56 protein-coding genes (2 of these 56 only partly in view) are annotated in these 55,718 nt (G+C 64.4%); 34 read left to right on the top strand and 22 right to left on the bottom strand.

Annotated elements, in window-relative coordinates; translation table 11 throughout:
• From ACP150_RS14400 to miaA, 6 genes are all read right to left on the bottom strand, one after another.
• Positions 1 to 1,098: the 5' portion of a dipeptide ABC transporter ATP-binding protein gene (locus ACP150_RS14400; protein WP_424967358.1), read on the bottom strand. The gene continues 984 nt to the left of window position 1, outside the view; the window shows 1,098 of its 2,082 coding nt (coding positions 1–1,098); its start codon is at positions 1,096 to 1,098; its stop codon lies beyond the left edge, outside the window.
• Between the two features lie 222 nt (positions 1,099 to 1,320).
• Complete coding sequence (locus ACP150_RS14405; protein WP_424967359.1) at positions 1,321 to 2,481, bottom strand: ABC transporter permease; 1,161 nt, start codon at positions 2,479 to 2,481, stop codon at positions 1,321 to 1,323.
• 12 nt (positions 2,482 to 2,493) lie between these two features.
• On the bottom strand, positions 2,494 to 3,585 hold the full coding sequence (locus tag ACP150_RS14410) for an ABC transporter permease (RefSeq protein ID WP_424967360.1): 1,092 nt from the start codon (positions 3,583 to 3,585) through the stop codon (positions 2,494 to 2,496).
• Positions 3,586 to 3,691: 106 nt separating this feature from the next.
• Entirely contained in the window at positions 3,692 to 5,365 is a 1,674-nt protein-coding gene (locus tag ACP150_RS14415; protein ID WP_424967361.1) for an ABC transporter substrate-binding protein, read from the bottom strand.
• 286 nt (positions 5,366 to 5,651) lie between these two features.
• The gene (locus tag ACP150_RS14420) at positions 5,652 to 6,464 is read right to left on the bottom strand and encodes an AraC family transcriptional regulator (RefSeq protein WP_424967362.1); all 813 of its coding nucleotides are present in this window, start codon (positions 6,462 to 6,464) and stop codon (positions 5,652 to 5,654) included.
• A 59-nt stretch (positions 6,465 to 6,523) separates the two neighbouring features.
• The gene (gene miaA / locus ACP150_RS14425) at positions 6,524 to 7,411 is read right to left on the bottom strand and encodes a tRNA (adenosine(37)-N6)-dimethylallyltransferase MiaA (RefSeq protein WP_424967363.1); all 888 of its coding nucleotides are present in this window, start codon (positions 7,409 to 7,411) and stop codon (positions 6,524 to 6,526) included.
• Between the two features lie 116 nt (positions 7,412 to 7,527).
• On the opposite strand from miaA, the gene pyrH reads away from it, so the two are divergent.
• From pyrH to lpxB, 12 genes are all read left to right on the top strand, one after another.
• Positions 7,528 to 8,262 carry a UMP kinase gene (gene pyrH, locus ACP150_RS14430; RefSeq protein WP_424967364.1) on the top strand — a complete coding sequence of 245 codons (735 nt, stop codon included), beginning with the start codon at positions 7,528 to 7,530 and terminating at the stop codon, positions 8,260 to 8,262.
• 119 nt (positions 8,263 to 8,381) lie between these two features.
• Positions 8,382 to 8,948, top strand: a complete 567-nt coding sequence (frr, locus tag ACP150_RS14435; protein WP_424967365.1) for a ribosome recycling factor — start codon at positions 8,382 to 8,384, stop codon at positions 8,946 to 8,948.
• A gap of 67 nt (positions 8,949 to 9,015) precedes the next feature.
• Positions 9,016 to 9,759 carry a polyprenyl diphosphate synthase gene (uppS, locus tag ACP150_RS14440; RefSeq protein ID WP_424967366.1) on the top strand — a complete coding sequence of 248 codons (744 nt, stop codon included), beginning with the start codon at positions 9,016 to 9,018 and terminating at the stop codon, positions 9,757 to 9,759.
• A gap of 19 nt (positions 9,760 to 9,778) precedes the next feature.
• On the top strand, positions 9,779 to 10,570 hold the full coding sequence (locus ACP150_RS14445; protein WP_424967367.1) for a phosphatidate cytidylyltransferase: 792 nt from the start codon (positions 9,779 to 9,781) through the stop codon (positions 10,568 to 10,570).
• Positions 10,571 to 10,592: 22 nt separating this feature from the next.
• Positions 10,593 to 11,774 carry a 1-deoxy-D-xylulose-5-phosphate reductoisomerase gene (gene dxr, locus ACP150_RS14450; protein ID WP_424967368.1) on the top strand — a complete coding sequence of 394 codons (1,182 nt, stop codon included), beginning with the start codon at positions 10,593 to 10,595 and terminating at the stop codon, positions 11,772 to 11,774.
• Between the two features lie 26 nt (positions 11,775 to 11,800).
• Positions 11,801 to 13,138, top strand: coding sequence for an RIP metalloprotease RseP (rseP, locus tag ACP150_RS14455; protein WP_424967369.1), 1,338 nt, complete (start codon positions 11,801 to 11,803; stop codon positions 13,136 to 13,138).
• 203 nt (positions 13,139 to 13,341) lie between these two features.
• Positions 13,342 to 15,618, top strand: a complete 2,277-nt coding sequence (gene bamA, locus ACP150_RS14460) for an outer membrane protein assembly factor BamA (RefSeq protein ID WP_424967370.1) — start codon at positions 13,342 to 13,344, stop codon at positions 15,616 to 15,618.
• A gap of 55 nt (positions 15,619 to 15,673) precedes the next feature.
• Positions 15,674 to 16,279, top strand: a complete 606-nt coding sequence (locus tag ACP150_RS14465) for an OmpH family outer membrane protein (RefSeq protein ID WP_424967371.1) — start codon at positions 15,674 to 15,676, stop codon at positions 16,277 to 16,279.
• A gap of 87 nt (positions 16,280 to 16,366) precedes the next feature.
• Positions 16,367 to 16,858: a 3-hydroxyacyl-ACP dehydratase FabZ gene (gene fabZ / locus ACP150_RS14470; RefSeq protein WP_424967372.1), complete on the top strand. Its 492-nt coding sequence runs from the start codon at positions 16,367 to 16,369 to the stop codon at positions 16,856 to 16,858.
• Positions 16,855 to 17,655 carry an acyl-ACP--UDP-N-acetylglucosamine O-acyltransferase gene (lpxA, locus tag ACP150_RS14475; protein ID WP_424967373.1) on the top strand — a complete coding sequence of 267 codons (801 nt, stop codon included), beginning with the start codon at positions 16,855 to 16,857 and terminating at the stop codon, positions 17,653 to 17,655. The genes fabZ and lpxA overlap by 4 nt, the downstream gene beginning before the upstream one ends.
• On the top strand, positions 17,655 to 18,449 hold the full coding sequence (locus ACP150_RS14480) for an LpxI family protein (protein ID WP_424967374.1): 795 nt from the start codon (positions 17,655 to 17,657) through the stop codon (positions 18,447 to 18,449). Before lpxA ends, ACP150_RS14480 begins: the two co-directional genes overlap by 1 nt.
• Positions 18,446 to 19,603, top strand: coding sequence for a lipid-A-disaccharide synthase (gene lpxB / locus ACP150_RS14485; RefSeq protein ID WP_424967375.1), 1,158 nt, complete (start codon positions 18,446 to 18,448; stop codon positions 19,601 to 19,603). The genes ACP150_RS14480 and lpxB overlap by 4 nt, the downstream gene beginning before the upstream one ends.
• A gap of 3 nt (positions 19,604 to 19,606) precedes the next feature.
• Here the strand turns inward: lpxB and mnmA are convergent, their stop codons facing one another.
• Positions 19,607 to 20,773 (bottom strand): tRNA 2-thiouridine(34) synthase MnmA, encoded by a 1,167-nt coding sequence (gene mnmA, locus ACP150_RS14490; RefSeq protein WP_424967376.1) that lies wholly within the window; start codon positions 20,771 to 20,773, stop codon positions 19,607 to 19,609.
• Between the two features lie 128 nt (positions 20,774 to 20,901).
• Here mnmA and ACP150_RS14495 point away from each other — a divergent pair, with 128 nt between their 5' ends.
• The 5 genes from ACP150_RS14495 (at position 20,902) to ACP150_RS14515 (ending at position 26,587) form a co-directional block, all read left to right on the top strand.
• On the top strand, positions 20,902 to 21,180 hold the full coding sequence (locus tag ACP150_RS14495) for a DUF1153 domain-containing protein (RefSeq protein ID WP_424967377.1): 279 nt from the start codon (positions 20,902 to 20,904) through the stop codon (positions 21,178 to 21,180).
• Between the two features lie 99 nt (positions 21,181 to 21,279).
• Positions 21,280 to 21,993, top strand: coding sequence for a response regulator transcription factor CtrA (gene ctrA, locus ACP150_RS14500; RefSeq protein WP_424967378.1), 714 nt, complete (start codon positions 21,280 to 21,282; stop codon positions 21,991 to 21,993).
• Between the two features lie 157 nt (positions 21,994 to 22,150).
• Positions 22,151 to 24,274 carry an NAD-dependent DNA ligase LigA gene (gene ligA, locus ACP150_RS14505; RefSeq protein ID WP_424967379.1) on the top strand — a complete coding sequence of 708 codons (2,124 nt, stop codon included), beginning with the start codon at positions 22,151 to 22,153 and terminating at the stop codon, positions 24,272 to 24,274.
• Positions 24,271 to 26,361, top strand: coding sequence for an ATP-dependent DNA helicase RecG (recG, locus tag ACP150_RS14510; RefSeq protein WP_424967380.1), 2,091 nt, complete (start codon positions 24,271 to 24,273; stop codon positions 26,359 to 26,361). Before ligA ends, recG begins: the two co-directional genes overlap by 4 nt.
• A gap of 103 nt (positions 26,362 to 26,464) precedes the next feature.
• Positions 26,465 to 26,587 carry a hypothetical protein gene (locus ACP150_RS14515; RefSeq protein ID WP_424967381.1) on the top strand — a complete coding sequence of 41 codons (123 nt, stop codon included), beginning with the start codon at positions 26,465 to 26,467 and terminating at the stop codon, positions 26,585 to 26,587.
• A 169-nt stretch (positions 26,588 to 26,756) separates the two neighbouring features.
• Here ACP150_RS14515 and ACP150_RS14520 read toward each other — a convergent pair whose 3' ends face one another.
• From ACP150_RS14520 to ACP150_RS14530, 3 genes are read right to left on the bottom strand one after another with little or no spacing between them, the layout of a single operon-like run.
• Positions 26,757 to 28,229 carry a carboxypeptidase M32 gene (locus ACP150_RS14520; protein WP_424967382.1) on the bottom strand — a complete coding sequence of 491 codons (1,473 nt, stop codon included), beginning with the start codon at positions 28,227 to 28,229 and terminating at the stop codon, positions 26,757 to 26,759.
• Positions 28,226 to 29,380 carry a heme A synthase gene (gene ctaA / locus ACP150_RS14525; protein WP_424967383.1) on the bottom strand — a complete coding sequence of 385 codons (1,155 nt, stop codon included), beginning with the start codon at positions 29,378 to 29,380 and terminating at the stop codon, positions 28,226 to 28,228. Before ctaA ends, ACP150_RS14520 begins: the two co-directional genes overlap by 4 nt.
• Positions 29,381 to 29,432: 52 nt before the next feature.
• A complete protein-coding gene (locus ACP150_RS14530; protein ID WP_424967384.1) occupies positions 29,433 to 30,188 on the bottom strand; it encodes an RNA methyltransferase in 756 nt (251 codons plus the stop codon).
• A gap of 104 nt (positions 30,189 to 30,292) precedes the next feature.
• On the opposite strand from ACP150_RS14530, the gene ACP150_RS14535 reads away from it, so the two are divergent.
• Positions 30,293 to 30,913 (top strand): thiamine phosphate synthase, encoded by a 621-nt coding sequence (locus tag ACP150_RS14535; protein ID WP_424967385.1) that lies wholly within the window; start codon positions 30,293 to 30,295, stop codon positions 30,911 to 30,913.
• A 39-nt stretch (positions 30,914 to 30,952) separates the two neighbouring features.
• On the opposite strand, the gene hisI is transcribed toward ACP150_RS14535, so the two are convergent.
• Entirely contained in the window at positions 30,953 to 31,312 is a 360-nt protein-coding gene (hisI, locus tag ACP150_RS14540; protein ID WP_424967386.1) for a phosphoribosyl-AMP cyclohydrolase, read from the bottom strand.
• 61 nt (positions 31,313 to 31,373) lie between these two features.
• On the opposite strand from hisI, the gene ACP150_RS14545 reads away from it, so the two are divergent.
• On the top strand, positions 31,374 to 31,823 hold the full coding sequence (locus tag ACP150_RS14545) for an iron-sulfur cluster assembly scaffold protein (protein WP_424967387.1): 450 nt from the start codon (positions 31,374 to 31,376) through the stop codon (positions 31,821 to 31,823).
• A 64-nt stretch (positions 31,824 to 31,887) separates the two neighbouring features.
• On the opposite strand, the gene ACP150_RS14550 is transcribed toward ACP150_RS14545, so the two are convergent.
• The 6 genes from ACP150_RS14550 to ACP150_RS14575 form a co-directional block, all read right to left on the bottom strand.
• Positions 31,888 to 33,192 carry a branched-chain amino acid ABC transporter permease gene (locus ACP150_RS14550; RefSeq protein WP_424967388.1) on the bottom strand — a complete coding sequence of 435 codons (1,305 nt, stop codon included), beginning with the start codon at positions 33,190 to 33,192 and terminating at the stop codon, positions 31,888 to 31,890.
• Complete coding sequence (locus ACP150_RS14555) at positions 33,189 to 34,199, bottom strand: branched-chain amino acid ABC transporter permease (protein ID WP_424967389.1); 1,011 nt, start codon at positions 34,197 to 34,199, stop codon at positions 33,189 to 33,191. Before ACP150_RS14555 ends, ACP150_RS14550 begins: the two co-directional genes overlap by 4 nt.
• Complete coding sequence (locus ACP150_RS14560) at positions 34,199 to 34,555, bottom strand: hypothetical protein (RefSeq protein WP_424967390.1); 357 nt, start codon at positions 34,553 to 34,555, stop codon at positions 34,199 to 34,201. Before ACP150_RS14560 ends, ACP150_RS14555 begins: the two co-directional genes overlap by 1 nt.
• Before the next feature lie 2 nt (positions 34,556 to 34,557).
• Positions 34,558 to 35,388: an ABC transporter ATP-binding protein gene (locus ACP150_RS14565; RefSeq protein WP_424967391.1), complete on the bottom strand. Its 831-nt coding sequence runs from the start codon at positions 35,386 to 35,388 to the stop codon at positions 34,558 to 34,560.
• A 70-nt stretch (positions 35,389 to 35,458) separates the two neighbouring features.
• Positions 35,459 to 36,235: an ABC transporter ATP-binding protein gene (locus ACP150_RS14570; RefSeq protein ID WP_424967392.1), complete on the bottom strand. Its 777-nt coding sequence runs from the start codon at positions 36,233 to 36,235 to the stop codon at positions 35,459 to 35,461.
• A gap of 61 nt (positions 36,236 to 36,296) precedes the next feature.
• The gene (locus ACP150_RS14575; RefSeq protein ID WP_424967393.1) at positions 36,297 to 37,490 is read right to left on the bottom strand and encodes an ABC transporter substrate-binding protein; all 1,194 of its coding nucleotides are present in this window, start codon (positions 37,488 to 37,490) and stop codon (positions 36,297 to 36,299) included.
• Between the two features lie 219 nt (positions 37,491 to 37,709).
• On the opposite strand from ACP150_RS14575, the gene ACP150_RS14580 reads away from it, so the two are divergent.
• The 3 genes from ACP150_RS14580 to ACP150_RS14590 all read left to right on the top strand — a co-directional run bounded on the left by ACP150_RS14580 (position 37,710) and on the right by ACP150_RS14590 (position 40,215).
• Entirely contained in the window at positions 37,710 to 38,819 is a 1,110-nt protein-coding gene (locus ACP150_RS14580; protein WP_424967394.1) for a PQQ-dependent sugar dehydrogenase, read from the top strand.
• A gap of 190 nt (positions 38,820 to 39,009) precedes the next feature.
• Positions 39,010 to 39,228, top strand: a complete 219-nt coding sequence (locus tag ACP150_RS14585) for a hypothetical protein (RefSeq protein WP_424967395.1) — start codon at positions 39,010 to 39,012, stop codon at positions 39,226 to 39,228.
• A 111-nt stretch (positions 39,229 to 39,339) separates the two neighbouring features.
• A complete protein-coding gene (locus tag ACP150_RS14590; protein ID WP_424967396.1) occupies positions 39,340 to 40,215 on the top strand; it encodes a sulfotransferase in 876 nt (291 codons plus the stop codon).
• Positions 40,216 to 40,385: 170 nt separating this feature from the next.
• On the opposite strand, the gene ACP150_RS14595 is transcribed toward ACP150_RS14590, so the two are convergent.
• On the bottom strand, positions 40,386 to 40,961 hold the full coding sequence (locus ACP150_RS14595; protein ID WP_424967397.1) for a hypothetical protein: 576 nt from the start codon (positions 40,959 to 40,961) through the stop codon (positions 40,386 to 40,388).
• 107 nt (positions 40,962 to 41,068) lie between these two features.
• Positions 41,069 to 42,091, bottom strand: a complete 1,023-nt coding sequence (locus tag ACP150_RS14600) for a GlxA family transcriptional regulator (protein ID WP_424967398.1) — start codon at positions 42,089 to 42,091, stop codon at positions 41,069 to 41,071.
• A 173-nt stretch (positions 42,092 to 42,264) separates the two neighbouring features.
• On the opposite strand from ACP150_RS14600, the gene ACP150_RS14605 reads away from it, so the two are divergent.
• Entirely contained in the window at positions 42,265 to 43,641 is a 1,377-nt protein-coding gene (locus tag ACP150_RS14605) for a class II 3-deoxy-7-phosphoheptulonate synthase (RefSeq protein ID WP_424967399.1), read from the top strand.
• Positions 43,642 to 43,756: 115 nt separating this feature from the next.
• Here the strand turns inward: ACP150_RS14605 and ACP150_RS14610 are convergent, their stop codons facing one another.
• Entirely contained in the window at positions 43,757 to 44,434 is a 678-nt protein-coding gene (locus ACP150_RS14610) for a PAS domain-containing protein (protein WP_424967400.1), read from the bottom strand.
• Between the two features lie 197 nt (positions 44,435 to 44,631).
• Between ACP150_RS14610 and ACP150_RS14615 the strand changes: the two genes are divergently transcribed.
• From ACP150_RS14615 to ACP150_RS14625, 3 genes are all read left to right on the top strand, one after another.
• The gene (locus ACP150_RS14615) at positions 44,632 to 45,528 is read left to right on the top strand and encodes a YicC/YloC family endoribonuclease (protein ID WP_424967401.1); all 897 of its coding nucleotides are present in this window, start codon (positions 44,632 to 44,634) and stop codon (positions 45,526 to 45,528) included.
• A 75-nt stretch (positions 45,529 to 45,603) separates the two neighbouring features.
• The gene (gene gmk, locus ACP150_RS14620; RefSeq protein ID WP_424967402.1) at positions 45,604 to 46,257 is read left to right on the top strand and encodes a guanylate kinase; all 654 of its coding nucleotides are present in this window, start codon (positions 45,604 to 45,606) and stop codon (positions 46,255 to 46,257) included.
• Positions 46,254 to 46,778, top strand: coding sequence for a gamma carbonic anhydrase family protein (locus tag ACP150_RS14625; protein WP_424967403.1), 525 nt, complete (start codon positions 46,254 to 46,256; stop codon positions 46,776 to 46,778). Before gmk ends, ACP150_RS14625 begins: the two co-directional genes overlap by 4 nt.
• Positions 46,779 to 46,978: 200 nt before the next feature.
• Here the strand turns inward: ACP150_RS14625 and ACP150_RS14630 are convergent, their stop codons facing one another.
• Complete coding sequence (locus ACP150_RS14630) at positions 46,979 to 47,371, bottom strand: hypothetical protein (RefSeq protein WP_424967404.1); 393 nt, start codon at positions 47,369 to 47,371, stop codon at positions 46,979 to 46,981.
• Positions 47,372 to 47,569: 198 nt separating this feature from the next.
• On the opposite strand from ACP150_RS14630, the gene ACP150_RS14635 reads away from it, so the two are divergent.
• From ACP150_RS14635 to ACP150_RS14670, 8 genes are all read left to right on the top strand, one after another.
• Positions 47,570 to 48,613 (top strand): ATP-binding protein, encoded by a 1,044-nt coding sequence (locus ACP150_RS14635; protein WP_424967405.1) that lies wholly within the window; start codon positions 47,570 to 47,572, stop codon positions 48,611 to 48,613.
• 170 nt (positions 48,614 to 48,783) lie between these two features.
• On the top strand, positions 48,784 to 49,809 hold the full coding sequence (locus tag ACP150_RS14640; protein WP_424967406.1) for a substrate-binding domain-containing protein: 1,026 nt from the start codon (positions 48,784 to 48,786) through the stop codon (positions 49,807 to 49,809).
• Between the two features lie 83 nt (positions 49,810 to 49,892).
• Positions 49,893 to 51,362 carry a phosphate ABC transporter permease subunit PstC gene (gene pstC, locus ACP150_RS14645; protein ID WP_424967407.1) on the top strand — a complete coding sequence of 490 codons (1,470 nt, stop codon included), beginning with the start codon at positions 49,893 to 49,895 and terminating at the stop codon, positions 51,360 to 51,362.
• Positions 51,359 to 52,714, top strand: a complete 1,356-nt coding sequence (pstA, locus tag ACP150_RS14650) for a phosphate ABC transporter permease PstA (RefSeq protein WP_424967408.1) — start codon at positions 51,359 to 51,361, stop codon at positions 52,712 to 52,714. Before pstC ends, pstA begins: the two co-directional genes overlap by 4 nt.
• Positions 52,715 to 52,729: 15 nt before the next feature.
• Positions 52,730 to 53,524, top strand: a complete 795-nt coding sequence (pstB, locus tag ACP150_RS14655) for a phosphate ABC transporter ATP-binding protein PstB (RefSeq protein WP_424967409.1) — start codon at positions 52,730 to 52,732, stop codon at positions 53,522 to 53,524.
• Positions 53,524 to 54,228 (top strand): phosphate signaling complex protein PhoU, encoded by a 705-nt coding sequence (gene phoU, locus ACP150_RS14660; RefSeq protein ID WP_424967410.1) that lies wholly within the window; start codon positions 53,524 to 53,526, stop codon positions 54,226 to 54,228. The genes pstB and phoU overlap by 1 nt, the downstream gene beginning before the upstream one ends.
• Before the next feature lie 15 nt (positions 54,229 to 54,243).
• Positions 54,244 to 54,930, top strand: a complete 687-nt coding sequence (gene phoB / locus ACP150_RS14665) for a phosphate regulon transcriptional regulator PhoB (RefSeq protein WP_424967411.1) — start codon at positions 54,244 to 54,246, stop codon at positions 54,928 to 54,930.
• A 125-nt stretch (positions 54,931 to 55,055) separates the two neighbouring features.
• Positions 55,056 to 55,505 carry a hypothetical protein gene (locus tag ACP150_RS14670; RefSeq protein ID WP_424967412.1) on the top strand — a complete coding sequence of 150 codons (450 nt, stop codon included), beginning with the start codon at positions 55,056 to 55,058 and terminating at the stop codon, positions 55,503 to 55,505.
• 3 nt (positions 55,506 to 55,508) lie between these two features.
• Here ACP150_RS14670 and ACP150_RS14675 read toward each other — a convergent pair whose 3' ends face one another.
• A protein-coding gene (locus ACP150_RS14675; RefSeq protein WP_424967413.1) for a patatin-like phospholipase family protein crosses the window boundary here: on the bottom strand, positions 55,509 to 55,718 show its 3' end. The gene runs 828 nt beyond the window's last position; 210 of the gene's 1,038 nt are visible here — the last part of the coding sequence; the start codon falls outside the window, past its right edge; it ends in the stop codon at positions 55,509 to 55,511.

A 55,718-nucleotide genomic window follows, 5' to 3' on the forward strand; every position in this document is an offset into this window, starting at 1 on the left:
CGCCACCTCGTAGTATTTCTTGAGGTTCTCCATCTTCAGAACCACCGGCCCCGGTTCAGGCTTTGCGGTCTCCGCCGCGATCTGGATCGGCGCGGTCCAGTCGATCTCGTCGAATTTCAGGCACCGTGTCCCGTGCCGATCATCGCCCAGCACCTCGGCCATGGGGATCGCCCCGCCATCGCAGCGCCCGGCCTCGAAATAGTCGCAGCGCGGCCCGAAATTGCAGCCCTTGGGCCGCTCATGGGGCAGGGGGAAATTCCCCGGGATCGCCACCAGAGGGCGCGCCGTCTTGTCCGCTCCGGGCAGCGGGATCGACCGAAAGAGCGCCTGCGTATAGGGGTGCTGCATCCGATCGAACACATCCTGGATCGAGCCGGTCTCCACCGCCTCGCCGGAATACATCACGCAGAGCCGGTCGCAGGTCTCCAGCACCAGCCCGAGATTATGCGAGATGAACAGCATCGAGGTGCCGTATCTCGCCCCCAGATCCTTGACCAGATCGACCACGGCGGCCTCGACCGTCACATCGAGCGCCGTGGTTGGCTCGTCGAGGATCAGGAGCGCCGGATTCGCCATCAGCGCCATGGCGATGACGATGCGCTGCTGCTGTCCGCCGCTGAGCTGGTGCGGAAAACTGTTCAGCATCCGCTCGGGGTCCGGCAGGCGCACATCCGTCACCACCTCGAGCGCCCGGGCATAGGCCTCGGCCTCACTGACGCCCTCATGGATCATCGGCACTTCCATGAGCTGCTTGCCGATCCGCATGGCCGGGTTCAGGCTCGCCATGGGCTCTTGATAGATCATGGCGATTTCCTTGCCACGGATCCGCCGGAGTTCTTCGGGCGACATGGTGTTCAGGTCGCGCCCCTTGAACTTGATCGTCCCGCCGACGATGCGCCCGTTCACGCCCAGATCCTGCATCACGCCCAGCGCAACCGTGGACTTGCCGCAACCGCTCTCGCCGACCAGCCCCATGGCCTCGCCCGGCATGACGGTGCAGGAAAAATCCATCACCGCCGGGATCTCGCGCAGGCGGGTAAAAAAGGAGATCGACAGATTCTCGATCTCGAGAATGGGCCCGTCATACCTGTCGGTCATTGCCACCACCTGTCTTTCATTGTTCCTGAAATACTCCGGGGGTGCGGGGGCTGGCCCCCGCCTCTGCCAGATCCACCGCAAAGGGGATCACACCGATCTGCGCGCCGCCATGCCACGGGCCCGGTCACGCCGGGAACAGGCCGCGCACTGGCAGTCCCGCTTCCGAAAGAATACGCGTCAGTGGTCGCCCCGGATGGGAAAAGGTCATGCGTGCTCATCCCCCTAGTCCTTCAGGCTCTCTTCGCGCAGTCCATCGGCCAGCAGGTTCAGCCCGAGCACGAGGCTCATGAGCGCCAGCGCTGGGGCGAGGGCAGGGTGGGCATAGACCGACAGAAGCCTGCGCCCCTCATTGATCGTGGAACCCCAGTCCGGGCTTTCCGGACTGACGCCTAGGCCAAAGAACCCGAGCGTGCCCAGAAGGATCGTCGTATAGCCAATCCGCAGACAGAAATCGACGATCAGGGGACCGCGCGCATTGGGCAGGATCTCCCACAGCATGATGTACCACGGGCCCTCGCCCCGGGTCTGGGCAGCGGCCACGTAGTCGCGGGTCTGGATGTCCAGCACAATGCCGCGCACGATCCGGAAGACCGTCGGCGAGTTCACGAAAACCACCGACACGAACACGATCAACACATTGGGCGGCATCGAAATCACCCCCAACGGATCCGCATTGAAGGCCAGCCCGAGATAGAGCCAGCCGCCGATCAGCACCGTCAGCCCGACATAGAGGTTCCGCTTGCCCGGTTGGGTGAAATAGCGCGAATGCCAGAGCACCACGAGAAACAGGATCGGAAAGAGAAACAGCACCGCCGCCATGTAGACGGGTATCCCCGTGGCGACGATCTCGGGTGTGACCAGCAGGTAAAAGAGCAGGATCACCGGGAAGGCCAGCACCATATTGGCAACAAAGCTCAGCACCGTGTCGAGACGCCCGCCGAAATACCCCGCCGGCAGGCCAAGCACGATCCCCACCATGAAGGCAAAAAGCGTCGCCGCCGGCGCGATCTTGAGCACTTCGCGCGCCCCCATCACCATGCGGCTGAACACATCCCGGGCCAGATTGTCGCCGCCGAGGATGTAGTGGCTGAACCCTTCCGTGCCCGGTGGCACTGGTGTCCCCGGCACCTTGTTCTTCATCCCCGACACCACGTTGAGGGGATCATGGGTGATGATCAGGTCTGCGAAAACCGCCGTGAACACCCAGAACATCACAATGGCAAAACCGATCATGCCGATGGGGCTGTCAAAGAGCTTGCCGTAGAGCCCCAGACGCCGCTTATAGGCCGTCGACAACAGGAAGGTCGAGATCAGCGCGACCCAGACCGGCATGAACTGGATCAGCACCTTGATCAGGATCTCGAGAGGGGTCATGGGCTCCATATCCGTGTCTCCTCAGGCGATCCGAATGCGGGGGTTGAGGAAGACATAGCCGATATCCGAGATCAGCTGCGTGACGAGCACCACGATGACCGCAACGACCGAGCAGGACAGAAGCAGCTCGATATCGTTATTCGAAGCCGCCTGAACCAGTGTCCAGCCGAAGCCCTTGTAATTGAACAGGGTCTCGACGATCACCACCCCGGTCAGCAGCCAGGGGAACTGCAGCATGATCACCGTGAAAGGCGCGATCAGCGCGTTGCGCAGGGCGTGTTTCACCACGATGTTGCGAAAACTCACCCCCTTGAGCCGCGCGGTTCGGATATACTGCGCCGTCATCACCTCGGCCATGGAGGCCCGGGTCATCCGCGCGATATAGCCCATGCCATAGAGCGCCATGGTCATCACCGGCAGGGTGAAATTGGCGAAGGTCGCATCCTCGGCGGCCGAGGCAGCCGATCCCTTGAGCATGGTGCGCCCGTCGATTAGCCCCCATTCCGCGAGGATCGGTGACAGGCCCGAGGTCGAGGAAGCAAAGAGCACGACCAGCACCACACCCGAGACATATTCCGGCGTGGCGGTGGTCGCGATGGAAAAGGTCGAGAGTGTCCGGTCCGTGCGCGACCCTTCCCGCATTCCTGCCAACACGCCGACCAGCAGGGCCGAAGGCACCATCACCACCATCACCCAGAACATCAGTTTGCCGGTCAGGGCCAGACGCTCGACGATCACCGCACTGACATCGGCGCGGAACACCGTTGAGGTTCCGAAATCCCCCTGCAGGATGCCGCAACGGGTCCGGCTCGGCGTCTCGCCGGCCGGCAAGGTCCCCTCGATGCAGCGCCCGCGCATGCCGCCATCCGCCTCCACCCGGGTCCAACCGGGCACGACACCAAGCCATTCGCCATAGCGCATCAGCATCGGTGCGTCATAGCCGTTCCGCGTGAGCCAGCTGTCGACCTCTGCGTCGGTCATGCGCACCGAGCCTTGGCTCTTGGCGACCTTCTCGAGATTGGGCTGCAGGTTGGTCATCGCAAAGACGATGAAGGTCACACAGAGGGCTGTGAGCGCGACCACGCCTGTCCTGCGCAGGATGAAGGCGAACATATGCCGGACCTTTCTTTCTTGGTTCGGTCAAGACCCCGTGCCGGCCCGGGTGGGGCCGAGGCCGCGCGGAGGCGGCCCCGGAGCTGTCGGAAGGATCGCGGGGCGCTTAGGCGCGGAACCCGATCTTGTGCAGATGGATCTCGTGGCTCGGATGCTTCTCGGCATTGACCACATCACCCCGGTGGTGGTTGTAGAGCGACCGCCAGAAGGGTTGGATGATCACGCCCTCGTCGCGCAGGATCTGCTGGATGCTCGACATCTTCTCGCGCCGTGCATCCGCATCGGCGATGGCCATGGCCTCGGCCAGGGCCGCATCGAACTCGGCATTGCTGAAGGCGGTCTCGTTCCAGGCCTCGCCGGTCCGGTAGGCCAGCGCCAGGATCTGCACGCCCAACGGGCGATGGTTCCAGGAGGTGGTCGAGAAGGCATGCTTGGTCCAGTCGCCCCAGAAGGTGGCGCCGGGCTGGATGCGATGCTCGATCTGCAGGCCCGCATCGCGGAACTGCGCCGTCAGTGCCGCGCCGGTATTGGACAGCCATTCCTCATCGGGTGTGATCAGCACATGGGCGAAATCGCCCAGCCCGGCCTCGTCCATGGCGGCCTTGGCGGCGGCCGGGTCGTATTCCGGCGCCGGGATCTCGGCATATTCCGGGTGGATCGGGCAGACATGGTGGTTCTCGGCGACGGTGCCTTGACCGTTATAGCCGAGCTCCAGCAGCACGCTGTTGTCCACAGCGAGCGCCATGGCCCGACGCACGGCGGCATCGGCATAGGGGGTCACCCCGTCCACCTCGGCCACCTGGTTCGGGCGCAGCACCACGGTCGCGCCAGTCACGGCCTCGGTCCCGGTCCAGCCGATGGCGTCGAACAGATCGACGAACTCGCCGGTGGTCTCGTAGGTCAGATCCACCTCTTCGGCCTCGGCCCCGGCAAACCATGTGGCAGGATCCGTGCCGTAATCGATGAACTCCACCCGGTCGAGATAGGGCCCGCCATAGACCTCGGTTCCCCACCAAGTGTGGTCGGTGGCCCGTTCCAGCACGGCGCGGACATTCGTCTCGAAGCTCACGGGGCGGAAGGGGCCCGTGCCAATGCCGTGGTCGTAAGGATTGCCACCTTCATAGCTGGCATGGGTGATCGCCGCCGGATAGTCGGACATATTCGCAATCACTGTGATGTCGGGCGCCGAAAGGGTCAGCGTGACCTTCAGGTCGCCATCGACGCTGATCGCGCCCTCGCGGGCCTGCCCGGTCGCGGAATCGATCAACCCGGCAAAGCGCGCGGCCATGGAATTGCCCTCAAGGCTGGTGTCGCACCACCCGGCGATGTTGCGGGCCACGTCCTCGGCCGTGAAGGGATCGCCATTGTTCCAGGTCGCGTTGGGCCGCACATTCAGCACATAGACCGTGGCGTCGTCATTCACTTCCCAGCTTTCCAGCAGCATGGGGCTGAACGTGCCATCGGCATTGTAGGAGACGAGGTATTCCAGAAACCCGCGGGTCTGGTTGCCGAGCTCGGACCAGTCATAGGTGCGCGGCTCTTTCATCGCCTTGACCAGATGCTGGATCCGCAAGGTGCCGCCCATGGCCGGGGTCTCACCATGACCTGCGGCGAGGGCAGGACGCGCGCCGATCATCGCATAGGCCGCCGCTGCGGTCGCTCCGAGGGCCGAGGCGTTGGTCAGAAATTCCCGCCGGCTCATCTTTCCGGCGCGGCAGTCGTCCGCGTACATCTCCACCGCCGGATGCATGGCTTTCCCGTGGATTGTCGTGCGTGTCATTCGTTCAGTTCCCCCTGAGAAACAGTCTGTTTTTTTCTGCAATCGCCACGCGGAGACCCGCCGCAGCCCCCCGTGACGGAGCGCTTTGGACAGCAGGAAACCCAATGCGATCTGGTTCTTTGGACCCATGACGCCCCATTCTCCGGGGCCGGTCAACACCTAGAACCGGTAATAAAGTGCAAAAAAACGACATTGACTTCGCACAAAAACGACATGTGCGCCGTGCGCGGGCGAATCCGAAGCGCTTTGACGTTGGGTCAAGTGCCGGACCGCGTGAGATCCGGGATCACCCGCGACGCAGGGCGAGGCGGTCGGCGCTGGGGGGCTGGCCCATCTTCGCACCATAGCTGCGCGCGAAATACGCCGCCGAACCGTAGCCCAGGGCATCGGCGATCTGGTGGACCGGGCTCGGCGTGTCGGCGAGCCGCCAGCGCGCCTCGGACAGGAGCCTGTCCTGCAACAGGGCCGAGGCCCCGGTACCGGCCACCGACTGGCACACCCGGGTGAGATGGGTGGGGGTGATCCCCAGCCGGTCCGCATAACCTGCGACCGAAGGCTGGGCCGCCGGGCGATCGGACAGATCCGCCTCGATCAGCCCCATGAACTCGGCCACGAGCCGCTCGGATTTGCTGCTCGCCCAGAGCGGCGCGCCATCCTGCCGGTGCAGCCGCGCGATCTCGAGCGCGAGGAGGGTTCCGCAGGCGGTCAGGGCGGCGGGGGCGTCTTCGGTTCCCGCGCGTCCCTCCGTCTCGATCCGCGCCAGCATCCAGGCCAGATCGGCCTGCACCGCGCCGGTGGAGTTGCGCAACAGAAACGCGGTCTGTGGCAAAGCCGCAGCGATCTCGGGGGCCAGGCTCAGTTTGGTGCCGAACACCTGCACCGGAAAGGCAAAGCGCGTCGTGGCGCGCGCGGGAATATAGAGATAGCAGGGCCCGGTCAGCCCCCGCGTCTTGCCATCGACAAACACGCGCCCCTGACCGCGCGTGAAAACATAGAGCGCCGGGTTCGGATCCGCATGGAGATCCGTCAGCCGCCAGCGTCCGCGTTGCAGGATCGCGGCCAGAGGCGTGACGGAAACGGGAAGGTCGGGCGCAGTCATGCCAAAATGTTAACCACGACGCGGGGTTTGGGCCAGACCGCTCTGCGCGGTGAGCAAGATTACGCGGGCAGGGCGGTCCAGTCCTTCATCCGCGCGCGAAACCAGGTGCGTTGCCGCTTGGCGTATTGCCGTGTGGCGATGATGGCCTTCTCGCGCGCCTCGGCGAGGGTCATCTCGCCGCGCAGATGGGCGATCAGTTCCGGGGCGCCGATGGCCCGGGCCCAGGGCGCGGCGGGATCCCAGTGAGGCAGGGCGTCGCGGGCCTCGTCGAGCGCGCCCTCGGCGAGCATCTGCTCAAAGCGGCGTGCGATGCGCGGGGTGAGCCAGTCCTTGGGCGCGTCGATCACGAAAGCGGCGGCCTGATGCCGTGGCAGATCGGGGGCCGGGGTCTCGTCCTGCCAGGTGGCGAGGGGGCGTCCGGTTGCCTCCAGAACCTCCCAGGCGCGCTGCACGCGCATGGGGTTGGCCATGTCGATCCGGGCGCTGGTGACCGGATCGCGCTGCGCCAGCGCGGCGGCCATCTGGGCCGGATCGGCCAGTCGCAGGGCATCGGCGCGGGTCCGGATCTCGGCCGGTATCTCGGGGATCGGGCTCAGGCCCTGGGTGAGCGCCGTCAGGTAAAGCCCCGTGCCGCCAACTATAATCGGGCGTATACCCTGCTCGGCGCGTAGTGCTGCGAGCTCACGCAGCCAGTGTCCCACGGAATATTCGGCCCCGCGCGCCACATGGCCATAGAGCCGGTGATCGGCCTGTGCCAGATCCGCCGGGCCGGGCCGCGCGCTCAGCACCTGCCAGCTGTCATGGACCTGCAGGGCATCGGCATTGACGATCACGCCGCCTTGCCGCGCGGCGATCTCCAGCGCCAGGGCGGATTTCCCTGAGGCGGTCGGCCCGGCGATGAGCACAGGCTGCTCGGCAGAGATCTGCGACAGGTCAAAATGAGGCATCTGGGAACCGGGTTGGAGCAATCGCGCAGGGCGCGGCGGTTTCGCCGTTGATCCCGGCGCGGATAAAGACCATTTTGCGCGCAATTCCGCTCCGGAGACAAGACAGAGGTCACCCCATGGACGATGCTGCCCCAAACGCGACCAAATACAAGCGCGTTATGCTCAAGATCTCGGGGGAGGCGCTGATGGGCCCTCAGGGGTTCGGGCTGCATCCTCCAACGGTGGAACGCATCGCCCAAGAGGTGAAGTCGGTCCATGATCTCGGCGTCGAGATCTGCATGGTGATCGGGGGCGGCAACATCTTTCGAGGACTTCAGGGCAGCGCCCAGGGGATGGAGCGGACAACCGCCGACTATATGGGGATGCTCGCCACGGTGATGAACGCGCTCGGCATGCAGGCCGCGCTCGAGGGGCTGGGCATCCACACACGGGTGATCAGCGCGATCCCGATGGATCAGGTCTGTGAACCCTATATTCGCCGCCGCGCGGTGCGCCATTTGGAAAAAGCGCGGGTCTGCATCTTTGCCGCCGGGACCGGGAACCCCTATTTCACCACCGATACGGCCGCGACCCTGCGCGCCAACGAGATGTCCTGCGAGGCCATTTTCAAGGGCACCAAGGTGGATGGCGTCTATGACAAGGACCCGGTCAAGCATGACGACGCGGTGCGGTTCGACCAGATCAGCTATGATGACTGCCTCGCCCAGCATCTGGGCGTGATGGACGCATCGGCCATTGCCCTGGCGCGGGACAACAAGCTGCCGATCATCGTGTTCTCGCTGGACGAACCCGGCGGGTTCCGGGGCATTCTCGCGGGCGAGGGCACCTATACGGTGGTCAATTCCGGCTGATTTCGGCCTGTCCCAAAACCTCACTGCAACACTTGTCATGATTGGTTGCTATACATCTGCAGGTCGCCGGGTATACAAAGCCCTTGGCAGATGACAGCGACACGAACCAAGAGACTTACATGTCCGAAGACGACTTTGACCTCGATATTGATGATCTGGCCCGCCGGATGGATGGCGCCATCGCCAGTTTGCGCACGGAATTCGCTTCGTTGCGGACCGGGCGCGCCTCGGCCGCCATGCTGGAGCCGGTGATGGTAGATGCCTATGGTCAGAAGACCCCGATCAACCAGGTGGGCACCGTGAACGTGCCCGAGCCGCGCATGGTGACGGTGAATGTCTGGGATAAGGGACTTGTGGGCAAGGTCGAGAAGGCCATCCGCGAGAGCGGGTTGGGGATCAACCCCCAGCTCAACGGCACGATCATCATGCTGCCGATTCCCGAGCTCAACGAAGAGCGCCGCCGCGAGCTGACCAAGGTCGCTGCGCAATACGCCGAGAATGCCCGGGTCTCGATCCGCAATGTCCGGCGCGACGGGATGGATCAGCTCAAGAAATTCAAAGCCGACGGGATGAGCGAGGACGATCACAAGATCTGGTCCGACGAGGTGCAATCCCTGACCGATACCGAGATCAAGAAAGTCGATGACGCCCTGGAGACCAAGCAAGCGGAGATCATGCAGGTCTGAGCAGGGGGACGGTTCGCCTTGGGGCGGACTCTGGATCAATCCGGGGGGCAGCGAAAGCGAGACGAAGATGCAAAAGGCAGCACAGACACAGCTCAAATCCTCCGGTGGCGGGGACGGCCCACGGCATGTGGCGATCATCATGGATGGCAATGGCCGCTGGGCACAGGAACGCGGGCGTCCGCGGCTCTTTGGGCATCAGGCGGGCGCGCGCCGGGTGCGCGCGGTGGTCGAGGCCTGCCCGGATCTCGGCATCGAGTATCTGACGATCTTCGCCTTCTCCACCGAGAACTGGAAACGGACGCAGAGCGAAGTCTCGGGCCTCATGAGCCTCTTCCGTCGCTATATCAGCAAGGAAATGCAGGGTTTCCTGCGCGAGGGCGTGCGGGTGCGCTTCATCGGGGACCGGGTGCGGCTGGACGAAAAGCTGCGCGACCTGATGGACGAGGTCGAGATGCTGACCGCCCACAACACCCGGGTCAACCTGACCATTGCCCTGAATTACGGCGGACGCGACGAGGTGGCCCGCGCCACCAAGCGCCTTGCCCAGGAAGTGTCCGCGGGCCGTCTGGACGCCGAGACGGTTGATGAGAACACGCTGACCCATTTCCTCGACACCTGCGTGCTGCCGGACCCGGATCTCGTGATCCGCACCTCTGGTGAGGCCCGTATTTCGAATTTCCTGCTCTGGCAGTCGGCCTATGCGGAATACGAGTTCATCGACACGCTCTGGCCCGACTTCACACCCGAGATCTTTGCCGAGGTGGTGGACCGCTTCGGGGGTCGCTCGCGTCGCTTCGGCGCGATCGCCTGAGCCTGCGGACCCCGCCCCAATGCCAGCCAAGGCCAGCTTCGACGACCTCTTGCCCCGCCTGGGGTCTGCGGTGGTCATGGTCGTGGTGGGCGTGACGGCGATCTGGGTCGGCGGCACGGTCTTTCTTCTTCTTCTGGCGCTGGTGGTGGGCGCGATGGTGTGGGAACTGGCCCGCATGATCGCCCCCGAAGACCGCCGTGGCGCCATGGTGGTGGCGGGGGCTGCGGGTGCTGCGCTCGCGTCCTGCGCGGTGCTGCCTCTGGGCTTTGCCCTGCCGCTCTTGCTGTTGCCGGCCATGATCGGGGTGGGGCGGTTCGAAACCTCGCGTCGGGTCTTTGCCCTCTATACGGCGTTTATCGGCGTTGCCGGTCTCGGCCTGTGGGTGCTGCGGCAGGATTTCGGGATGATCTGGATGCTCTGGCTCGTTCTGCTGGTCGTGGTCACGGATGTGGCGGGCTATTTCGCCGGGCGGATCATCGGCGGGCCGAAATTCTGGCCCAAGGTCAGCCCCAAGAAAACCTGGTCGGGCACGGTCGCGGGCTGGATCGGCGCCGGGATCGTCGGCTGGATCTTCATGACCCAGACCATCGCGGGATCAGAGCTGATCGGGATTTCCATCGCGCTCGCCATGGCCAGCCAGATGGGCGACGTCACCGAGAGCGCGCTCAAGCGCCGGGCAGGGGTTAAGGACAGCTCAACCCTCATCCCGGGCCATGGCGGTCTGCTGGATCGGTTCGACGGCATGCTCGGCGCGTCGGTTCTCTTGCTGCTGGTGGAGCAGATCATCGATTTCCCGCCGCTCCCCTTGTAACGAAACGTGGGGGGCTGACGGCATGGCACGACGTATCTCCATTTTCGGGTCCACCGGCTCGATCGGTCAGAACACGGTCGACCTGATCGAGCGCGATCCCGACGCCTATGATGTCGTGGCCCTCAGCGGCGGCGGCAATATCCCATTGCTGGCCGAGCAGGCGCGCAAGCTTAAAGCCGACATCGCGATCACGGCCTATGAGGATCGGCTGGAGGATCTGCGCGCGGCCCTTGCCGGCAGCGGGGTCGAGGTTGCTGCCGGGGCGCAGGCGCTCTGCGATGCCGCCGACCGGCCCGCCGATTGGGTGATGAGCGCGATTGTCGGCGCGGCCGGGCTTTATCCGGGCTTTGCCGCCCTGCGCCATGGCGGGTCGCTGGCGCTTGCGAACAAGGAAAGCCTCGTGACTGCCGGGCCGCTCCTTCTGGCCGAGGCGCGGGCGCATCAGGCCCGGATCCTGCCGGTGGATAGCGAGCATTCCGCCGTGTTCCAGGCGCTGGTCGGCGAGGATATGGACGCGGTGGAGCGGATCGTGATCACCGCCAGCGGCGGGCCGTTCCGCGACTGGCCGCTCGATGCGATTGCCAAGGCCACCCTGGCCGAAGCTGTGGCCCATCCGAACTGGGACATGGGCCAGCGGATCAGCATCGACAGCGCCTCGATGTTCAACAAGGCGCTTGAGCTCATTGAAACGCGGGAGTTTTTCGGCATTGCACCAGAGCGGATCGAGGCCGTAGTGCATCCCGGATCCATCGTTCATGCGCTAGTCGGGTTCAAGGATGGGGCGCTGATGGCGCATCTCGGCGCGCCGGATATGCGCCACGCGATCGGCTATGCGCTCCATTGGCCCGAGCGGCGCGATCTGCCGGTGGCCCGGCTCGACCTTGCGGCCATCGGGTCGCTCAGCTTCGAGCGTCCGGATGAGGTCCGCTTCCCCGCCTTGCGGCTGGCCCGGGAGGTCATGGCCACGGGCGGGCGCGCCGGCGCGGTGTTCAACGCCGCCAAGGAGGCCGCGCTTGATGCCTTCATCGCTGGCCAGATCGGATTTCTCGACATGGCGGCCGTGGTCGAGGCCACGCTGGAGGGCATGGACCGGGACACAAGTCTGTCGATTCCACCACAAAGCCTTGATTGCGTCGCGGAAGTGGACCATCTCGCAAGGAATATGGCCGCGCGCGCGGCGAAAACCCGCGCGGCACAACGCTGAAGACAGCATCAAGCGAAGGACATCTCTTGGACCTTGTCGGACTGATCCCCTCTTTTGGCGGGCTCGCATTCACCGTGATCGCCTTCGTGGTGGCACTCAGCATCATCGTGGCGATCCACGAATACGGTCATTACATCGTCGGGCGTTGGTGCGGGATCCATGCGGAGGTCTTCTCGCTGGGCTTCGGGCCCGTGCTCTACAGCCGTGTCGACAAGCGCGGCACCCAGTGGCAGGTCGCGGCCTTGCCCTTTGGCGGTTACGTGAAATTCCTCGGCGACAGCGATGCGGCCAGCGGCAAGGATGGCGCGGCCATGGGCACGCTGTCCGAGGAGGAGCTGTCCCGCACCATGCATGGCGCCAAGCTGTGGAAGCGCGCGGCGACCGTGGCGGCAGGGCCGGTCTTCAACTTTATTCTGTCGATCGTGGTCTTCGGCTCCATGATCTTTTGGCAGGGGACCGCGACCGAGCGGCCGACAATCGGCACACTGGTCGATGTGCCCGTGGCCAATTCCGAGTTGCGCAGCGGCGATGTGATCACCGCGATCGAAGGGCAGGACACGCCGGATTACGTGGCGTTGAACGCCCTGCGCGAGACGCTGCCCCGCCAGCCTGAGCTGACCTACACGGTGGATCGCGACGGGGCCTCGCGCGATGTGACCGGGCCCTATCTGATGCCGCCGCTGGTCTCGGGGCTGCAGCCTCGCAGTGCCGCCATGGACGAAGGGTTCGAGGTGGGTGATGTGATCACGGCGATCGATGGCACACCGGTTTACGCGTTCGAGGATCTGCGCGAGGCGGTCGAAGCCTCCGCCGGGGCCGAGCTGGCCATGCAGGTCTGGCGCGGCGGCGAGGAGCTGACCATCTCGGTGGCGCCCCGGCGCATGGATCTGCCCCTGCCAGAAGGCGGGTTCGAGACCCGCTGGCTGATCGGGATCACCGGGGGGATGTTCTTCGAACCCGAGACCGTGACCCCGGGGCCCTTCGCCGCCCTATGGCAAGGGGTGGAGCAAATGATCTTCATCATCCGCTCGTCGCTGTCGGGGCTGTGGCACATGATCACCGGCGCGATCAGCACCTGCAACATCTCCGGCCCGATCGGAATTGCCGAGACCTCGGGGGCCGTGGCCTCCCAGGGGCTCGATCAGTTCATATGGTTCATCGCGGTGCTGTCCACGGCGGTGGGGATGCTGAACCTGTTTCCCGTGCCGGTGCTGGATGGCGGACATCTGGTCTTTCACGCCTATGAGGCGGTGACCGGTCGCCCGCCCAGCGACAAGGCGCTGCGGGTCATGATGACCGCCGGTCTTGCGATGCTGCTGACCCTGATGGTCTTCGCTCTGAGCAACGATCTCTTCTGCCCCTGAGCCAGCCGCCGGGCGGGTCATCCGCGGTCCTGACAGGGACCGCGCCACGCCGCCCGCGGAGGCGGCGAAAAGTGGCACGACATGCGCCCGTTTTTTTGACAATCCTCGCCGTTCCGGCTACGGGACAAGGACAGGCAAGGTGCGGGGCAGATTCTATGATTACCTGGATTCCAAGGTTGGGCGCGTCGGCGATGCGCGTCCTGATGGCTACATTCCTTGGTATGATGCTCAGTCTCAGCGCCCCAAATATGGGTGTAGCCCAGGATTTCCGCTTTGATCGTGTAGAGATAAACGGCAACCAGCGGATCGAGGGTGCCACGATCCTCAGCTTTGCGCAGATCGATCGGGGGCAAACGGTCACTGCGGGCGAGCTCAACGACGCCTTCAACCGGATCCAGGCTTCGGGCCTGTTCGAATCTGTCGAGATCACCCCCCGGGGCGGCACGCTGGTGATCGATGTCGTGGAATACCCGACGATCAACCGCATCAATGTCGAGGGCAATCGCCGTCTGGATGACGACGTGTTGCTGCCGTTGATCGAAGCGAGCCCACGTCAGGTCTACAACCCAGCCCTCGCCGAGGCCGGGGCCGCCGCAATCGTCGAAGCCTACCGCGTCAGCGGTCGCCTCGCCGCCACGGTGGAGCCGCGCATCATTCGCCGCAGCGAGAACCGGGTGGATCTGGTGTTCGAAGTGACCGAGGGCGCCGTGGTCGAGAATGAGCGGATCAGCTTTGTCGGCAACCGGGTCTATTCCGACCGCCGCCTGCGCCGGGTTCTGGCCACCAAGGAGGCCGGGCTGCTGCGTCAGGTGATCCGCGCCGACAGCTTCATCGAAGACCGGATCGAGTTTGACCGCCAGTTGCTGACCGATTTCTACACCTCGCGCGGCTATGTGGATTTTCAGGTCCTGTCGATCACGCCCGAACTTTCGCGGGAGCGGGATGCGGTTCTGCTGACCTTCACCATCCGCGAGGGGCAGCAGTTCCGCATGGGCGAGATCACCGCGAGCAGCGACCTGCGCGAGGTGGATATCGAGAGTTTCGTGGCCGCCATCGACCTGGATCCGGGCGAGATCTACTCGCCCGCCAAGATCGACCGGACCACAACCCGGATGGAGCGGCTCGCGCTTCAGCAGGGCCTGAATTTCGTGCGCGTCTCTCCCCGGGTGAGCCGGAATGACGCCGCTGGCACGCTGGATGTGGATTTCGTGGTCGAGCGAGGCCCCCGTGTCTTCGTGGAGCGGATCGATATCGAGGGCAATGCCACCACGCTGGATCGCGTGATCCGGCGCCAGTTCGACACGGTCGAGGGCGATCCGTTCAATCCCCGCGAGATCCGTGAGGCCGCCGACCGCATCCGCGCGCTTGGGTTTTTCTCGAATGCCGATGTGGACACACGGCCGGGCTCGGCGGATGACAGCGTCATCGTGGATGTGAATGTCGAGGAAGCCCCGACGGGCTCCTTGTCCTTTGGTGGCTCCTACTCGGTCGAAGACGGCTTCGGCCTCGTCGTGGCACTGACCGAGCGGAACTTCCTCGGGCGCGGTCAATCCGTGTCCCTGAGTTTCGATGGCACCTCCGGGGATCAGAATGTCAGCTTCCGCTTTGTCGAGCCTTCCTTCCTGTCGCGGGATCTGGCCTTTTCGTTCACCGCGGGCGTGACAAGCTCGGACAACTCGAACCGGGAATTTGATATCGACCGGCTGGGGATCGATTTCGGCCTGTCCTTCCCGGTCAGCGAGAACGGGCGTCTGGGCTTGAATGTCGGGTATTTCGAGACGGAGCTTTCGGATCTCGACCCGGATCTGTCCTCGCCGATCCTGCTCAGAGAGACCGGCAAGGCATCGGGCGCACGCATCGGCTATACCTACAGCTATGACACACGGCGCACGGGCCTGAACCCGACCGCCGGGGTTCTGTTGAGCTTCGGGCAGACCGTCGAAGGTCTGGGCGGGGATGACAGCTTCCTGATCACCGAAGCCCGCGCCATCGGGGAACGGCGCTTCCTGAACGAGGATCTGCTGCTGCGGGTTGCGCTCGAAGGCGGAACAATCTCCTCGATCGGCGATGGCCAGACCCGGGTCACGGACCGCTTCTTCCTGTCCCGTGCGCAGATGCGCGGGTTTGCATCGAACGGCATCGGCCCGCGGGATCGGGAATCGCCGAACGAAGATGCGCTCGGCGGCAATCACTATGCGGTCGCCCGGTTCGAGGCCGAATTCCCGCTTGGCCTGCCCGAGGAATACGGGATCGAGTTCGGTGCGTTCTTCGATGTGGGCACGGTCTGGGATCTGGATGACACGGACGGGTTCGACGGTGTCGAGGTCGATGACAGCCTGAACCTCCGCTCTTCGATTGGTGTCTCTGTATTCTGGGACACGGCGATTGGTCCGCTACGCTTCAACTTCTCGCGCGCGCTGCAGAAAGAGGACTATGACGAAGTGAATAACTTCGACTTCACGATCTCTACCCGGTTCTGACATGGCATTCGGGCGGGGGTGGCTGCGCGGTCTTGCGATTTGCACGGCCCTCGGCATGGCGCTGACACAGGGACCCGCAGAGGCGCAGCAGCAGATCCGCAGCAGCGTCTTGGTTCTGGATCAGGAACGCCTCTTCGCCGAGAGCACCTTCGGCATTCAGCTCAATCGCGCGCTCGAAGAGGCCTCGCGCCGGCTTGCTCAGGAAAACCGCCAGATCGAGGCAGACCTGATCGAGCAGGAGCGCGCCCTGACAGAGGCGCGGTCCACCATGACCCCGGAAACCTTCCGGGAGGCAGCCGATGCCTTCGACGCGCAGGTGTCGCGGTTTCGCGAAGAGCAGGACGCCAAATCCGAGCAACTCGCCAGACAGAGCGATCTGGAACGCCAGCGCTTTCTCGAGCTCGTGCTGCCGGTGCTGGGGGGGCTCCTCTCGGAATACGGGGCCTATGTCTTTCTCGATCAGCGGCAGGTCTTTCTGACCGATGACCGCATCAACGTCACCGATGAAGCCATCGCCCGGGTCAATGCGGCCCTTGCCGAGATGGAGGCGCAGTCGGGCGCGGCCCTGCCGCCCGCAGCGCTCGAAACCGAGCTGCCGGACGCACGCAGCGAAACGCCAAGCGACGCGCCCGACGCAACAGACGCCCGTGCGGCGGAGTAGCCCGGTCCGCCCGCTCCCTTGTCACAGGGCGCGGGGCTTGCTAGGCGAGACCTCACCACACGACCCAAGACAGCTAGGAGAGCAGGCATGACCGACACGGCGACACCGGAGCCGCAGATCGTCCGAACCGCGGATATCGACTTGATCCAACGGATCCTGCCCCATCGCTATCCCTTCCTGCTGGTCGACAAGGTCGTCGCCATGGACCCGTTCAAATCGGCCACTGGCATCAAGAATGTCACCTTCAACGAGCCGCATTTTCAGGGCCATTTCCCGGGCGAGCCGATCATGCCCGGCGTGCTGATCATCGAGGCGCTCGCCCAGACCTCGGCGCTGCTGGTCGGGATTTCCATGGATATCGCGGATCAGGACATGCTGGTCTATTTCATGGGGATCGATAAGTGCAAGTTCCGCCGCAAGGTGGTCCCCGGCGATGTGGTCGAGCTCTCGGTCGAGGCGCTGCGCGGGAAGCCCGGCGGAAAGGTCTGGAAATTTGCCGGCAAGGCCACCGTGGATGGCGAGCTTGCCGCCGAAGCCGAATTCACGGCGATGATGGACCTGCCGAAGGATGCCGCATGAGCGGCGTTGATCCCAGCGCGCAGGTCCACCCGAGCGCGGTGATCGAAGACGGTGCCACGATCGGGCCTGACTGCAAGATCGGGCCGCTCTGCGTGATTGGCCCCGAGGTCACGCTTGGCCGCGCGGTCGAGGTCAAGAGCCATGCGGTTCTCACCGGCTGGACAGAGATTGGCGACGAGACGATTATCTTTCCCTTCGCGACCATTGGCGAGATCCCGCAGGACCTGAAATTTGCGGGCGAACGCTCGCGCCTCGTGGTGGGCAAACGCAACCGGATCCGCGAGCATGTCACGATGAATACCGGCACCGAGGGTGGTGGTGGCGTTACCCGGATCGGCGATGACGGGCTCTTCATGGCGGGCTGCCATGTGGCCCATGACGCGATCATAGGCGACCGGGTGATCCTTGTGAACAATTCGGCGGTGGCCGGTCATTGCGATATTGGCGATGACGTGATTGTCGGCGGGCTGTCGGGCATCCACCAATGGGTGCGCATCGGGCGCGGCGCGATCATTGGCGCGGTCTCGATGGTGACCAATGACGTGATGCCTTACGGCCTCGTGCAGGGCCCGCGCGGTGAGCTTGACGGGCTCAACCTCGTGGGGCTCAAGCGGCGCGGTGTGGCGCGCAAGGACATCACCGCCCTGCGGGCCGCGTTCCAGATGCTGGCGCAGGGCGAGGGGGCTTTCATGGACCGGGCCGCACGGCTCGGCGATGAAACCGAGAGCGACTATGTCCGCGAAATCGTCGCCTTTATCCTGGCCGATAGCGACCGCTCCTTCCTGACGCCGCGCTGATGCTGGCGCTGGTGGCCGGACGCGGGGGCTTGCCGCTGGCGCTGGCCTCGGCGCTGCAGCGGGCAGGGCGCCCGTTCCATGTCTATGCTTTGGAAGGCTTCGCCCCGGACCTGCCCGATGTCACGCTGTTCAGGGTCGAGGCTCTGGGCCGTCTTTTGCGCGACATGCGCAAGGCGGGGATCTCCGAGGTCTGCTTTGCCGGTGCCATGCAACGCCCGCCGGTGGATATGGCAAAACTGCATCCTCTCAGCCTGTCGCTGGTGCCGCGCCTGATGAAGGTGATCGGCAAGGGCGATGACCGGCTCTTGCGCGAGGTGATCGCGATCTTCGAAGAGGCGGGCCTGCAGGTGCGCGGCGCCCATGAAGTCTCTCCCGATCTCCTGGCCAAGGGGGCCTTGGGACGCCAGCCGACCGAGGCAGAGCGGACCGATGCCGCGCGCGGCGCCGAAATCCTTTCGGCGCTCGGCCCTCTGGATCTGGGTCAGGGCTGCGTGGTGGCGGGCGGGCTCTGTCTCGGGGTGGAGACCCTGCAGGGCACCGATGCCATGCTGGGCTTTGTGGCCGAAACACGGGGAGGCCTGGCCAAGACAGCGGGCGTGTTCGTCAAGCGCGCCAAACCCGGGCAGGATCTGCGCATCGACATGCCGACCATCGGGCCGGACACGGTGACGGCCGCCGCGCGCGCCGGGCTGAGCGGGATCGCGGTGCAGGAAGGTGCCGTGCTGGTTCTGGACCGCGATACCCTGTCACGCCGGGCCGAAGAGGCCGGGATTGCCATCTGGGCGCAGCCATGAGCTTCCATGTGTTTCTGATCGCCGGGGAACCCTCGGGCGACAAGCTTGGCGCGGCACTGATGGCCGGGCTCAAGAGCCTTGTGCCCGAGATCCGCTTCACCGGGGTCGGCGGGCCGCTCATGCAGGCCGAAGGGCTCAGCAGCCTTTTTCCCATGGACGAGCTCAGCGTCATGGGCATCGCCGAGGTTCTGCCGAAATACCGCGCCCTGAAACGGCGCATTGCCGAGACGGCGCAGGCGGTTCTGGACGAGACGCCGGATGTGCTTGTCACCATTGACAGCCCGGATTTCTGTCTGCGCGTGGCCAAGATCGTCAAGGCCGCGCGGGCGCAGAAAATCGTGCATTACGTGGCCCCCTCGGTCTGGGCCTGGCGGCCCGGGCGCGCGGACAAGATGGCCAAGGTGGTGGATGAGGTGCTCTGCCTGCTGCCCTTTGAGCCGCCCTATATGACCCGCGCGGGCATGCAGGCGCATTTCGTGGGCCACCCGGTCGTGGCCGAGCCCGAGGCCAGCGCCGACGCGGCAGTCGCCTTTCGTGCCGCCCATGGGCTGGCGGCGGAGGCGCCACTGATCCTGGCTCTGCCGGGCTCGCGCCGGGGCGAGGTCGGGCGCCTGGCCGAGCGGTTCGGGGCCGCCCTGCGCCCCGTGCTGGAGGCGCATCCCAAAGCGCGGGTCGTTGTGGTTCCGGCAACCCCTGTGCGCGACATGGTCGCCGAGGCAATGCGCGACTGGCCGGGGGATCCGATCCTGACAAGCGGCTCGGATCCTGACGAGAAGCGCGCCGTCTTTGCGGCCGCCGATCTGGCGCTGGCGGCATCCGGCACCGTCTCGTTGGAGCTTGCGGCGGCGGGCACACCGATGGTGATCGCCTATGACATGAACTGGCTGTCGCGGATTCTGATCGGGCGGCTGCTGCGAATCGATACGGTGACGCTGGTCAATCTGGTCAGCGAGACACGCACGATTCCCGAATGCCTTGGCAAGGACTGCACGCCCGAGGCGATTGCCAATGCCCTCTCGTCGCTGCTCGATGACACAGAGGCACGCGCGGCGCAGATCGCGGCCATGACCGAGACGATGACGCGGCTCGGGCGCGGTGGGGAGGCTCCGGGCCTGCGCGCGGCGCGCGCCGTGTCGCAGGCGGTTGGGCGCTAGGCCTCAGGCCCCGCGCCAGATCCAGCCGCCGCCCAGCACCCGCGTTCCGTCCGGATCATAGAACACGCAGGCCTGCCCGGGCGACACGCCTTCCTCGGGCGTGAGCAATTCCACCGTCGCTTCGGTGTCCGAGATCGGACGAAGGATCGCCTCCCGCGGCGGGCGGGTGGAGCGGACCTTCACCGCCAGCGGCCATTCCGTGCGGCTGGTCAGGGGCGCATCGCCCAGCCAGTTGATCTCGCGCAGCGGCACGGTCCGCGTGCTCAGCGCCTCTTTCGGGCCGACCACCACGCGCCGGGCATCGGGATCGAGTTTCACCACGTAGAGCGGGGTCTCCAACCCGCCGATGCCTAGGCCCCGTCGCTGCCCGATCGTGTAGTGAATGACACCGCGATGCTGGCCGAGGACAGTGCCCTCCATATCCACGATCTCGCCGGGCTCACCCGCGCCCGGACGCAGTTTCTCGATCACGGCGGCGTAGTTGCCATTGGGCACGAAACAGATGTCCTGACTGTCCGGCTTGTCCGCCACGCTCAGCCCGTGCTTGGCCGCCAGCGCACGCGTGTCCGCCTTGGAGGCCAGATGCCCCAACGGGAAGCGCAGGTAGTCAAGCTGCTCCTGCGTGGTGGAGAAAAGGAAGTAGGACTGGTCCCGATTGGAATCCGCCGCGCTGTGCAGCTCGGCCTTCCGAGGCCCCATTTTCCGTTGAATATAGTGCCCGGTGGCCATGCAATCGGCATCGAGATCCTTGGCCGTCTCCAGCAGATCGCGGAACTTCACCCGTTCGTTACAGCGAATGCAGGGCACCGGTGTCGCCCCGGCGAGGTAGCTGTCGGCGAACTCGTCGATCACGGCCTCCCGAAAGGTATTCTCGTAGTCGAGCACGTAATGGGGAAAGCCCATTTCCTCGGCCACCCGGCGCGCATCATGAATGTCACGCCCGGCGCAGCATGCGCCCTTCTTGGCCAGCGCCGCCCCATGATCATAGAGCTGCAAGGTCACGCCCACCACATCATAGCCCTCGCGTGCGAGCTCGGCCGCCACGACGGAACTGTCGACGCCGCCCGACATCGCCACCACCACCCGCGTGTCGGCGGGGGATTTGGCAAATCCGAGCGAGTTGAGGCCGGTCGCGGTATCGACCGTGGCAGAGACAGGGGAGGCTGTCATTTGGGATCTCCTGAGGAATGCTCGGAATATAGTTAAATGCTGAATACTCTCAAGAGCCCGCTTCACCCTCGCTTAACGCTGCTGGCCGAAATTGATCTCGTCTGAGGGACAAGAGGGATTTTGGTACGATGTATATGAGAAAAGACAAGGGGCCCGCCTCCGTGACCCTGCCGGATGGCAGCATCATGACGCGGTCCGATCTGCCCGATCGCGAGACGCGGCGCTGGGTGGCGAGCCGAAAGGCGGCGGTGGTCAAGGGTGTGATGTCCGGACTGATCACGCAGGAAGAAGCCTGTAAGTTGTACGGGTTGTCCGAAGAAGAGTTCGGATCCTGGATATCTGCAATCGAAAGCTTCGGTTTAAAAGGGCTCAAGGCGACAAAGTTACAAGAGTATAGACAACCTTAGGTTGTTTTGCTTAAGTTCTCTTTATCGGTAACTCGCAGTTAACCATTTACCCCCACAGTGGTCGTTAACCAATGCGAGCCGAAGCGGAGAGAATGGCAAATGCGCATCCTAATCATCGAAGACGACCCGACCACGGCAAAAAGTATCGAATTGATGCTGACCCATGCCAATCTGAACGTGTACTGCACGGCGATGGGCGAAGAAGGCATCGATCTCGCCAAGCTGTATGACTACGATCTCATCCTGCTTGATCTCGGATTGCCGGACATGACCGGGCATGAGGTGCTGCGTCAGATCCGCCTTGCGCGGATCGAAACGCCCATCCTGATCCTGTCGGGGGCGGACGATACGGAAAGCAAGATCAAGGGCTTCGGCTTCGGGGCGGATGACTATCTGACCAAGCCGTTCCACCGCGAAGAGCTTGTCGCACGGATCCATGCGATCATCCGCCGGTCCAAGGGCCATTCCCAGTCGATCATCAAGACCGGCGATATCCTCGTCAATCTGGACGCCAAGACGGTCGAGGTCGACGGCATGCAGGTTCACCTGACGGGCAAGGAATACCAGATCCTAGAGCTTCTCTCGCTCCGCAAGGGCACCACGCTCACCAAGGAGATGTTCCTCAACCATCTCTATGGCGGCATGGACGAGCCCGAACTGAAAATCATCGACGTCTTCATCTGCAAGCTGCGCAAGAAGCTCAGCCAGGCGACAGGCGGCGAAAACCATATTGAGACCGTCTGGGGCCGCGGCTACGTGCTGCGCGATCCGGATCCGGTCGAGGCACCGACACCGCAACTGGCCACTGGCTGAAGTCCATCACTCCGCGACGTCGTGTTCAGGACCGCGCCCCCGGCAAATGGGGCGCGGTCTTTTTTGTTCGGGGGTCGCTTTGGCGCAAACCGATCTGGACCTCGGACGTCGCCCTGCTATTCCTTTTGACCGAGTGAGCGGACAAGAGGGGGAAGGGATGGCGCAAGCGTCACCTCAGGTTGCGGATCTGAGCGCGGAGGAAGCCCGCGCGGAACTGGCCCGTCTGGCGGAGCTGCTCGCAACGGCGAACACGGCCTATCATCAGGACGATGCGCCGGAGATCTCTGACGCGGAATACGACGCGCTCAAGCGGCGCAATGCCGAGATCGAGACCCGCTTTCCCGCGCTCAAACGCGCCGACAGCCCCAGTGATCAGATCGGTGCCCCAGCATCCGAGACCTTTTCCAAGATCCAGCACGCGGTGCGGATGCTCTCACTCTCGAACGGGTTTTCCGATGCGGATATCACCGAGTTCGACCAGCGCGTCCGTCGGTTTCTGGACCTTCCGGAGGATGCGCCGCTCGCCTATACCGCCGAGCCCAAGATCGACGGGCTGTCGCTGTCGCTGCGCTATGAGCACGGCGTGCTTATCCAGGCCGCGACGCGGGGAGATGGCAGCATCGGCGAGAATGTGACCGCGAATGCCCGCACGATCGCGGATATCCCTGAGCAGATCGCGGGCGCGCCGGAGGTCCTCGAAGTGCGCGGCGAGGTCTATATGAGCCACGCGGATTTCGAAGACCTGAACACCCGTCAGTCCGAGGCGGGCGCCAAGCCCTTTGCCAATCCGCGCAACGCCGCCGCCGGTTCCCTGCGGCAGCTGGACGCCGAGATCACGCGCGCCCGCCCGCTGCGCTTTTTCGCCTATGCCTGGGGGGACATCTCGGCGCCGCTTTCCGAAACCCAGAGCGGTGCGATTGCCCGTTTCGCCGAGATGGGGTTCAGCACGAATCCCCTGACAAAACGCTGCCTCGGCCCCACCGAGATGCTCGCCCATTATGCCGAGATCGAGGCGCGCCGGGCCACGCTGGGCTATGATATCGACGGCGTGGTCTACAAGGTCGACGATCTGGCGCTGCAGGGGCGCCTCGGCTTTCGCTCGACAACGCCGCGATGGGCGATCGCGCATAAATTCCCCGCCGAGCTCGCCTGGACGCGGCTCGACGGCATCGACATTCAGGTCGGGCGCACCGGCGCGCTGAGCCCGGTCGCGCGCCTGACCCCGGTAACCGTTGGCGGCGTTGTCGTCTCGAACGCCACCCTGCATAACGAGGACTACATCGCCGGGCGCGACAATACCGGTGCCCAGATCCGTGGCGGCGTCGACATCCGCGTTGGTGATTGGGTTCAGGTCTATCGCGCCGGAGACGTGATCCCCAAGATCAAGGATGTCGACCTGAAACGCCGGCCGCCGGAGGCGGCGCCCTTCGTCTTTCCGACGACCTGTCCCGATTGCGGCTCTGAGGCCCCGCGCGAACCGGGGGACGCCGTGCGACGTTGCAGCGGGGGCCTCATCTGTCCGGCCCAGGCGGTTGAAAAGCTCAAGCATTTCGTGTCCCGCGGGGCGCTCGATATCGACGGGTTGGGCGCGAAACAGGTGGAGCAGTTCTATCTCGATGGCTGGATTCGCGAACCGGCGGATATCTTCACCTTGCGGACCCGGTTTGGCGACGGGCTGCAACAGCTCAGGAACCGCGAAGGCTGGGGCGCGAAGAGCGCCGAGAACCTGTTCAACGCCATCGATGTCGCGCGCAACGCGCCGCTTGCCAAGCTGCTCTTCGGTCTCGGGATCCGCCATATCGGCGAAAGCGCGTCAAGCCTTCTGGCCAATCACTATGGCACGATCGAAGCGCTCTTGGCCGCGGTCGAGGCCGCGCAAGACGAGGGCAGCGAAGCGTGGGCGGATCTTCTGAATATCGACGGGGTGGGGGAGGTCATGGCGCGGGCCCTCGTCACCACCCTGACGCAGGAAGCCGAGCGCGCCTCGATCGACCGGCTGCTGGCAGAGGTTTCCCCGGCCCCGGCAGCGCCCCCGGATGTGCAGGACTCTCCGGTGGCGGGAAAGACGCTCGTTTTTACCGGCTCGCTCGAGACCATGTCGCGCGCCGAGGCCAAGGTGACAGCCGAGGCGCTCGGGGCCAAGGTGGCCGGGTCGGTGTCGAAAAAGACCGACCTGCTGATTGCCGGACCGGGGGCCGGGTCCAAGGCGACCAAGGCCGCTGATCTGGGCATCGAGGTGATCGATGAAGAGGCGTGGCGCGTTCTGGCGGGGCTCGAGTGAGCAGCAGGCCCGACGCGCTCTTCCCGCTCTTTGCCGAGCTGGAAACCCTGCCCGGGGTGGGCAAGAAGACCGCGCAAAGCTTTGCGCAGATGGACGTGGCCCGGCCTCGGGATCTGGTCTTCACCTTGCCCCATACGGGTATCGAGCGGCGTCCGGTCGACACCGTGCAGGAGGGCCCGTTTCCCAGTGTGATGACCGTGCCGGTGACCGTGCTGCGGCACCTGCCGCCGACCGGGCGCGGGCGCCCCTATCGGGTGGAGGTGCAGGATGCGACCACCACGATCACGCTGGTCTATTTCCACGCGCGCGGCGCATTTCTGCAATCGCTCTTGCCCGTGGGCGAGCGCCGGATCATCTCGGGGCGGGTCGAGCTCTATGATGGGCAGGCGCAGATGCCCCATCCCGATCATGTCCTGACGGAGGCAGAGGCCGAGACCCTGGGCGGGTTCGAGCCGGTCTATCCCCTGACCGCCGGGATCACGCAAAAGACCATGCAAAAGGCCGTGGCGGGTGCGCTGGACCGGATGCCTGAAGTCGTGGAATGGGCCGATCCCGCGCTGGTGGCGCAAGAGGGCTGGCCGGATTTCGGCACGGCCTTGGCCACGGCGCACGCGCCCGAAAGCCTGCGCGATCTGACGGCCGAGACCCCGGCGCGGCGGCGGTTGGCCTATGATGAGCTACTGGCGCATCAGACCACGCTGGCCCTGGCCCGGGCCCATCGGCGGCGCAAACCCGGACGGGTTCTGACCGGAACGGGCCGCCGGGTGCGCCCGGTTCTCGACGCTTTGCCCTATACGCCCACGGGCGCGCAGCAGCGGGTCATTGCCGAGATCACCGAAGATCTCGCCGGACCGCACCGGATGAACCGGCTCCTGCAGGGGGATGTGGGCGCGGGCAAGACGCTCGTGGCGCTGGTTGCGATGCTTCTGGCGGTCGAGGCGGGGGCACAGGCGGTCATGATGGCCCCGACAGAGATCCTTGCGCGGCAACATCTGAGCGCCTTGCGCCCGCTGGCCGAGGCGGCAGGCGTGGTGGTCGATGTGCTGACCGGGCGCGACAAGGGCAAGGACCGTGCCGCCAAGCTCGCCGCGCTTGAGGCGGGGGATATCCATATTCTGGTCGGCACCCATGCGGTGTTTCAGGACGATGTCGCCTTCCACGATCTGGGCCTTGCGGTGATCGACGAACAACACAGGTTCGGGGTGCGCGAGCGGATGCGGCTCGGGGCCAAGGGGGCAGCGGTGAACGTGCTGGTCATGACCGCCACCCCGATCCCGCGATCCCTGGCGCTGGTCACTTACGGCGATATGGATGTCTCGATCCTGGACGAAAAGCCGCCCGGACGCACCCCGGTGAAGACCGCACTCGCCTCCGCCGCGCGGCTGGATGAGCTTGTGGATCATCTGGGTCGCGCCATGTCCGACGGGCGCCAGGCCTATTGGGTCTGCCCGCTGGTGGAAGAGAGCGAGACCCTGTCGCTCACGGCGGCGGAGGAACGGTTCAAGCTTCTGCGGGCCCGGTTCGGCGAGGATCAGGTCGGGCTGGTCCATGGTCAGATGCCGATCGCCGAGAAAGACGCAGCCATGGCACGCTTCGTGGCGGGCGAGACGCGGCTTCTGGTGGCAACGACGGTGATCGAGGTGGGCGTGGACGTGCCCAACGCGTCGATCATGGTCATCGAGGGGGCCGAGCATTTCGGCCTTGCCCAACTTCACCAGCTGCGGGGCCGGGTCGGGCGGGGCAGCGCGGCTTCTACCTGTCTGTTGCTCTATGCGCCGCCTTTGGGCGAGACGGCGGAACGACGGCTGAAGCTGATGCGCGAAACCGAGGACGGGTTCCGGATTTCCGAAGCCGATCTTGAGATGCGCGGGGCAGGGGATCTGATAGGCACAGCGCAATCCGGCCTGCCACGCTTTCGCATCGCGGACCCGGAACGACAGGCGGGTCTGATGGCCATGGCCCAGAGCGATGCGCGCGCGTTTCTGGCATCCGATCCCAAGCTGGAGACCCCTCGGGGCGAGGCGCTGCGGATGCTTCTCTGGCTGACGGGACAGGATGAGGCGATCCGTTTAATTTCCGTGGGTTAGGTCCTGCGAACGCGTTTTGTTCCTCCGTGTTCTTAAAAAGTTCTTTACTTTGCTCGCCGGAAATGAGAACAAAAGGTCAACAACAGAACTTCAGGAGGCTCAGATGCTCGCAGAGATTAAGACAATCATCACCCGCGCACCGGTGTCTCTGGCTCAGGATGCAACCGGGGCCCTCGCGATTACGGTCGTGTTTGCCACCCTGTTGCACGTGCCCGTTCTGTTCTGATCTGCCTGCGGTCCGCCGTGTTTGGTTTTCCGGTGTTCGGGCCCCCACCCGACACCTCGTTCCCGCGCCGCCTGCCTGCGCTGCGGGATCCGAGATTGCCTGTCTCGCACCAACACCATTGATCCGCTGCCTGGCCGCCGCCTCTGCCCAGAGTGCGGCGGCTTTTTTCTTAGAGCCGGTAGATCTCGGCGAATTTCCCGTCGAGATAATCGAGAAGTGGCGCCTCGCTGGGCGCATGTCCGCAGGCCGCCTCGATGGTTTCGGCCGGCATCCGCAGCGCGCCATGCTGCTGTAGGGCGCTGCGCAACCACGCGGTGCAGGCGGTGGCATCACCGGAGGTCAGGCCCGTCTCCCAATCGGGCAAGTCCCGCTTCATCGCATCGAAGAGACAGCCCGCATAGAGATTGCCTAGCGTATAGGTCGGGAAGTAACCAAAGAGCCCAACGGACCAATGCACGTCCTGCAGAACGCCGTTTGAGGGCTTGTCGACGGCCACGCCGAAATCCGCCGCAAAGCGCGTGTTCCACGCCTCTTCAAGGTCGGTGACATCGAGCCGGCCCGCGATCAGGTCCCGCTCCAGATCGAAGCGCAGCATGACATGGAGGTTATACTGCACCTCGTCGGCTTCGGTGCGGATATAGCCAGGCGAGAGACGGTTGACCGCGCCATAGAAGGCGTCCGGATCGCTGATCCCGAGGTCGCCGAACTGCGCGGTCATCTGATCAAAGAGCCAGCCGGTGAAGGCACGACCACGGCCGAGCTGGTTCTCGTAAATCCGGCTCTGGCTTTCATGGACACCCATGGAGGCACCGCGCCCGATCGGGGTCAGCAGATGGGCCGGATCGACCCCTTGCTCATAGGTGGCGTGACCGACCTCGTGGATCGTCGAGTAAAAGCAGTTGAACGGGTCGGTCTCGGCGACCCGCGTGGTGATCCGCACATCGCGCCCGGAGCCCGAGCTGAAGGGATGCACCGCCAGATCGATGCGCCCGATCTCCAGATCGTAGCCAAAGGCCAGCGCGAGGGTTTGCGACAGGGCGAGCTGGCCGTCCTCGGCAAAGCGGCCTTCGAGCGGGGCAGGGGCATGGGACGCCCCCAGAACCCGGTCGCGCAGCGAGACCAGACGCGGGCGCATCCGGTCAAACAGCGCGGCGATCCCGGCCTCGGTGGCGCCGGGCTCGTAATCCTCAAGCAGCGCGTCATAGAGTGCGCCATCTGTAGCCAGCGCCGATGCCTCCTCGCGGCGCAGGTCGACAACCTCGCGCAGCACCGGCAGGAAGGCGGCCACGTCATCAGCGGCCCGCGCGGCGGCCCATTTTCCCTGGGCCAGCGAGGTCACGCGCGCCAGTTCCGCCGCGAGCCGTGCGGGCACCTTGGTATTGCGCGCATAGCTTCGGGAGATCTCGCGCAGGTTCGCGGCCTCCACCTCCGTCGCGGGGGTCGCCGCCGCCAGCCAATCCCCAATCCGCGGATCCGTGCGGCGGGCATGGAGCACAGCCTCCATCGCGGCCATCTCGGCGCTGCGCTGTTCAGCGGCCCCGCGCGGCATCACCGTCTCCTGATCCCAGCCGAGACGGCCCGCGACTTCGCTCAGGGCTTCGGTGTCGCGCTGAAAGGCCATCAGCTCGGTCAAGGCGGTCATGCAGCGGTCCCCCGGATGGATGTGGCGATGGGATAACGGGCCCGGAACCGGGCGCGCAGGATCAAGCAGATCGTGATGACCGCGCCCAGCTGATGGGCGATGGCCCAGGTCCAGGGCGCAGCGTTCAGCACCGTGACGATGCCGAGGGTCATCTGACCAAAGAGGATCACCGCCACCCAGTCAAAGGCACTGCGCGTGGTGGGATGGGCGCTGCGCCGCGACCGCCACCAGACAAAGAGCCCGACCAGCAGCAGCAGATAGCCGACCATCCGGTGATTGAACTGCACAAGGCCCGGGCTCTCGAAGAAATTCCGCCAGCCGGGCGTGAACTCCCACATGTCGATGGGCAGGAATGCCCCGGCCATGAGCGGCCAGTCCGTGTAGCTGCGCCCGGCATCGATGCCGGCCACGAGCGCCCCAAGCAGGATCTGGACCGCCGCGAGGCCGAGCACCCAGCTCGCGCCCGTCACCAGCCCCGGCTCGCCGGAGCGGCGCGCCTGCAACAGGTCACGCTCGGGCCGTCCGAGCGCCATGACATACCAGGCGATCAGCCCAAGGATCAGGAAGGCGAGGCCGAGATGGGTCGCCAGCCGGTAGGAGGCCACGTCGAGCATGGTGCCGGTCAGCCCGCTGGACACCATCCACCAGCCGATCGCGCCTTGCAGCCCGCCCAGAACCCCAAGGCCAAGGAGCCGCCCGGTCCAGCCTGGCGGGATCTGACGGAAGACGAGAAATCCGAAAAACCCGAGCGCCCAGACGAGGCCGATCACCCGGCCAAGTTGCCTGTGCCCCCATTCCCACCAATAGATGAACTGAAACTCCGCGAGGGACATGCCCTTGTTCTGCAACTGGTATTCCGGGATCGCGCGGTAGCGGTCGAACTCGCGCGCCCAGTCTTCGGCGCTCAGGGGCGGGATCGCGCCGGTCAGGGGCGCCCATTCGGTGATCGACAGCCCGCTATCGGTCAGCCGGGTCAGTCCGCCCACGGCGATCATGATGACCACCAGCGCAAAGAGCAGCATCAGCCAGACCCGCACCGCGCCGCGCGCACCGGTTCGGGCCGCGCGGTCGATCACCCCGGGCGAGACCGGGGCCGGGCCCGCCGGCGCATCCGTACCGACCTCTTCGAAGATGCTGCGTTTCTTGCTCATGCGTCGCCTTTCTGGTCCTTGCTGCGGAGAGTATGCGCGGGGTTTGCGGGCTTCAAGATGACCCGCCCGACCTGTCCTTCCAGCGCGCGAGTTGCCGCAGCATCCCGTGGAAGGTCTGCACATCCACCAGCGTCAGCGGCAGGCGCGACAGCATGTTGCGCAGGTTCAGTTTCATATGGGCGGCCTTGTGGGGCGGAAAGAAGAATCCCGCCTCCTCCAGCCGTTCTTCGAAGTGATCGCCGAGCTTTTCGACCTCCTGACCGCTGGCAAAGCGCGTCCCGGCGAATTCCAGCACTTCGGGGGGCGTCTCGGTCACCTGACGTTCCCATTCATAGGCCGTCAGAAGCACGCATTGGGCGAGGTTGAGCGAGGGGAAGGCCGGGTTCACGGGCACCGAGACAATGGCATTGGCCAGAGCGATATCGTCATTCTCGAGCCCGGCGCGTTCCGGCCCGAACAGGACCGCGACGCGCTGGCCTTCGGCGATCAGGGCGCGGGCCTGGGTCATCGCGTGTTCCGGCGTGACCACCGGCTTGGTCAGATCCCGCGACCGCGCCGTGGTGGCAAAGACGTAATCCGCGTCGCGCAGGGCCGCGGCCGTGCTGTCATACAGCCCGGCCTGATCCAGCAGCCGACCCGCGCCGCTTGCCATCGCCACGGCCTTTTCGCTGGGCCAGCCATCCCGCGGGGCCACCACGCGCATCCGGTCGAGGCCGAAATTCCACATGGCACGGGCGGCACCCCCGATATTCTCGCCCATTTGCGGGCGGACAAGGACAAAGGCGGGTTGGCTGGGTGCGTCGGTCATGGCCCGGGTGATAGGGGGGCTGGCGACGGGGGGCAAGTCCCGAGGGGTATTGGTCATTTCCCGCGAGGGGGGCTATACGGGGGCGACAAGAACAGGAGCCTGTCATGGCCGACGCACCCGAGCAGCCGCAGCTTTACCTCATCACCCCGCCAGAGATCGAACTGTCCAGCTTTCCAGGCCAATTGGCGGCTCTGCTGGACGGGGTCGAGATCGCCTGTGTGCGGCTCAGCCTGTCCACCCGGGACGAGGATCGGATCGCGCGCGCGGCAGATGCCTGTCGCGAGGTGGCCCATGCGCGGGACGTGCCGCTGGTGATCGACAGTCACTTCCTGATGGTGGAACGTCTGGGGCTGGATGGCGTGCATCTGGGCGATGGCGCGCGCTCGGTGCGCAAGGTCCGCAAGGAGATCGGCGCCGAAGCGGTAGTGGGGGCCTGGTGCGGGGCGTCTCAGCATGACGGGATGAGCGCGGGCGAGGCCGGGGCCGACTATATCGCCTTTGGCCCCGTGGCCGCGGGCCTGACCGGCGCAGGCGAGGTGGCAGAGGCGGATCTTTTTGCCTGGTGGTCGCAGATGATCGAGCTGCCCGTGGTGGCCGAGGGCGGGCTGACCCCGGAGGTCGTCGCCGCTCTGTCCCCGGTCACGGATTTCTTTGCCATCGGCGAAGAGATCTGGGGCGCAGACGATCCGCTCGCCGCGCTCAAGACCCTGACCGCGGCGCTCTGAGCGCCGGGGCCAGGGATCACGGGGCGCTGGGGCCCGGTCTCACGCCATGGGCGCCATTTTCTCGACTTCGACCCCATCCTCGACGGCTGTGTAGAAGCAGCTGCGCCGGTTGGTGTGGCAGGCAGCCCCGACCTGATCGACCATCACCAACAGGCAATCGCGATCACAATCGACGCGGAAATCGCGCAGGGTTTGCACATGGCCCGAGGTCTCGCCCTTGATCCAGAAGGATTGCCGCGAGCGCGACCAATAGGTCACCCGTCCGGTCTCCAGCGTCCTGGCCACGGCCTCGGCATTCATCCAAGCCATCATCAGAACCTCGCCGCTGGTTGCGTCCTGCGCAATGGCGGGTATCAGACCTTTGTCGTTATAGCGCAGGGTTGCGGGATCGAATTTCATATGCTCCTCCTTAACAGAGCCGATTTGCGGTCTATCTACGACAGGACCCGGAGGAAACACCATGTCTGACACGGACCTGATCAAACTCTATTCCCAGCGCATTCTGGGTCTGGCGGCATCCATTCCCCATACGGTACGGCTGAGCGCGCCGGATGCCTCGGCCAAGAAGCGCTCGCCGCTGTGCGGATCGACCGTGACCGTGGATGTGAAGGTCGCCGAGGGGCGCGTGGCCGCTTTTGGCCAGGATGTGAAGGCCTGTGCCCTGGGACAGGCTGCGGCCTCGGTTCTGGGCGCAGCCGTGATCGGGCGGAGCCTGCCGGAACTGGAAGCGGCGCGCGACGCGCTCAAGGCGATGCTGAAAGAAGACGGCCCCGTGCCGCCTGCGCCCTTTGACGGATTCGAGGTTCTGATCCCGGCCAAGGATTACAAGAACCGCCATGCCTCGATCCTGTTGTCGCTGGATGCGACGGTGGCGGCCATGCGGGAAGCCGAGAGCGCCCATTGCGCCTGAGGGATTGGAGGGCCAGCCCTCCAAACCTCCCGGGATATTTCCGGACTTAAGTTGGGCAGCGCGCCTATTTCTCGGGGATGAGGCCGCGCGGGCTGAAGCGCAGCACCAGAAGCAGCACGATCCCCATGGTCAACAGGCGCATATGGGCGGCACTGTCCAGAAGGTGATCCTTGAGCGCGGAACCATCCGCCATCCCTGCGGTGAGCCAGAGCATGAGTTGCTGGCCCATGGGCTCCACCTGGATCCAGAGGAACCAGATCAGGAACCCGCCGAGGATCGCGCCCCAATTGTTGCCGGACCCGCCGACGATCACCATCACCCAGATCAGGAAGGTAAAGCGCAGCGGCTGGTAGGAGGAGGGGATGAGCTGGCTTTCCATGGTGACCAGCATGGCACCTGCGATCCCGCAAATGGCTGAGCCCATGACGAAGATCTGCAGGTGACGGCGTTTGACATCCTTGCCCATGGCCTCGGCAGCAGTCTCGTTGTCGCGGATCGCGCGCATCATCCGGCCCCAGGGGGATTTCAGGGCGGCTTCGAGCAAAAAGAGCAGGATCAGAAGCACGCAGGCGAAGAGCCCCGCATAGGCGAGTTTCACCGTCACCGAGGAAGCAACCACCGGGTCAAAGCCCCAGCCGGTCATCCGCGCGACAAAACCCGGGTCGTTCTGCAGGTCGATCTCATAGGGCACCGGGCGCGGGATCGAGACCACGTTCTTGACGCCGCGGCTGAGCCAATCCTCGTTCTTCATGACCGCGATCACGATCTCGGCGATGCCCAGCGTGGCGATGGCCAGGTAATCCGACCGCAGGCCCAGGGCGGTCTTGCCCACGACCCAGGCCGCGCCCGCTGCCAGCGCCCCGCCAATCGGCCAGGCCAGCAGCACCGGCAGGCCGAGCCCGCCGAGATAGCCGGTCCCTGCGGGGTTCACGGCCTCCACCGCGGCGACGGCCGGGTCAAAAAGCGCGCGGAATGAGAAAAAGCCGCCCATCAGGATTGCGACCATGGCGAGGGTGCGCATCCGTCCCGCGGCCATGCGTTGATAGGTCAGGATGGCCGCCGCCAGCACGATCAGCGCCCAGGCCAGGGCCAGGATCAGGCGCAGACCTCCGGCGGACCAGGCCTCTCCCACCGGGGGCATGGAGACGAGGACCACGGCGAGCCCGCCGAGCGCCGCAAACCCCATGATCCCCACATTGAAGAGCCCCGCATAGCCCCATTGCATGTTCACACCCAGCGCCATCACCGCCGAGATCAGCCCGTAATTCAGGATGGTGAGGGCCACGTTCCAGCTTTGCAGCACCCCGGTCCCGACGATCAGCAGGGCGACAAGGCCAAAGAGCCCCAGATTGCGCAGATTGATCGTCATACGGATTTCCCCTTGAAGAGCCCCGTGGGCCGGAAGAGCAGCACGATGATGAGAATGGCGAAGCTGACGGCGAATTTGTAATCCGTGCTCAGGAGCTGCACGAGCCCGTCCGGTGCGAGCGCCTCGGGCAGGAGGTAGCCCAGCACCTTCTTGAAGGCGTAGGTGATGGTCACCTCCGAGAAGGCGATCACGAAGCCCCCGGCAATGGCGCCCAGCGGATTGCCCAGCCCTCCGACGATGGCGGCGGCGAAGATCGGCAGCAGAAGCTGGAAATACGTGAACGGTTTGAAGGACTTGTCGAGCCCATAAAGAACCCCGGCGACGGTCGCCAGCGCCGCCACGATCAGCCATGTCACCATGACCACCCGTTCGGGATTGATGCCCGAGAGCAGCGCGAGGTCCTCGTTATCCGAGAAGGCGCGCATGGATTTGCCCGTCCTTGTCCGGTTCAGGAACCAGAAGAGGAGCGCGACCACGATCACCGCGGTGACCACCGTCAGGCCCTGGGTCGTCTTGATCGCAAGCCCCTCTCGCAGCCCGGTCATCTCGCGAAAGTCGCGGGCCGAGATGATGAACCGCGCGCCATCGCTGAAACGCTGGTCATCCGGGCCGATGATGAACCGCACGAGGGCATTCATGATGAACATCACGCCCAGCGAGGCGATGACGAAGATCACCGGCACCGCCTTTTGCTGCCGGTAGAACCGGTAGACCAGCCGGTCCGTGCCCACCAGCAGAAGCCCCGTGACCGCGATCCCGAAGGGCAGGGCGAGCAATGCCGTGGGCAGGGGACCCAGACTGATCCCCATGGACTGGAACGCCCAGGTGAAGAGGATCGTCACCATCGCGCCGAAGGCCATGGTGTCGCCATGGGCGAAGTTCGAAAACCGCAGGATCCCGTAGATCAGGGTCACCCCGAGCGCGCCAAGCGCGAGCTGGCTGCCATAGGCCGTGGCCGGCACCACGACGAAGTTCAGAAAAGCAACGAGCGCGTTGAGAAAATCCATCACTCCGCCTCGCATGTGCCGAGATAGTTCACCATCAACGGCCCCTCATCGAGATGCACCGCAAGCCGTGCCTCGGCCCCGTTCAGGGTGAGCATGTAACCCGCGGTTCCGGCATCGAAGAAAAACTGCCGCCGCTCCGGCCCGCCGCGCAGGGCGTATCCCGGGAAGCTGCCGCTATCGGTTTCGGCCACGAGCCGGGACGTCACCGTCGCCTGGGTTTCCGGCAGGCTCAGCCGCATCTCGAACCCGGAGGGCGCGCAGGCCTCGCGTTCAAAGCACTCGGTTTCAAACCGGCACAGGGTATTGGCGGTGGCAGGTGTGGCGACGACCAGCGTCAAGAAGAGCAGCATGCGCATGATCACCCTCCCAGGAAGGACTTGCGGACATCCGGGTCGGCCAGCAGGGCCTGCCCGGTATCGGTGTAACGGTTGCGCCCCTGAACAAGGACATAGCCCTTATCGGCGATCTCCAGCGCCTGGCGGGCGTTCTGCTCCACCATCAGAATCGAAATGCCCGTGCGTGCCACCTCGATGATCCTATCGAAAAGCTCATCCATCACGATGGGGCTGACCCCGGCGGTGGGCTCATCCAGCATCAGGACCTGAGGTTGGGTCATCAGGGCGCGCCCCACGGCCACCTGCTGCCGCTGGCCCCCGGACAGCTCGCCCGCAGGCTGGCGGCGCTTATCCCCGAGGATCGGGAACAGCTCGTAAACCTGCGCAATCGTTTGCGAAATGTCATCCCGGCGCAGGAAAGCCCCCATCTCGAGGTTTTCCTCCACACTCATGGAGGTGAAGATGTTGTGGGTCTGGGGCACGAACGCCATGCCCTTGGCCACGCGCGCCTGCGGGGTAAGCCGCGTGATGTCCTCGCCGCCCAACCGCACGGCACCCGTATGGATGTTCAGCATCCCGAACACCGCCTTCATAGCCGTGGACTTGCCGGCCCCGTTGGGCCCAACGATCACGGCGATCTCGCCCTTATCCACCGACAGCGTGCAGGCATGGAGGATATCCGCCCCGCTGCCATAGCCCCCGGTCATGGCATCCCCGATCAGGAAGGGCTCGCCGGGCTGAGCCGCCCCTCCGGGAGACGTCGATTGCCCCGCCGAAAGCGTGCCGCCGGGCCGGGGATTGGTGATCGAGGCATCCGTATTGCCCCGGGCGTCCTGATAGGGATTGCTGCTCATGGATGGCCTCTGCGCCGCGCGCCTGGCTTCATTGTTCCAAAAATACTCAAATCCCGCCCTCTCATGGGGTTCAGGCGCTTGCCTTGTTCTTGAGCCCGGTGCCGAGATAGGCCTCGATCACCTGCTCATTCGCCTTGATCTCGTCGATCGTGCCCTGAGCCAGCTTCTTGCCCTCGGCCATCACGATCACCGGATCGCAAAGTTTTCCAATAAAATCCATGTCATGCTCGATGACGCAAAACGTATAGCCGCGCTCCTTGTTGAGCCGCAGGATCGCATCGGCGATCGTGCCCAGAAGGGTGCGGTTCACACCGGCACCAACCTCGTCGAGAAAGACGATCTTGGCATCCACCATCATGGTGCGGCCCAGTTCCAGCAGTTTCTTCTGCCCGCCGGACAGGTTTCCGGCCTTCTCGTTCTTCAGATGATCAATCGTCAGGAATTCGAGCACCTCATCGGCCTGTCTGAGCAGGGCGGCCTCTTCCTGCGCAATGCGTTGCCGGTTGAACCAGGCATTCCACATGGTCTCGCCGGATTGCGCAGCGGGCACCATCATCAGGTTCTCGCGCACGGACATGGATCCAAACTCATGGGCGATCTGGAACGTCCGCAGCAGGCCTTTGTGAAACAACTCATGGGGCGGCAGGCCGGTGATATTCTCGCCCTGCATCGTCACCCGCCCCGAGGTAGGTTTAAGATTGCCCGCAATCACATTGAAAAGCGTGGTTTTCCCTGCGCCGTTGGGACCGACCAGCCCGGTGATCGAGCCTTCGGCAATCTCCAGCGTCGCGCCGTCAACGGCCCGAAAGCCGCCGAAATGCCGGTGCAGGTTTTCGACCTTGATCATATATGCCTCATGCCAAACAGCCCGGGGCGGGCCCGGGCTGTCTGCTTTGCATCTGGAAAGGTCAGCGGAAGCGCACCGTGGTGACCAGGCCGTCTTTCATTTCCATCTCGCGGTAATTGCCCGCGGACTCGCCGCCACCGATCAGCTCGACCGCCGAGGCACCGACATAATCGATCTCGCCGCCATTCTTGAGGATCTCGAGCGCCTTGCCCAGCTCCCCGGGCAAGATCGGCTCGCCCGGCGCGTTGGCCACGGCCATCACGTGGTCCTTGTAGTCGCCCGGCTCGGCGGATCCGGCGGCCTGCATGGCGAGCATGATCAGCGCAGCCGCGTCATAGCTCTCGGCAGAGAAAGGCGAGGTCGGATCGAACGCATCGCCCACCATCTCGGCATAGACCTGCGCGCCGGAGCTGTCGGTGCCCGGGTTCTGACCGAAGGAGCCATCGATATCGCTGCCGAAGTTTTCCTCCAGCGCGACGGAGACCATGCCGTCCGGCAGTACGAAAGTGTCGAAGGCACCGGTGTCGAGCGCGGCCTGGATGATGCCCGACCCGCCCTGATCCACATAGCCCGCCACGACGAGGATCTCGCCGCCCGCAGAGGCCAGCGCACCCACTTCGGCAGAGTAATCCGCCTTGCCATCCTCATGGGAGGCATTGAGGGTCACGGTCCCGCCCGCAGCCTCGAACGCCGCGGCAAAGCTGTCGGCCAGGCCTTTGCCATAGTCGTTATTGGTGTAGGTCACGGCGACTTCCTTGAAGCCCCGGTCCATGATCACCTCGGTCATGACCACGCCCTGACGGGCATCGGAGGGCGCTGTCCGGAAGAACAGCCCGTTATCCTCGACGGTGGACAAGGCCGGCGACGTGGCAGACGGCGAGATCATCACGACCCCGTTCGGCATGGCCACATTCGACAAGATCGCGCCAGTTGCGCCCGAGCACATGGCGCCCATGATGCCCTTCACACCTTCAGCGGTGATCAGACGTTCGGCGGTCGCGGTCGCGGCACCGGCATCGATGCAGGTACTGTCCCCGCGCACCGGGGTCACGGTTGCCCCTTCGAGCAGCATACCGCTCTCGGTTACTTCGGCCATGGCCATCTCGGCGCCCATCGCCATGGGCGGAGCCAGCGATTCCAGCGGCCCGGTGAAGCCGACGGAAACTCCGATCTTGATCTCGTTGGAATGGCCTGCCGCAAAGGCGGTGCTGGCCATGGCGGCTGTCGCGACGGAGGCGAGAAGCAGCTTTTTCATATATCTCTCCCGTGTTGGATCTTGATGTCCTGACCGGAAGCTAATTCGCGGTTTGCGGATTGAAAAGGGTCACCGGGCTGGTTTCCCCTGCGTCGCCCGCAACAAATGGGACCAAACCCGCAAATTGCCGCCTGCCACCCCGGGGGATCTGGCGCGGACAGCTTGGCCCAAGCCCGGCACTACCTATCTGTGAAGGGTATCGCATTCCGGAGGACGCCGATGATCCGACCCGCCCTGATCAGCCTCGCCCTGATCCTCACCGCGCAAAACGCCTCGGCGACGCAGGCCGAACGCCTTGCCACTTCGGCCGGGACGGTGGAGGTCACGCGCATGGTCGCCGATCTCGACGAGCCCTGGGGCTTCGGCTTTCTGCCCGAGGGCGGGTTGCTGATCACCGAGCGGGGCGGCACGCTCCTGCACATCTCGCAGGACGGGCAGCGCCAATCCGTGGCCGGGTTGCCCCGCGTGGCCCGGGGCGGGCAGGGCGGTCTGCTGGATGTGTTGATCCCCCGGGACTTCGCGCGCACGCGGCAGGTGGTGCTCACCTATTCCCGGCCCCAAGGCTCCGGCGCGGGCACGGCGGTCGCCATTGGCACGCTGTCGCAGGATGGCGCGGCGCTGACCGGCACGACCACGATCTTCGAGACCGAGCCCGGGGACCGCGGGGGCCGGCATTTCGGGTCCCGCGTGGTCGAAGGACGGGACGGGTTTCTCTATGTCACCATCGGTGATCGCGGCGATGATGACAGTGCGCAGGACCTGAGCACCCAGAATGGCAGCGTGATCCGCATCGGCCGCACTGGCGGTGTGCCCTCGCGCAACCCCTTCATCGACACCCCCGGCGCCCAGCCCGAGATCTGGTCCTACGGCCACCGCAACCCGCAAGGCGCCGCGCTCGATCTGGAGGGCAATCTCTGGGTGGTCGAGCATGGCGCGCGCGGCGGGGATGAGATCAACGCTGTGCGGCGCGGTGCGAATTACGGCTGGCCCGTGATCTCTTACGGGCGGCATTACTCGGGCCTGCGCATCGGCGAGGGGTCGTCAAAGCCGGGGATGGAGCAGCCGGATCACTTCTGGGATCCCTCCATCGCGCCTTCGGGAATGATGATCTATTCCGGTACGCTCTGGCCCGAATGGCGCGGCGATTTCTTCGTCGGCAGCCTGAAATTCGGGTATCTTTCACGGCTGGAGGCCGGGAGCTTTACCGAGGAAGAGATCGAGGGCGACAGCACCGCGCGCCTGCGCGATGTCCGCGAAGGCCCGGATGGGGCGATCTGGTATCTCAGCGTGGGCAATGGCGCGCTCTACCGGATGACCCCGGCACCCTGAGCCACGCCTCGGCAAGGCCCGGATACCAAGCGTTTCGCAACAGACAAAATTGATACGCGGCGGGACATCGAACGGAAAAACCGCTCCTCTAGACACTCCTCAGCGCGGCGATGCGGATCGCTCTCAAGGCTCCGCCGCCGCGTTCATATTCAACTGAGCCCATTTCAAACGGGCATATGAGGAGCATACCATGCCTGAAGACGGTCTTCTTTCCTTCAAATTTGTCAAACACAACGACACGGGTCGTGATGCCGGCGATATGATCAACGACGCGATTGCGCGCTATTTCGAGGCGGAGTTTTCCCTCGCCGAGAGCCGCGCCCAGAAGCCGGCGGAACCCAGCCGCGATATCGCCTGGGAGGACGATGTGCCGCCCGATTTCGGCGACGGCGTGGAGTTCCTGCTCTAGCCGGCCTGCGTGTCTTCAAGCCACGCGAACCTCACTTGCAAAACGTCGCTTCGGTCGATCGCGTCCCTGCCATGGGCCCGGTCGACCGAACGCTTGCCCCAGGAGGGTGCCATGACGCTCCCACGCCGTGCCGATATGCTGGACGGACGGACGCTGCTGGTCTGTATCGGCGCGGCCAAGACCGGAACGAGCTGGCTGCACAGCTATTTCTGCGGTCGGGAGGATGTGGCCGTCTCGCCCCTGAAGGAGGTTCACTTCTTCGACGCGAAATTCCCCGAGACCGCCCTTGGCGACCCGGACCGGTTTGCCATGAAGCGGCTGGAATTCCACTTGAAGGCCGCCGCCACCTCGCCCCGGACCCTGCGCGATGCTGCCGCTTTGCAGGCGAGCCTCGACCGGGTGCAGATGATCTATGATCCGCTGGCCTATTTCGACCATTTCGCCCGCCTGTCGACGGACCGCACCCGCGTGGTCTGCGATATCACGCCGGGATACTCGGCGATCGGCAGAGACGGTTTCGCCTATCTCAAGGCGTTTTGCGCCCAACGCGGCGTCCGGGTGAAGATCCTGTTCCTGATGCGCGATCCGGTGGATCGGTTGTGGTCGCAACTCCGACATCTGCAGCAGCTCAGCGCAGAGAATGACGTCCTGCGGGACTGGGCTCGGATCGCGCAATCGCCCGCCATCCGGGCCCGGGCGGATTATGCGCAGATCGTGCGGGCGCTCGACGATATGTTCGACGCAGAGGATGTGCTGCATCTGTTTTACGAAAATCTCTTCGACGATCCGGCCCTGCGCGCCTTGTGCCGCTTTCTGGATCTGCCCTTTTCTGCGCCCGGGCAGACCGAAACCCTGAACGAGACATTGGTGAAGCTGCCCTTGCCCGGGGTCGCGAAGGAGGCGTTCTCAAAGGATCTCGCCCCGCAATACCGGTTCTGCCAGACCCGGTTCGCGGATCGTGTCCCGGCCAGTTGGCTATCCCTGTAAGCCCCCGCGCCGTTTCAGGCCGGGTCGGGGCGGGACGCCGTGCTCCGAGGCTTGGGTAAAAACAGAGCAGCGCCCCACCACAGATCGCCGCTCTGTTTCCGTCAACCGACCGACCGGCCCCCGCGATCCACTAGGCCGGAGGTGCCGGTGGGCGATTGACTTTGTGTCGGTCAGGCCGCGTTGGACCGACGGCGTGCGAGACCCAGCGCGCCGAGACCACCCAGCAGCAAAAGCGCCGGCATGGGCAGGGGCACCGGGCTCGTGGCATCGATCCGGATGTCGTCATAGCCGAAGCCCGAAGGCTCACCGACCGGGGTCAGCAGCACGCTTGTTGCCTGATCGAGCCCCGCGATGGTGTAGAAATCCTTGGTCTCACTCGCGTAATCAAAGCCCGAAAAGCTATCCACGACCAGGCCCGAGGCCGTCATGAAGGACAGGGTCAGCGACGAATCCGGCCCCTCGTCAGAGACGATAGTCATCGAGAACATGCTGGTCGCATTCGGAAAGATGATCTCCAGCGGATTGCCGCAATCGCCGGGCTGACAGGACAGGACATAGGTCGTGCGCGTGCCGGGATTGTCGTCAAAGATCCGCACCTCGGAGGGGGCGGTGGTGTTGAAGGTAAAGCCGTCCACCTCGAAACTGGTGCCTTCGAAACTGGTGGGCAGGCCTTCGAAATCCACCGAAGCGGCGAGAGCCGGGCCCGACAGCCCGAGGGCCAAAAGGACTGAAAACAGAAATTTCATGGGTAAATACTCCTATAGGTCCCGCGATCTCATGCGGGTATCCGGAGTATTCGACGCGCGCCGTTAGAACCTCGTCAGCGCTGCGTTGTCCTGCTTTGCCGAAAGCCTCAGACCGACAACCTGCCCGACTGCGCACCGCGCTCGCGATAGGGCGTGGTGTTGTATTGCGACCGGTAGCATTTCGAGAAATGCGAGGGCGAGGTGAAGCCACAGGCCAGCGCCACGTTGATCACGCTCATATCCGTCTGCATGAGCAGGTTGCGCGCCTTTTGCAGGCGCAGTTCCATGTAGTAGCGCTTGGGCGAGCGGTTCAGGTAGCGGCGAAAGAGCCGCTCGAGCTGCCGCGTGCTCATCCCGATATCGGCGGCGAGGTTCGAGGGGCTGATCGGCTCTTCGATATTGGCCTCCATCATCTGGATGACCTTGCTGAGTTTGGGATGACGCACCCCGATCCGGGTCGGCGTCGAGAGCCTCTGCGTATCCTGATCGGTGCGGATGGTGGTGTAGATCAGCTGATCTGCCACCGCATTGGCCAGATCCTCGCCATGGTCATCGGCGATGATCTTGAGCATCAGGTCGATCGAGGCCGTCCCCCCGGCGGTGGTGTAGCGATTGCCATCCATCACGAAGACCGATTTCGTCAGCTCGATCTCGTCGAATTCCTCGAGGAAACTGTCATGGTTTTCCCAATGGATCGTGGCGCGCTTGCCATCAAGCAGCCCGGCCTTGGCCAGGGTATAGGCCGCCGTGCAGAGACCGCCGGTGACCACGCCGCGCCGCGCCTCGCGCCGCACCCAGTTCAGCAGGGTCTTTGTCGAGGCCGATTTCACATCGATCCCGCCGCAGAGGAACATCACGTCATCGCGGCTCAGCTCGCCCAGATCCATATCGAGCTTGAAGCCCACCCCGGCCGAGCAATAGGCCTCCTCTCCGCCATCGCCTGCGAGAACCCATGTATAGAGCGTCTGGCCGGACATCCGGTTGGCAATGCGCAGCGCCTCGACCGCCGAGGCAAAGCAGAGCATCGTGAAATTGTCGAGCAGGACAAAGACAAAGCGCTTCGGTCGCGCGCTCGGACCGAGGTCAGCGGTGCTTTGGACACGGGAGAGCGGGGGCACCTCGGGCGTCATGGCGTCATCCTTATTTTGCGCCACGAGACTAGATTTGACGCGCGGGCGCAATGCCTCGCCGTCACCGGGGCGCGGAAAATCGCATGTCCCTAGATCGAGAATGCGCATTGGCAAGGCCGAGCCAGTGGCGTAAGGAGAGCGCCGGTTCAATCTGCAATCCGTGGAGGAATAGGATGGCATCGACGTGGAACAAGTCGAGCTGGCGCTCGAAACCTCGGGTACAGATGCCCGATTATACGGATCCGGCGGCTCTGGCTGCCGTGGAAGCTCAGCTGACGAAGTATCCGCCGCTGGTTTTCGCGGGCGAGGCACGTCGGCTGACCCGGGCTCTGGGCGAAGTGGCCGAGGGGCGCGCCTTTCTGATGCAGGGCGGCGATTGCGCCGAGAGCTTTGGCGAATTCGAGACCGACCAGATCCGCGACACCTTCCGGGTGATGCTGCAGATGGCGATTGTCCTGACCTTCGGGGCGAAGATGCCCGTGGTCAAAGTGGGCCGCATGGCCGGACAGTTCGCCAAGCCGCGCTCGGCCCCGACCGAGACCCAGGGCGATCTGGAGCTGCCGAGCTACCGCGGTGACATCATCAACGACATCGCCTTCACCCCTGAGGCCCGGATCCCCGATCCGGCGCGGATGCTGCAGGCCTATACCCAGGCGGCCGCGTCCCTGAACCTCGTGCGGGCGTTCTCCCATGGCGGCTATGCGGATGTGAATCATGTCCATGGCTGGACCCTGGGCTTCGTCGAGAGCGAAAAGGCCGCCGCCTATGCGGATATGGCCAACCGGATTGCCGATGCGCTGGACTTCATGCAGTCCGCCGGTGTGAACAAGGACACCGCGCATACGCTGTCTTCGGTGGATTTCTACACCTCACACGAGGCGCTGCTGCTGGAATACGAAGAGGCGCTCTGCCGGATCGATTCCACCTCCGGGCATCCGCTCGCGGGCTCCGGGCACATGATCTGGATCGGCGACCGCACGCGGCAGCCGGACGGCGCCCATGTGGAGTTCTGCCGCGGCGTTCAGAACCCGATTGGTCTGAAATGCGGCCCGTCGATCTCGGCCGATGACCTGAAGGTCCTGATCTCCAAGCTGAACCCGGACAACGTCCCCGGGCGTCTCACGCTGATCGCGCGCTTTGGTGCGGGCTCCGTTGGCGAGCATCTGCCGCGTCTCATCAAGGCGGTCGAGGAAGAGGGCGCCAAGGTTGTCTGGTCCTGCGATCCGATGCACGGCAACACGATCAAGAGCGCGTCGGGCTACAAGACCCGTCCCTTCGAGAGCGTGCTGCGCGAGGTGCAGGAATTCTTCGCGGTCCACAATGCCGAGGGGACCTATCCCGGCGGCGTGCATTTCGAGATGACCGGCAAGGACGTGACCGAATGCACGGGCGGCGTGCGCGCCGTGTCGGATGAGGATCTGTCGAGCCGGTATCACACCGCCTGCGATCCGCGCCTGAATGCCAGCCAGTCGCTGGAACTGGCCTTCCTCGTCGCCGAGGAAATCGAAAAGCATCGCAGCGCGGCAGACGCCACCAAGCGGACCGCCTGATCCAAAAAAACAGCCCCGCCGGTCCTACGGGACGGGCGGGGCGCTTTGATCTGAGGGTCGTTCGGTGGAACGCTGTCGGATCGGTTGGCTGCCCGCGATCCGGACAGCCCCCAGCTTACTTCACAACCCGCAGGTAGGACGGCAGCTCACGCGCAGGTGCCGCGTCAGGCGTCTCGGCGGTCTCGCTGGCCGGGGCAAAGGGCTTGGCCGGTTCGTGGAACCCTTCGAGCACGCGGTCCTCGGGACGCAGTTGCGGGCGCGCGGGCTCCTCGGCCAGAACGGGCTGGGGCAGGGGCGTGCTGCGCGACTGGGTGACCTGGAACCGATAGGGCGGCGACAGGAGCGGGCCACGGGCCACAAGGCAGCCCAGAGCGCGGGTCGGACGGCCATCATCATCCAAAAGCGGCAGGATAAGCATCTCGGCCTCGGTGGGCTCTTCACCGGCCTTGCGCGAGGACAGGCTCAGTTCCAGCGAGGACGGCTCGCGGAACACCTTCTCGATCATCGGCAGCAGGCGGTTGCGCTGGGTATGGGTGAAGATCGCGCTGATCGGCATGCCGCGCACTTCCATCCCCATGAGGTCATTCAGATGACCGCCCGCCACGCGGAACCGCGCGAGACCGGGCGCGATCTCTTCGAGGATGAACGCATAGGGCAGCGCGCCTTCAATCCGGCGCGGGTCGATATCAGACCGCCGGGGCAGGCTGTCGCCGTCGCGCATGCTTTCCCAGTACTCCATGACGTCCAGGAGGATCTTGCTGCGCAGCGTTGCTTTCTTTTTATTCAAAGACACGACGGCATTTTCCATCTTGGATGTGACCTGACCAATATCCGACACGCTAACACTCCTTACTCCGGTCGACCGCTTATGCCGGAGTTGTCGTTGCGAGCGTCTGGTGTTAACCGTTACTCGCATAATGATTACTCAAGTCTTAATACCGGAAAATTCGCGAAAATTGCATCGGAATTTTTTGCCGATGGTTAATCTCCATGACTAGGTCGATGACCGGGTTCGCCGCCCGCGAAGGGGGGCTGGACGACTGGGTCTGGACCTGGGACCTGAAATCCGTGAATGGACGGGGGCTCGACCTCAAGATCCGGGTGCCGGACTGGGTGCCGGGACTGGACCAGATCCTGCGCAAGACAATCGCGACCGAGGTGACCCGAGGCTCGGTGACCGTCGCACTGCGCCTGTCGCGCAGGCAGGAGGCACACCAGCCAATCAACGAGGCAGCCCTCGCCGCCGTGCTGTCCACCATCGGGGCGGTGACGCGCCGTGCGGCGGAAGAGAACGTCTCGCTTCCAGCACCCAACGCACTGGAAATCCTCAACTTTCGCGGCGTGAGCGAGGCCGCGCAACCGGATGGCGACGAGATGGCCGCCCTGCGCGAGGCGCTGATCGCGGATTTCGATCTGGCCTTCCCGGAATTCATCGCCGCCCGCCAGCGGGAAGGGGCCAGCACCGCCGCGGCGTTGCGCGCGACCCTCGACGCGCTGGACGCCATGACACATGAGGCACGCGCGCTTCTGCCGGCACGGGCGGATCGCCAAGCCGCGCAGCTGCAAAAGAGCCTGCAATCGGTGCTCGATCTCGCGGGTCAGGACGCCCCGGATCCGCAGCGGATCGCGCAGGAACTCGCAGTGCTCGCTGTTAAGGCTGATGTCTCGGAAGAGTTGGAGCGACTCGACAGCCATATTTCCGCCGCCCGCGACATCCTTAACGGCACGGGCCCCATGGGTCGGAAACTCGATTTCCTGATGCAGGAATTTAACCGAGAAGCGAACACGCTCTGCGCCAAGGCCAATGACACCGACCTGACGCGGATCGGGCTCGATATGAAAGTGCGGATCGACCAGATGCGCGAGCAGGTTCAGAACATCGAGTGATCGCCCTGCGGTTGCCGCGCCGGACCCGTCCCTCTAAGAACGGGGCGAGCAAAAAGGCCGCTATGGGGGATACCGGTGAACCTACATCTGTCGCGACGGGGACTTCTGATCATCCTGTCTTCGCCCTCGGGGGCCGGGAAATCGACGCTGGCCAAACGACTCATCGCCTGGGATCCGACCCTGTCCTTTTCCGTCTCGGCGACCACCCGCGCGCCCCGGCCCGGTGAGGTGGACGGCAAGGACTACAGCTTCCTCAGCGAAAGCGCCTTCCGGGAGCTCGTGGGCTCGGGCGGGATGCTGGAACACGCCCATGTCTTCGGCAATTTCTATGGCAGCCCGGTCGCCCCGGTCCAAGCCGCGATCACCGGCGGACGCGACGTGCTCTTTGACATCGACTGGCAGGGCGCGCAGCAGATCCGCAATTCGGATCTGGGCAAGCACACTCTGTCGGTTTTCATCCTTCCGCCCTCGATCCGCGAGCTGCGCCGCAGGCTGGAAAGCCGGGGCCAGGACACGGCCGAGACCATTGGCAAGCGGATGCAGAAGAGCTGGGACGAGATCAGCCACTGGGACAGCTACGACTACGTGCTGGTGAACGAGGATATCGACGAGACCGAGGCGCAGTTGAAATGCATCGTCTCGGCGGAACGCTTGCGGCGGGCCCAGCAGCCGGGGCTTCAGGGACATGTGCGCGGGCTGCAGCAGGAATTCGAGGAGGATAAGACATGATCTATGCACTGGACGGGGTCTCCCCGCAGTTTCCGGCCTCGGGGGATTACTGGGTCGCGCCCGATGCCAATCTGATCGGCCGGATCGTGCTTGAAGAGGGCAGCTCGGTCTGGTTCGGGGCCACCTTGCGCGGCGACAACGAAGAGATCCGCCTCGGGGCCGGGTCCAATATCCAGGAGGCCTGTGTGCTGCACACGGATATGGGCTTCCCGCTCAGTATCGGGACAAACTGCACGATCGGACACAAGGCGATGCTCCATGGCTGCACGATCGGGAATGGCAGTCTGATCGGGATGGGCGCCACGGTGTTGAACGGGGCCAAGATCGGCGCGGGCTGCCTGATCGGGGCCGGGGCACTGATCACCGAAGGCAAGGAGATCCCGGATGGCAGCCTCGTGATGGGCGCTCCGGGCAAGATCGTGCGCACGCTTGATGCTGCAGCGCAGAGCGGACTGCTCAAGTCGGCCGAGGGCTACCAGGCGAACATGCGTCGGTTCCGCGAGGGGCTCACGGCGGTCTGAGCCGGCTGTCTGACGTGACGGAACGCGCGTGTCGAATTTCGGAAACACGCCGTTAATTGTTGCGAAAAAAACACAAGTTTAAGCGGGGAGCCGCCGACTGTTCGGGGTTAAACGGTGCATCTCAGACCACTACACCCACGAATCATCACATTGTTTCCGAGAAGTAAACAACGCCGAGCGGCGAAGCGCCGCATCGGCAATCAGTCGCCGGTGCCGGTGCGCGGCGTGGCGTCCTCGACGATCAGACGGCAGACGATATTCTGCGCCACATCGCGCAATTCCCGCTCGATCAGGCGGGGGTTTGGCAGGGCAGGGCCAATGGCCCAAAGCTCGCCGTAATACCCTGCGAAGGCCAGGGTCTCGGCCACATCAACAGCGTCGAAACGCTCTGAAAACAAGGGTGTTACAATGAGTTCGGGGCGATACTTCATCAGGCATTCATCCCCCAGCGCACCATAGCGCAGGGCCTGCAACTGCGCGTCGGGCTCGGACAGATGTCGTGACAAAGCGGTGGTTTGCGCCGGCAACAGATCGATGCAGAGCACGGGACGCGAGACATTCACCTGGGTATTGAATTGAGCGGGCCGTAGCACTTTTGGACGCAGATCAGTCCTGTCTTGCATGTAATCCTCTATCCCTCACAGGCTCTGTTCCGAGCCCTGTTGTCTCTACGCACCAAGATTTCTCCTACCCTGAAGAAAATGTGACCCAAGCCGATTTGAAAGAAAAGCCGCTTGTTTTTGATGTGCACGTCAGAAACCTTGCGGACCGACAGGCATGGGAAGACGAAAATGGCCGAAATCGAAATCGGAAAAATCGTGTCGGCGATCCCGATTCCGGCGTTCTTCGTGGGCGCAAATTTCAGAGTGCAGGTGCCGAATGATGCGGCGCGCGAGATCTTCGGTCCGGAGATCGAAGGGCGCCATTACGTCACCGCCCTGCGGCAACCGGCGATCCTGCGCGCGATCGAGGCTGCGGTCTCGGAGGGGCGCCGGGTGGTGGGGCAATACACGGTGTCCGGCCCGGTCAGCGAGCGCAAGTTTCGGGTGACGGCGGCACTGCTTGATGGCAGCAGCCCGCAGGGTGTTCTAGTCTGTCTCGAGGATGTGACGCCGGTCTACGAGGCCGGTCAGATGCGGCGCGATTTCGTGGCCAATGTCAGCCATGAATTGCGGACCCCGCTCACCGCGCTGCTGGGGTTTATCGACACGCTGCAGGGCCCCGCCCGCGAAGATGCCAAGGCCCGGGACCGGTTCCTGTCGGTCATGGCGCGCGAGGCGCAGCGGATGAACCGGCTGGTGGGCGATCTGCTGTCTCTGAGCCGGGTCGAGTTCTCGGAAAAGCAGATGCCCGACGCGACCGTGGACCTGGGCGAGATCCTGAGCGCTTCGGTCGCCACGCTGGCGACGAACACCGCCGGGGACCGGCTGAAGCTCGACATTGCCGGGGTGGATCCCAGCATCGATCAGGTGCGTGGGGATACGGACCAGTTGCGCCAGGTCTTCAACAATCTCATCGAGAACGCGCTGAAATACGGGGGCGAGACCGCGCCCGTCGAGGTCACCCTCAGCGCTGTGCCCCAAGACCTCTATCTGCGCACCCGGAGCCTGCGGGTGGATGTGCAGGATCACGGCCCGGGAATCGCATCGCATCACATTCCGCGCCTGACCGAGCGGTTTTACCGTGTCGATGCCCACAGGTCCCGTGAACTGGGCGGGACCGGGCTGGGTCTGGCCATCGTCAAACATATTGTTCAACGGCATCGCGGACGCATGGCGATCACCAGCGAGACCGGCGCAGGCTCTTGTTTTTCCGTGATAATCCCCGTCGCCTGAGGCTGCCGGGCCCGACGCGCGGTGCCGGATCGGACCCCGGGCGCCCGTGGGCGGCGGCGCCCGTCATAAAAGCGTTACAAAACTTTAACAAAAGCATCGCCAAAGGCGCCTAGGACACCAGCGAGTGCCGGACACACGGCGCCTATCGTTACACCTAGGAGAGCTATCTCATGTCTTATGTCAAACTCGCTGCCTCCGTTGCTGCGGTTGCCCTTGTGTCGGCCACGGCCGCCTCTGCCCGGGATCAGGTCCAAGTAGCCGGGTCGTCCACCGTGCTGCCCTACGCGGCCATCGTGGCCGAAGCCTTTGGCGAGAATTTCGAGTTCCCGACACCGGTCGTTGAATCCGGCGGATCCTCGGCGGGCCTCAAGCGGTTCTGCGAAGGTGTGGGCGAGACCACGATCGACATCGCCAATGCGTCCCGCAAGATCCGCGACCGCGAGATTGCCGCCTGCGCCGAAGCCGGTGTGACCGACATCGTGGAAGTGCGCATCGGCTATGACGGCATCGTCTTTGCCTCCGACATCAACGGCCCGTCCTTCGCGTTTACCCCCGAGGATTGGTACAAGGCGCTGGCCGCCGAGCATTTCGTGAATGGCGAGCTGGTGGCGAACACCTTCTCGACCTGGGATCAGGTCAACCCGGACTTCCCGGCGCAGGAAATCCAGGCCTTCGTGCCCGGCACCAAGCACGGCACCCGCGAAGTCTTTGAAGAGAAGGTGATCCTGCAGGGTTGCGAAGACGGTGGGTTCTTCCAGGCGATGCTCGACAGCGGCGTGGATGAGGACACCGCCGAAGAGAAATGCATGGCGCTGCGCACCGATGGCCGCTCCGTGGATATCGACGGCGACTACACCGAGACCCTCGCGCGCATCGACGGCGACAAGGACGGTATCGGCGTCTTCGGTCTGGCCTTTTACGAGAACAACACCGACAAGCTGACCGTGGCCACCATGAATGGCGTTGTGCCCACGACCGAGGCGATTGCCGCAGGTGAGTACCCGGTGTCCCGTCCGCTCTACTTCTACATCAAGAAAGCCCATATCGGCGTGATCCCGGGTCTGCAGGAATTCGCGGAATTCTTCGTGGCCGACGAGATTGCCGGCCCGGACGGCCCGCTGGCCGCCTATGGCCTCGTGTCCGACCCGGAGCTGGGCGACACCCAGGCCATCGTGGCCTCCGGCGAGGCGATGTAAGCCAACGCGACTGACGCGGGGAGGGGCGGATGACCGCCCCTTCCTTCATTTGAAGACTTGCAAACTGGACGGTGGGAGCGGATATGCCGGTTCTCTGGATCATAGTGACCATTCTCGTCCTGGCAGCCGCCGGGTATGGGATGGGTCGCCAAAGGGCGATGTCGGCAGCCGGGGGCGATGCCCGGGCGCTGCATTCGCTGCCCAATTACTACGGCATGAATGTCGTGCTGTTCACCGTCGCACCGGCCTTGATGATCATGGTTCTGTGGCTGCTGGTGCAACCCGGGCTGATCGAATCCCGGATCTCGTCGCTGATCCCGGAGAGCGCGATTTCCGAGAACAGCACCCTGTCGCTGGTGATGAGCGATGTCCGCCGGATCGCCGACGGGCTCGACGCCGCCGTGGCACAGGGCGTGCTGAGCGAGACAGAGGCCCGCGCGCTGCAGGCCGAACAGACCGACGTCCGGCAGCAGCTTGGCGAAGTCGGTGTGGCCCTTGGCAGCGAGGTGGGGGCAGCGACCTTGCAGGCGGCGCAAAGCTACCGCGCGATGAACGCCTCCCTCGCCAGCTGGATGAGCGTCGTGGTGCTGGCCATCGCCGCCATCGGGCTTGGCATCTCGGTGCTGCGCACTCACAAGGATTTCCGCGCCCGCAACACGGTCGAAGCGGCGATCCTTGCCCTGCTGATCATCGCGTCCTCGATCGCGATCCTCACGACCCTCGGCATCATCCTGTCCATGCTGTTCGAGACACGAAATTTCTTCACCCAGTACCAGTGGACCGATTTCTTCTTCGGCACGACCTGGAGCCCGAGTTTCAGCGGCCGGGGCGGGGCGTCGGAGTTGGGCATCCTGCCGCTGCTCTGGGGCACGCTCTATATCAGCTTCATCGCGCTGCTCGTGGCCGTGCCCATCGGGCTCTTTGCGGCGATCTACATGTCGGAATATGCGAGCTCCAAGGTCCGCTCGGTGGCCAAGCCGCTGATCGAGATCCTCGCCGGGATCCCGACCATCGTCTACGGCCTCTTTGCGCTGATCACGGTGGGGCCGCTCCTGCGGGACTATTTCGCGGCCCCCCTCGGGCTGGGTCAGTCAAGCTCCAGCGTCATGACCGCGGGCATCGTCATGGGCGTCATGCTGATCCCCTTTGTCAGCTCGCTCAGCGATGACATCATCAACGCGGTACCCCAGGCCATGCGCGACGGCTCGCTGGGCCTCGGCGCCACCCAGAGCGAAACCATCAAGCAAGTGGTGATCCCCGCCGCCCTGCCGGGCATTGTCGGTGCGATCCTGCTCGCAGCCTCGCGCGCCATCGGCGAGACCATGATCGTGGTGCTGGGGGCAGGGGCGGCGGCCAAGCTCGACCTCAACCCATTCGAAGCCATGACCACGGTCACCGTCAAGATCGTCAGCCAGCTGACGGGCGATACGGATTTCGCCTCGCCCGAGACTCTGGTCGCCTTTGCGCTGGGTCTGACCCTCTTTGTCATCACGCTGGGGCTCAATGTCCTCGCGCTCTACATCGTCCGCAAGTACCGGGAGCAGTACGAATGAGCGACGCAAGCCTCGGCAGCGCCAGCCCGGCCCAGCCCAAATCCTCTTCGCTGCTGGTTCAGGACGACCGGACCAAGAAGCGCAACGCCGCCGAAAGTCGGTTCAAGATGTATGGCATGGCCGCGGTCGTGACCGGCATCCTTGCCCTTGTTCTTCTGCTGGCCTCGATCCTGTCCAACGGGCTGAGCGCCTTCCAGCAAACCTATGTCACGCTGGAGATCGAGCTGCCCGAAGACAAGCTCGACAAATCCGGCGTGCGGGACCTCGCGGTCATGCGCAAGGTCTCGACCTTCGGCTACGCGCCGCTGATTGCCACGGCGATGGAGGCCAAGCTCGAGGCCGAAGGCATCGCCATCGAGGGGCTCAGCGCCAAGCAGGCGGGCGGCATCATCTCGAAGGATGCCCCGGCGCAGCTGCGCAACTTCGTACTGGCGAACCCCGAAGCCGTCGGCACGACCCAGACCTTCGAGCTTCTGGCCAATGGTCGGATCGACGGCTACCTCAAGGGTCGCGTGACCATGGAGACCGCAGCGCTCGACAAGAATGTCTCGCCCGAGCAGCTTTTGCTGACCGACGCGCTGCTGGAGCTGGGCACGTTGGAGCAGCGCTTCAACTGGTCCTTCTTCACCAATCCCGACGCCTCCGGTCAGCGGCCCGAAGCGGCGGGCCTGGGCGTGGCGATCCTCGGCTCGATCTACATGATGCTGGTGGTGCTCTGTCTTGCGCTGCCCATCGGGGTCGCGGCCTCGATCTATCTGGAGGAATTCGCGCCGAAGAACCGGCTGACCGACCTGATCGAGGTGAATATCTCGAACCTCGCGGCGGTGCCTTCCATCGTCTTCGGGATCCTCGGCCTCGCGATCTTCATCAATTTCGCAGGCCTGCCGCAATCGGCGCCCATCGTCGGAGGGCTGGTGCTGACCCTGATGACCTTGCCGACGATCATCATCTCGACCCGCGCCTCGCTGAAATCCGTGCCGCCCTCGATCCGGGACGCGGCCCTCGGGATCGGCGCGTCCAAGATGCAATCGGTGTTCCATCATGTGCTGCCGCTGGCCGCGCCCGGGATCCTGACCGGAACGATCATCGGTCTGGCCCAGGCCCTGGGAGAGACGGCGCCGCTTCTGCTCATCGGGATGGTGGCCTTTGTCCGCGAGTACCCGGCGGGCCCGCCCGAAGGATTTTTCGACCCCGCCTCGGCCCTGCCGGTGCAGGTTTACAACTGGACCCAACGGTCCGACCCGGCTTTCGTCGAGCGCGCCTCTGGGGCGATCATTGTGCTGCTCGTGTTTTTGCTCATCATGAATGCGATCGCGATCCTACTGCGCCGTCGCTTCGAGCGCCGCTGGTAATTGGGAGAGCGTGTCATGAACGATATGCGTCTGACGGAGAGAGCAGTGCAGGAAGAGAAGAAAATCGCGGCCCGCGGCGTGCAGGTCTATTATGGCGACACCCACGCGATCAAGGACGTGGATGTCGATATCCTCGACAAGACCGTCACCGCGTTCATCGGCCCGTCGGGCTGTGGCAAGTCGACCTTTCTGCGCTGCCTGAACCGGATGAACGACACGATCGATGTGGCCCGGATCGAGGGCGATATCCGGATCGATGGCGAGGATATCTATGACCCCAAGGTCGATCCGGTGCAGCTGCGCGCCAAGGTCGGCATGGTGTTCCAGAAGCCGAACCCGTTTCCGAAATCGATCTATGATAACGTGGCCTACGGGCCGCGTATCCACGGGTTGAGCCGGAACAAGGCGGAGCTGGACGAGATCGTCGAGCAATCCCTGCGCCGGGCGGCGATCTGGAACGAGGTCAAGGACCGTCTGGACGCGCCGGGCACGGGTCTCTCGGGTGGTCAGCAGCAGCGTCTGTGCATCGCGCGGGCCGTGGCCACCAGCCCCGAGGTCTTGCTGATGGACGAGCCGTGCTCGGCCCTCGACCCGATTGCGACCGCCCAGGTCGAAGAGCTGATCGACGAGCTGCGCCAGCGCTTCTCGGTGGTCATCGTGACCCACTCCATGCAACAGGCCGCGCGGGTCAGCCAGCGCACCGCCTTTTTCCACCTCGGCAATCTGGTCGAGTATGGCGAGACCGGGACGATCTTCACCAACCCCGAAGACCCCCGCACCGAAAGCTACATCACAGGACGGATCGGCTAATGGTTATCGATAGCGCGCATATCGCCTCTGCCTTTGACCGCGATCTCGAGGCGATCCAGGCCCTGATCATGAAGATGGGCGGGATGGTCGAGGAACAGATCGTCGACGCCGCCCGCTCGCTCGCGGAGCGTGACGAGGAACTCGCCGAGACCGTGCGCAAGCGCGACAAGCAGATCGACCTGCTCGAAGAGCAGATCAACGAGGAAGCCGCGCGGCTCATTGCGCTGCGGGCGCCCACCGCCGGGGATCTGCGCGTGGTGCTGACGGTCATGAAAATGTCCGCCAATCTCGAGCGGATCGGCGACTATGCCAAGAACATGGCCAAGCGGACCTCGATCCTCGTGCAGCTGCAGCCCGTGGGCAATTCCGCAGGCTCTCTCAAGCGGATGGCCAAGGATGTGGAGATGATGCTTCGCGATGCGCTGGACGCTTATCTGCGGCTCGATGTCGAGATGTCCGAGGCGATCCGCCTGCGCGATCAGGAAGTGGATCAGATGTATAACGCGCTGTTCCGCGAGTTCCTGACCCATATGATGGAGGACCCGCGCAACATCACCGCCTGCATGCACCTGCATTTCATCGCCAAGAATATCGAGCGGATGGGGGACCACGTCACCTCCATCGCGGAACAGGTGATCTACATGGTCAGCGGCGAGATCCCCGATGACGATCGCCCGAAACTCGACCGCACCAGCGTCAAGTAAACCCGAGGTACCCACATGACCGAGCAGCCCACTGTTTTGCTCGTTGAGGACGAACCGGCGCAACGCGAGGTGCTGTCCTACAATCTGGAGGCCGAAGGGTTTCGCGTGGCCGAGGCCGAGAATGGCGATGAGGCCATGCTTCTGGTGGAAGAGGAGCATCCGGATATCATCGTGCTCGACTGGATGCTGCCGGTCGTCTCGGGGATCGAGGTCTGCCGGCGGCTGAAATCCAAGCCCGACACCCGCGCCATCCCGATCATCATGCTCTCGGCCCGCTCCGAGGAGGTTGACCGGGTGCGCGGGCTGGAAACCGGGGCGGATGACTATGTGGTCAAACCTTATTCGGTGATCGAGCTCATGGCCCGGGTCCGTGCCCAATTGCGGCGGGTGCGGCCCTCGACCGTGGGCCAGCAGCTGACCTTTGATGACATCCTGCTGGATGCCGAGAGCCACCGGGTGTTCCGCGACGAGCAGGCGCTGAAACTCGGGCCCACCGAGTTTCGCCTCCTGGCGACCTTCATGGAAAAACCGGGCCGGGTCTGGTCGCGCGAGCAGTTGCTCGACCGGGTCTGGGGGCGCGACATCTACGTGGATACGCGCACGGTGGATGTCCATATCGGACGGCTGCGCAAGGCCCTGTGCCAGCATGGCGGCAATGATCCTGTGCGCACCGTGCGCGGCGCGGGATACTCGCTCGGCTAAGCGCTTAAAATCGGCCCGGTTCGGGCCGTTTTGCCGCGGCTTGTAAACGTTTTGATCAGAATTCTTAACGGTTTCTCAAACCGGTTGCGCGATGCTTGACCCATTCGCGAAGGGATCTTGGGTCGATGAATAATTTCCACCGCCGGTATAACCCGCTGTTGACGATCATTGTCTGTACGGCGCTGCCCGCCACCAGTGCCTATCTGCTCTATCAATACACCGACAATCCGACGCTGCGCCCCCTTGGCATCACCAAGGAACAGCTCGTGCGCGTGCCGGGCGAGGCCAGCTCGATCGCCATCCGGGTGTCCGTGGATTGGGGCCGCGATCAGCCGGACGGGCCGAGCAAGAACGAGCTGCACAACATCATCGCCAACACGCTCTTCAACTTCACCGATGACTTCGTGATCAAGTTCCGGGACGTGCCCGGGGCGGATGTGGGCGTGAGCTTTACGGTCGGGGCCAATTCCTATGGCCCCTTCACACCGGACCGGATGCTCGACGGTATCATCCCCTCGCTCATGGCCTGGGACGCCACCAAGACCGCCCATGAGCGGCGCGCCGCCGCGCCCTGAGCCTCAGCAGATCATCCGGGCCAGATCCACGGTGGGCCGCACCCCGACCGATGGCAGATCCGCATCGAGGAAGCTCTGCGCCGCGGCCTCTCCGGCGGATTTGAGCGATAGGATCACCGCCGGGTTGGGATAGATCTTGGTCGCCTCCGAGAGGGTCACCATCAGCCCGTCATCGGCGATCATGTGGATCAGCACGTCCTTCATGGACCCTTT

Source organism: Dinoroseobacter sp. S375 (genome assembly GCF_049800775.1).
GTDB lineage: Bacteria > Pseudomonadota > Alphaproteobacteria > Rhodobacterales > Rhodobacteraceae > Dinoroseobacter.

Coding starts and splice junctions, on each gene's coding strand:
- ctrA (WP_424967378.1), top strand. CDS start 21,280: ATGCGCATCCTAATCATCGAAGACGACCCGACCACGGCAAAAAGTATC.
- frr (WP_424967365.1), top strand. CDS start 8,382: ATGTCCGAAGACGACTTTGACCTCGATATTGATGATCTGGCCCGCCGG.
- ACP150_RS14415 (WP_424967361.1), bottom strand. CDS start 5,365: ATGACACGCACGACAATCCACGGGAAAGCCATGCATCCGGCGGTGGAG.
- ACP150_RS14570 (WP_424967392.1), bottom strand. CDS start 36,235: ATGATCAAGGTCGAAAACCTGCACCGGCATTTCGGCGGCTTTCGGGCC.
- pstB (WP_424967409.1), top strand. CDS start 52,730: ATGAACGATATGCGTCTGACGGAGAGAGCAGTGCAGGAAGAGAAGAAA.
- ACP150_RS14565 (WP_424967391.1), bottom strand. CDS start 35,388: ATGAGCAGCAATCCCTATCAGGACGCCCGGGGCAATACGGATGCCTCG.
- ACP150_RS14445 (WP_424967367.1), top strand. CDS start 9,779: ATGCCAGCCAAGGCCAGCTTCGACGACCTCTTGCCCCGCCTGGGGTCT.
- pstC (WP_424967407.1), top strand. CDS start 49,893: ATGCCGGTTCTCTGGATCATAGTGACCATTCTCGTCCTGGCAGCCGCC.
- pstA (WP_424967408.1), top strand. CDS start 51,359: ATGAGCGACGCAAGCCTCGGCAGCGCCAGCCCGGCCCAGCCCAAATCC.
- miaA (WP_424967363.1), bottom strand. CDS start 7,411: ATGCCTCATTTTGACCTGTCGCAGATCTCTGCCGAGCAGCCTGTGCTC.
- lpxB (WP_424967375.1), top strand. CDS start 18,446: ATGAGCTTCCATGTGTTTCTGATCGCCGGGGAACCCTCGGGCGACAAG.
- ACP150_RS14560 (WP_424967390.1), bottom strand. CDS start 34,555: ATGCGCATGCTGCTCTTCTTGACGCTGGTCGTCGCCACACCTGCCACC.
- ACP150_RS14605 (WP_424967399.1), top strand. CDS start 42,265: ATGGCATCGACGTGGAACAAGTCGAGCTGGCGCTCGAAACCTCGGGTA.
- pyrH (WP_424967364.1), top strand. CDS start 7,528: ATGGACGATGCTGCCCCAAACGCGACCAAATACAAGCGCGTTATGCTC.
- ACP150_RS14575 (WP_424967393.1), bottom strand. CDS start 37,490: ATGAAAAAGCTGCTTCTCGCCTCCGTCGCGACAGCCGCCATGGCCAGC.
- ACP150_RS14405 (WP_424967359.1), bottom strand. CDS start 2,481: ATGGAGCCCATGACCCCTCTCGAGATCCTGATCAAGGTGCTGATCCAG.
- lpxA (WP_424967373.1), top strand. CDS start 16,855: ATGAGCGGCGTTGATCCCAGCGCGCAGGTCCACCCGAGCGCGGTGATC.
- ligA (WP_424967379.1), top strand. CDS start 22,151: ATGGCGCAAGCGTCACCTCAGGTTGCGGATCTGAGCGCGGAGGAAGCC.
- ACP150_RS14465 (WP_424967371.1), top strand. CDS start 15,674: ATGGCGCTGACACAGGGACCCGCAGAGGCGCAGCAGCAGATCCGCAGC.
- ACP150_RS14590 (WP_424967396.1), top strand. CDS start 39,340: ATGACGCTCCCACGCCGTGCCGATATGCTGGACGGACGGACGCTGCTG.
- uppS (WP_424967366.1), top strand. CDS start 9,016: ATGCAAAAGGCAGCACAGACACAGCTCAAATCCTCCGGTGGCGGGGAC.
- ACP150_RS14615 (WP_424967401.1), top strand. CDS start 44,632: ATGACTAGGTCGATGACCGGGTTCGCCGCCCGCGAAGGGGGGCTGGAC.
- ACP150_RS14520 (WP_424967382.1), bottom strand. CDS start 28,229: ATGACCGCCTTGACCGAGCTGATGGCCTTTCAGCGCGACACCGAAGCC.
- ACP150_RS14635 (WP_424967405.1), top strand. CDS start 47,570: ATGGCCGAAATCGAAATCGGAAAAATCGTGTCGGCGATCCCGATTCCG.
- ACP150_RS14600 (WP_424967398.1), bottom strand. CDS start 42,091: ATGACGCCCGAGGTGCCCCCGCTCTCCCGTGTCCAAAGCACCGCTGAC.
- ctaA (WP_424967383.1), bottom strand. CDS start 29,380: ATGAGCAAGAAACGCAGCATCTTCGAAGAGGTCGGTACGGATGCGCCG.
- fabZ (WP_424967372.1), top strand. CDS start 16,367: ATGACCGACACGGCGACACCGGAGCCGCAGATCGTCCGAACCGCGGAT.
- ACP150_RS14670 (WP_424967412.1), top strand. CDS start 55,056: ATGAATAATTTCCACCGCCGGTATAACCCGCTGTTGACGATCATTGTC.
- ACP150_RS14625 (WP_424967403.1), top strand. CDS start 46,254: ATGATCTATGCACTGGACGGGGTCTCCCCGCAGTTTCCGGCCTCGGGG.
- ACP150_RS14515 (WP_424967381.1), top strand. CDS start 26,465: ATGCTCGCAGAGATTAAGACAATCATCACCCGCGCACCGGTGTCTCTG.
- ACP150_RS14550 (WP_424967388.1), bottom strand. CDS start 33,192: ATGACGATCAATCTGCGCAATCTGGGGCTCTTTGGCCTTGTCGCCCTG.
- ACP150_RS14480 (WP_424967374.1), top strand. CDS start 17,655: ATGCTGGCGCTGGTGGCCGGACGCGGGGGCTTGCCGCTGGCGCTGGCC.
- ACP150_RS14420 (WP_424967362.1), bottom strand. CDS start 6,464: ATGACTGCGCCCGACCTTCCCGTTTCCGTCACGCCTCTGGCCGCGATC.
- bamA (WP_424967370.1), top strand. CDS start 13,342: ATGGCTACATTCCTTGGTATGATGCTCAGTCTCAGCGCCCCAAATATG.
- ACP150_RS14530 (WP_424967384.1), bottom strand. CDS start 30,188: ATGACCGACGCACCCAGCCAACCCGCCTTTGTCCTTGTCCGCCCGCAA.
- ACP150_RS14495 (WP_424967377.1), top strand. CDS start 20,902: ATGTATATGAGAAAAGACAAGGGGCCCGCCTCCGTGACCCTGCCGGAT.
- phoU (WP_424967410.1), top strand. CDS start 53,524: ATGGTTATCGATAGCGCGCATATCGCCTCTGCCTTTGACCGCGATCTC.
- ACP150_RS14595 (WP_424967397.1), bottom strand. CDS start 40,961: ATGAAATTTCTGTTTTCAGTCCTTTTGGCCCTCGGGCTGTCGGGCCCG.
- dxr (WP_424967368.1), top strand. CDS start 10,593: ATGGCACGACGTATCTCCATTTTCGGGTCCACCGGCTCGATCGGTCAG.
- hisI (WP_424967386.1), bottom strand. CDS start 31,312: ATGAAATTCGATCCCGCAACCCTGCGCTATAACGACAAAGGTCTGATA.
- ACP150_RS14535 (WP_424967385.1), top strand. CDS start 30,293: ATGGCCGACGCACCCGAGCAGCCGCAGCTTTACCTCATCACCCCGCCA.
- ACP150_RS14410 (WP_424967360.1), bottom strand. CDS start 3,585: ATGTTCGCCTTCATCCTGCGCAGGACAGGCGTGGTCGCGCTCACAGCC.
- ACP150_RS14545 (WP_424967387.1), top strand. CDS start 31,374: ATGTCTGACACGGACCTGATCAAACTCTATTCCCAGCGCATTCTGGGT.
- phoB (WP_424967411.1), top strand. CDS start 54,244: ATGACCGAGCAGCCCACTGTTTTGCTCGTTGAGGACGAACCGGCGCAA.
- mnmA (WP_424967376.1), bottom strand. CDS start 20,773: ATGACAGCCTCCCCTGTCTCTGCCACGGTCGATACCGCGACCGGCCTC.
- ACP150_RS14580 (WP_424967394.1), top strand. CDS start 37,710: ATGATCCGACCCGCCCTGATCAGCCTCGCCCTGATCCTCACCGCGCAA.
- ACP150_RS14585 (WP_424967395.1), top strand. CDS start 39,010: ATGCCTGAAGACGGTCTTCTTTCCTTCAAATTTGTCAAACACAACGAC.
- ACP150_RS14555 (WP_424967389.1), bottom strand. CDS start 34,199: ATGGATTTTCTCAACGCGCTCGTTGCTTTTCTGAACTTCGTCGTGGTG.
- ACP150_RS14640 (WP_424967406.1), top strand. CDS start 48,784: ATGTCTTATGTCAAACTCGCTGCCTCCGTTGCTGCGGTTGCCCTTGTG.